At 34.9% G+C, this 57,671-nt stretch carries 59 protein-coding genes and 3 pseudogenes (1 of these 62 running past the window's edge); 13 read left to right on the forward strand and 49 right to left on the reverse strand.

The genetic code is table 11. The features are described 5' to 3' along the window. Positions 1 to 94: 94 nt before the first annotated feature. Complete coding sequence (locus EKM79_RS04810; protein ID WP_125566436.1) at positions 95 to 1,681, reverse strand: Nramp family divalent metal transporter; 1,587 nt, start codon at positions 1,679 to 1,681, stop codon at positions 95 to 97. A 30-nt stretch (positions 1,682 to 1,711) separates the two neighbouring features. Beyond that, positions 1,712 to 2,152 carry a universal stress protein gene (locus EKM79_RS04815; protein WP_125566438.1) on the reverse strand — a complete coding sequence of 147 codons (441 nt, stop codon included), beginning with the start codon at positions 2,150 to 2,152 and terminating at the stop codon, positions 1,712 to 1,714. 352 nt (positions 2,153 to 2,504) lie between these two features. Between EKM79_RS04815 and EKM79_RS04820 the strand changes: the two genes are divergently transcribed. Further along, positions 2,505 to 3,167 carry a metal-dependent transcriptional regulator gene (locus tag EKM79_RS04820; protein WP_125566440.1) on the forward strand — a complete coding sequence of 221 codons (663 nt, stop codon included), beginning with the start codon at positions 2,505 to 2,507 and terminating at the stop codon, positions 3,165 to 3,167. A 9-nt stretch (positions 3,168 to 3,176) separates the two neighbouring features. On the opposite strand, the gene EKM79_RS04825 is transcribed toward EKM79_RS04820, so the two are convergent. The 5 genes and pseudogenes from EKM79_RS04825 to EKM79_RS04845 form a co-directional block, all read right to left on the reverse strand. Next, the gene (locus EKM79_RS04825; RefSeq protein ID WP_246005629.1) at positions 3,177 to 3,698 is read right to left on the reverse strand and encodes a ClbS/DfsB family four-helix bundle protein; all 522 of its coding nucleotides are present in this window, start codon (positions 3,696 to 3,698) and stop codon (positions 3,177 to 3,179) included. A gap of 212 nt (positions 3,699 to 3,910) precedes the next feature. Further along, a complete protein-coding gene (gene sdaAA, locus EKM79_RS04830; RefSeq protein ID WP_125566444.1) occupies positions 3,911 to 4,783 on the reverse strand; it encodes an L-serine ammonia-lyase, iron-sulfur-dependent, subunit alpha in 873 nt (290 codons plus the stop codon). Between the two features lie 9 nt (positions 4,784 to 4,792). Continuing rightward, entirely contained in the window at positions 4,793 to 5,464 is a 672-nt protein-coding gene (gene sdaAB, locus EKM79_RS04835) for an L-serine ammonia-lyase, iron-sulfur-dependent subunit beta (protein ID WP_125566446.1), read from the reverse strand. A gap of 136 nt (positions 5,465 to 5,600) precedes the next feature. Continuing rightward, a pseudogene (locus EKM79_RS04840) lies at positions 5,601 to 6,811 on the reverse strand (amidohydrolase). Positions 6,812 to 6,825: 14 nt separating this feature from the next. Beyond that, positions 6,826 to 8,006 (reverse strand): annotated as a pseudogene (locus tag EKM79_RS04845) (MFS transporter). A gap of 293 nt (positions 8,007 to 8,299) precedes the next feature. On the opposite strand from EKM79_RS04845, the gene EKM79_RS04850 reads away from it, so the two are divergent. Further along, complete coding sequence (locus tag EKM79_RS04850) at positions 8,300 to 9,511, forward strand: GGDEF domain-containing protein (RefSeq protein WP_125566448.1); 1,212 nt, start codon at positions 8,300 to 8,302, stop codon at positions 9,509 to 9,511. Positions 9,512 to 9,818: 307 nt separating this feature from the next. Here EKM79_RS04850 and EKM79_RS04855 read toward each other — a convergent pair whose 3' ends face one another. From EKM79_RS04855 to arsC, 5 genes are all read right to left on the reverse strand, one after another. Beyond that, positions 9,819 to 11,246 carry a C69 family dipeptidase gene (locus EKM79_RS04855; RefSeq protein ID WP_125566450.1) on the reverse strand — a complete coding sequence of 476 codons (1,428 nt, stop codon included), beginning with the start codon at positions 11,244 to 11,246 and terminating at the stop codon, positions 9,819 to 9,821. Positions 11,247 to 11,319: 73 nt separating this feature from the next. Next, positions 11,320 to 12,726: a C69 family dipeptidase gene (locus EKM79_RS04860; RefSeq protein ID WP_125566452.1), complete on the reverse strand. Its 1,407-nt coding sequence runs from the start codon at positions 12,724 to 12,726 to the stop codon at positions 11,320 to 11,322. 94 nt (positions 12,727 to 12,820) lie between these two features. Continuing rightward, positions 12,821 to 13,309: a cysteine hydrolase family protein gene (locus tag EKM79_RS04865; RefSeq protein WP_125566454.1), complete on the reverse strand. Its 489-nt coding sequence runs from the start codon at positions 13,307 to 13,309 to the stop codon at positions 12,821 to 12,823. 81 nt (positions 13,310 to 13,390) lie between these two features. Beyond that, positions 13,391 to 13,669, reverse strand: a complete 279-nt coding sequence (locus EKM79_RS04870) for a hypothetical protein (protein WP_125566456.1) — start codon at positions 13,667 to 13,669, stop codon at positions 13,391 to 13,393. Between the two features lie 117 nt (positions 13,670 to 13,786). Continuing rightward, entirely contained in the window at positions 13,787 to 14,209 is a 423-nt protein-coding gene (gene arsC / locus EKM79_RS04875; RefSeq protein ID WP_125566459.1) for an arsenate reductase (thioredoxin), read from the reverse strand. A gap of 238 nt (positions 14,210 to 14,447) precedes the next feature. Between arsC and EKM79_RS04880 the strand changes: the two genes are divergently transcribed. Then, positions 14,448 to 15,473 carry an LCP family protein gene (locus tag EKM79_RS04880; protein ID WP_211331273.1) on the forward strand — a complete coding sequence of 342 codons (1,026 nt, stop codon included), beginning with the start codon at positions 14,448 to 14,450 and terminating at the stop codon, positions 15,471 to 15,473. A 106-nt stretch (positions 15,474 to 15,579) separates the two neighbouring features. Here EKM79_RS04880 and EKM79_RS04885 read toward each other — a convergent pair whose 3' ends face one another. Then, positions 15,580 to 15,903: a thioredoxin family protein gene (locus tag EKM79_RS04885; protein ID WP_125566461.1), complete on the reverse strand. Its 324-nt coding sequence runs from the start codon at positions 15,901 to 15,903 to the stop codon at positions 15,580 to 15,582. 168 nt (positions 15,904 to 16,071) lie between these two features. Between EKM79_RS04885 and EKM79_RS04890 the strand changes: the two genes are divergently transcribed. Further along, positions 16,072 to 16,344 (forward strand): metal-sensing transcriptional repressor, encoded by a 273-nt coding sequence (locus tag EKM79_RS04890; protein WP_125566463.1) that lies wholly within the window; start codon positions 16,072 to 16,074, stop codon positions 16,342 to 16,344. Between the two features lie 94 nt (positions 16,345 to 16,438). Here the strand turns inward: EKM79_RS04890 and EKM79_RS04895 are convergent, their stop codons facing one another. The 4 genes from EKM79_RS04895 to EKM79_RS04910 form a co-directional block, all read right to left on the reverse strand. Continuing rightward, entirely contained in the window at positions 16,439 to 17,371 is a 933-nt protein-coding gene (locus EKM79_RS04895; RefSeq protein ID WP_125566465.1) for a DMT family transporter, read from the reverse strand. Positions 17,372 to 17,434: 63 nt separating this feature from the next. Next, a complete protein-coding gene (locus EKM79_RS04900) occupies positions 17,435 to 18,268 on the reverse strand; it encodes a methyltransferase domain-containing protein (RefSeq protein ID WP_125566467.1) in 834 nt (277 codons plus the stop codon). Positions 18,269 to 18,361: 93 nt separating this feature from the next. Beyond that, positions 18,362 to 19,063: a VIT1/CCC1 transporter family protein gene (locus EKM79_RS04905; RefSeq protein WP_125566580.1), complete on the reverse strand. Its 702-nt coding sequence runs from the start codon at positions 19,061 to 19,063 to the stop codon at positions 18,362 to 18,364. Positions 19,064 to 19,079: 16 nt separating this feature from the next. Then, a complete protein-coding gene (locus EKM79_RS04910; protein WP_125566469.1) occupies positions 19,080 to 19,778 on the reverse strand; it encodes a VIT1/CCC1 transporter family protein in 699 nt (232 codons plus the stop codon). A gap of 231 nt (positions 19,779 to 20,009) precedes the next feature. Between EKM79_RS04910 and EKM79_RS04915 the strand changes: the two genes are divergently transcribed. The 6 genes from EKM79_RS04915 to EKM79_RS04940 all read left to right on the forward strand — a co-directional run bounded on the left by EKM79_RS04915 (position 20,010) and on the right by EKM79_RS04940 (position 25,914). Beyond that, on the forward strand, positions 20,010 to 20,471 hold the full coding sequence (locus EKM79_RS04915) for a Fur family transcriptional regulator (protein ID WP_125566471.1): 462 nt from the start codon (positions 20,010 to 20,012) through the stop codon (positions 20,469 to 20,471). Positions 20,472 to 20,607: 136 nt separating this feature from the next. Continuing rightward, positions 20,608 to 21,306, forward strand: a complete 699-nt coding sequence (locus tag EKM79_RS04920; RefSeq protein ID WP_125566473.1) for a response regulator transcription factor — start codon at positions 20,608 to 20,610, stop codon at positions 21,304 to 21,306. Next, on the forward strand, positions 21,296 to 22,693 hold the full coding sequence (locus tag EKM79_RS04925; protein ID WP_125566475.1) for a sensor histidine kinase: 1,398 nt from the start codon (positions 21,296 to 21,298) through the stop codon (positions 22,691 to 22,693). Before EKM79_RS04920 ends, EKM79_RS04925 begins: the two co-directional genes overlap by 11 nt. 162 nt (positions 22,694 to 22,855) lie before the next feature. Beyond that, on the forward strand, positions 22,856 to 24,364 hold the full coding sequence (locus EKM79_RS04930) for an AMP-binding protein (protein ID WP_125566477.1): 1,509 nt from the start codon (positions 22,856 to 22,858) through the stop codon (positions 24,362 to 24,364). A gap of 15 nt (positions 24,365 to 24,379) precedes the next feature. Then, on the forward strand, positions 24,380 to 25,186 hold the full coding sequence (locus EKM79_RS04935) for an ABC transporter permease subunit (RefSeq protein ID WP_164506013.1): 807 nt from the start codon (positions 24,380 to 24,382) through the stop codon (positions 25,184 to 25,186). Beyond that, positions 25,186 to 25,914 carry an ABC transporter ATP-binding protein gene (locus EKM79_RS04940; RefSeq protein WP_125566481.1) on the forward strand — a complete coding sequence of 243 codons (729 nt, stop codon included), beginning with the start codon at positions 25,186 to 25,188 and terminating at the stop codon, positions 25,912 to 25,914. The genes EKM79_RS04935 and EKM79_RS04940 overlap by 1 nt, the downstream gene beginning before the upstream one ends. Positions 25,915 to 26,004: 90 nt before the next feature. On the opposite strand, the gene EKM79_RS04945 is transcribed toward EKM79_RS04940, so the two are convergent. From EKM79_RS04945 to EKM79_RS05105, 32 genes and pseudogenes are all read right to left on the reverse strand, one after another. Then, positions 26,005 to 26,523, reverse strand: a complete 519-nt coding sequence (locus EKM79_RS04945; RefSeq protein ID WP_125566483.1) for a helix-turn-helix domain-containing protein — start codon at positions 26,521 to 26,523, stop codon at positions 26,005 to 26,007. A gap of 145 nt (positions 26,524 to 26,668) precedes the next feature. After that, entirely contained in the window at positions 26,669 to 27,319 is a 651-nt protein-coding gene (locus EKM79_RS04950; RefSeq protein WP_125566485.1) for a histidine phosphatase family protein, read from the reverse strand. A 52-nt stretch (positions 27,320 to 27,371) separates the two neighbouring features. Next, positions 27,372 to 28,022 carry a histidine phosphatase family protein gene (locus EKM79_RS04955; RefSeq protein ID WP_164506009.1) on the reverse strand — a complete coding sequence of 217 codons (651 nt, stop codon included), beginning with the start codon at positions 28,020 to 28,022 and terminating at the stop codon, positions 27,372 to 27,374. 109 nt (positions 28,023 to 28,131) lie between these two features. Continuing rightward, complete coding sequence (gene dagF / locus EKM79_RS04960; protein WP_125566489.1) at positions 28,132 to 28,872, reverse strand: 2-dehydro-3-deoxy-phosphogluconate aldolase; 741 nt, start codon at positions 28,870 to 28,872, stop codon at positions 28,132 to 28,134. 37 nt (positions 28,873 to 28,909) lie between these two features. Beyond that, positions 28,910 to 29,575, reverse strand: coding sequence for a DUF4310 family protein (locus tag EKM79_RS04965; RefSeq protein ID WP_125566491.1), 666 nt, complete (start codon positions 29,573 to 29,575; stop codon positions 28,910 to 28,912). An 11-nt stretch (positions 29,576 to 29,586) separates the two neighbouring features. After that, on the reverse strand, positions 29,587 to 30,366 hold the full coding sequence (locus EKM79_RS04970; RefSeq protein ID WP_125566493.1) for a DUF4311 domain-containing protein: 780 nt from the start codon (positions 30,364 to 30,366) through the stop codon (positions 29,587 to 29,589). Between the two features lie 2 nt (positions 30,367 to 30,368). Continuing rightward, positions 30,369 to 30,737 (reverse strand): DUF4312 family protein, encoded by a 369-nt coding sequence (locus EKM79_RS04975; RefSeq protein ID WP_125566495.1) that lies wholly within the window; start codon positions 30,735 to 30,737, stop codon positions 30,369 to 30,371. Between the two features lie 18 nt (positions 30,738 to 30,755). Beyond that, positions 30,756 to 31,109 (reverse strand): SFCGS family glycine-rich protein, encoded by a 354-nt coding sequence (locus tag EKM79_RS04980; protein WP_125566498.1) that lies wholly within the window; start codon positions 31,107 to 31,109, stop codon positions 30,756 to 30,758. A gap of 13 nt (positions 31,110 to 31,122) precedes the next feature. Further along, positions 31,123 to 31,461, reverse strand: a complete 339-nt coding sequence (locus EKM79_RS04985; RefSeq protein WP_125566500.1) for a PRD domain-containing protein — start codon at positions 31,459 to 31,461, stop codon at positions 31,123 to 31,125. 9 nt (positions 31,462 to 31,470) lie between these two features. Further along, on the reverse strand, positions 31,471 to 32,571 hold the full coding sequence (locus tag EKM79_RS04990) for a DgaE family pyridoxal phosphate-dependent ammonia lyase (RefSeq protein ID WP_125566502.1): 1,101 nt from the start codon (positions 32,569 to 32,571) through the stop codon (positions 31,471 to 31,473). Then, positions 32,571 to 33,698: an amidohydrolase/deacetylase family metallohydrolase gene (locus tag EKM79_RS04995; protein ID WP_125566504.1), complete on the reverse strand. Its 1,128-nt coding sequence runs from the start codon at positions 33,696 to 33,698 to the stop codon at positions 32,571 to 32,573. Before EKM79_RS04995 ends, EKM79_RS04990 begins: the two co-directional genes overlap by 1 nt. 89 nt (positions 33,699 to 33,787) lie before the next feature. Next, positions 33,788 to 34,492 carry a GntR family transcriptional regulator gene (locus EKM79_RS05000; protein ID WP_164506010.1) on the reverse strand — a complete coding sequence of 235 codons (705 nt, stop codon included), beginning with the start codon at positions 34,490 to 34,492 and terminating at the stop codon, positions 33,788 to 33,790. 194 nt (positions 34,493 to 34,686) lie between these two features. Next, complete coding sequence (gene kduD, locus EKM79_RS05005; protein ID WP_125566508.1) at positions 34,687 to 35,502, reverse strand: 2-dehydro-3-deoxy-D-gluconate 5-dehydrogenase KduD; 816 nt, start codon at positions 35,500 to 35,502, stop codon at positions 34,687 to 34,689. A gap of 73 nt (positions 35,503 to 35,575) precedes the next feature. Beyond that, positions 35,576 to 36,223, reverse strand: a complete 648-nt coding sequence (locus tag EKM79_RS05010) for a bifunctional 4-hydroxy-2-oxoglutarate aldolase/2-dehydro-3-deoxy-phosphogluconate aldolase (protein ID WP_125566510.1) — start codon at positions 36,221 to 36,223, stop codon at positions 35,576 to 35,578. 40 nt (positions 36,224 to 36,263) lie between these two features. Further along, the gene (hxlB, locus tag EKM79_RS05015) at positions 36,264 to 36,806 is read right to left on the reverse strand and encodes a 6-phospho-3-hexuloisomerase (RefSeq protein ID WP_125566512.1); all 543 of its coding nucleotides are present in this window, start codon (positions 36,804 to 36,806) and stop codon (positions 36,264 to 36,266) included. Next, complete coding sequence (locus tag EKM79_RS05020; protein WP_125566514.1) at positions 36,803 to 37,426, reverse strand: orotidine 5'-phosphate decarboxylase / HUMPS family protein; 624 nt, start codon at positions 37,424 to 37,426, stop codon at positions 36,803 to 36,805. The genes hxlB and EKM79_RS05020 overlap by 4 nt, the downstream gene beginning before the upstream one ends. A 2-nt stretch (positions 37,427 to 37,428) precedes the next feature. After that, positions 37,429 to 38,388, reverse strand: coding sequence for a sugar kinase (locus EKM79_RS05025; protein WP_125566516.1), 960 nt, complete (start codon positions 38,386 to 38,388; stop codon positions 37,429 to 37,431). 11 nt (positions 38,389 to 38,399) lie between these two features. Beyond that, entirely contained in the window at positions 38,400 to 39,137 is a 738-nt protein-coding gene (locus tag EKM79_RS05030) for a sugar phosphate isomerase/epimerase family protein (protein WP_125566518.1), read from the reverse strand. Between the two features lie 85 nt (positions 39,138 to 39,222). After that, positions 39,223 to 40,122, reverse strand: coding sequence for an aldose 1-epimerase family protein (locus tag EKM79_RS05035; protein ID WP_125566520.1), 900 nt, complete (start codon positions 40,120 to 40,122; stop codon positions 39,223 to 39,225). 16 nt (positions 40,123 to 40,138) lie between these two features. After that, positions 40,139 to 41,101: a C-terminal binding protein gene (locus EKM79_RS05040; protein ID WP_125566522.1), complete on the reverse strand. Its 963-nt coding sequence runs from the start codon at positions 41,099 to 41,101 to the stop codon at positions 40,139 to 40,141. Positions 41,102 to 41,122: 21 nt separating this feature from the next. Next, positions 41,123 to 41,887: an SDR family oxidoreductase gene (locus EKM79_RS05045; protein WP_125566524.1), complete on the reverse strand. Its 765-nt coding sequence runs from the start codon at positions 41,885 to 41,887 to the stop codon at positions 41,123 to 41,125. Position 41,888: 1 nt separating this feature from the next. Continuing rightward, positions 41,889 to 43,142: an MFS transporter gene (locus EKM79_RS05050; protein ID WP_125566526.1), complete on the reverse strand. Its 1,254-nt coding sequence runs from the start codon at positions 43,140 to 43,142 to the stop codon at positions 41,889 to 41,891. A 115-nt stretch (positions 43,143 to 43,257) separates the two neighbouring features. After that, positions 43,258 to 43,938: a FadR/GntR family transcriptional regulator gene (locus EKM79_RS05055; RefSeq protein WP_125566528.1), complete on the reverse strand. Its 681-nt coding sequence runs from the start codon at positions 43,936 to 43,938 to the stop codon at positions 43,258 to 43,260. Between the two features lie 134 nt (positions 43,939 to 44,072). Beyond that, positions 44,073 to 44,723, reverse strand: a pseudogene (locus tag EKM79_RS12370) (histidine phosphatase family protein). A 56-nt stretch (positions 44,724 to 44,779) separates the two neighbouring features. Then, positions 44,780 to 45,430: a deoxyribose-phosphate aldolase gene (gene deoC / locus EKM79_RS05070; protein WP_164506014.1), complete on the reverse strand. Its 651-nt coding sequence runs from the start codon at positions 45,428 to 45,430 to the stop codon at positions 44,780 to 44,782. A gap of 671 nt (positions 45,431 to 46,101) precedes the next feature. Next, positions 46,102 to 46,965, reverse strand: coding sequence for a class II fructose-bisphosphate aldolase (locus tag EKM79_RS05075; protein ID WP_125566534.1), 864 nt, complete (start codon positions 46,963 to 46,965; stop codon positions 46,102 to 46,104). Between the two features lie 16 nt (positions 46,966 to 46,981). Beyond that, positions 46,982 to 47,377, reverse strand: a complete 396-nt coding sequence (locus EKM79_RS05080) for a tetratricopeptide repeat protein (RefSeq protein WP_125566536.1) — start codon at positions 47,375 to 47,377, stop codon at positions 46,982 to 46,984. 11 nt (positions 47,378 to 47,388) lie between these two features. Further along, positions 47,389 to 48,678: a PTS sugar transporter subunit IIC gene (locus tag EKM79_RS05085; protein WP_125566538.1), complete on the reverse strand. Its 1,290-nt coding sequence runs from the start codon at positions 48,676 to 48,678 to the stop codon at positions 47,389 to 47,391. Between the two features lie 28 nt (positions 48,679 to 48,706). Continuing rightward, positions 48,707 to 49,006: a PTS sugar transporter subunit IIB gene (locus EKM79_RS05090; protein WP_125566540.1), complete on the reverse strand. Its 300-nt coding sequence runs from the start codon at positions 49,004 to 49,006 to the stop codon at positions 48,707 to 48,709. A gap of 17 nt (positions 49,007 to 49,023) precedes the next feature. Beyond that, on the reverse strand, positions 49,024 to 51,117 hold the full coding sequence (locus tag EKM79_RS05095) for a BglG family transcription antiterminator (RefSeq protein ID WP_125566542.1): 2,094 nt from the start codon (positions 51,115 to 51,117) through the stop codon (positions 49,024 to 49,026). Between the two features lie 150 nt (positions 51,118 to 51,267). Next, positions 51,268 to 52,248 (reverse strand): aliphatic sulfonate ABC transporter substrate-binding protein, encoded by a 981-nt coding sequence (locus EKM79_RS05100; RefSeq protein WP_125566544.1) that lies wholly within the window; start codon positions 52,246 to 52,248, stop codon positions 51,268 to 51,270. Between the two features lie 29 nt (positions 52,249 to 52,277). Next, entirely contained in the window at positions 52,278 to 53,501 is a 1,224-nt protein-coding gene (locus EKM79_RS05105; protein ID WP_164506011.1) for an acyltransferase, read from the reverse strand. Between the two features lie 184 nt (positions 53,502 to 53,685). Between EKM79_RS05105 and EKM79_RS05110 the strand changes: the two genes are divergently transcribed. The 3 genes from EKM79_RS05110 to EKM79_RS05120 form a co-directional block, all read left to right on the forward strand. Continuing rightward, complete coding sequence (locus EKM79_RS05110) at positions 53,686 to 54,600, forward strand: metal ABC transporter solute-binding protein (protein WP_125566546.1); 915 nt, start codon at positions 53,686 to 53,688, stop codon at positions 54,598 to 54,600. Positions 54,601 to 54,834: 234 nt separating this feature from the next. Then, complete coding sequence (gene ppdK, locus EKM79_RS05115) at positions 54,835 to 57,453, forward strand: pyruvate, phosphate dikinase (RefSeq protein WP_125566549.1); 2,619 nt, start codon at positions 54,835 to 54,837, stop codon at positions 57,451 to 57,453. A gap of 63 nt (positions 57,454 to 57,516) precedes the next feature. Then, positions 57,517 to 57,671 carry the start of a CBS domain-containing protein gene (locus EKM79_RS05120; RefSeq protein ID WP_125566551.1) on the forward strand. Its footprint extends 472 nt past the window's final position, so only the first 155 of its 627 coding nucleotides appear in the window; its start codon is at positions 57,517 to 57,519; the stop codon falls past the right edge of the window.

The following is a 57,671-nucleotide window of genomic DNA, read 5'->3' on the forward strand; positions in this document are numbered from 1 at the left end:
AAAAGAACCATCAGAGAAATCCCATTAGATTTCTTTGATGGTTCTTTTTTTAGAGTCTAGAGTTTTGTCCCAGACTCATTTGTTTTATTTACTTTTATTCTTCTGCAGCAAGTTTTGCTTCAGCAACTTGAGCTTTTAATCTCTTATTACCATGATGCAAATCAACAACAGTCCATACTAACAATGCTAGGACAGCGAAGATCAATACATAAGCGATGATCTTTGAAGCTGTAACATCACCAGCAGTTGGATGATCACCATAGAACGCTAAGATTTGATCAGGTAAACTAATTAGGTTCAAAATAGTTAATCCGATAACTGAGAACCAACCTAGTACTTTTACCCAAAGACTATTCTTGAATCTCTTACCCATTTCTGTAGCACTATCAGTCATCATCAATAATGGAAGCATTGAGAATGGAAGTGCGAAGGCCAAGAATACCTGAGAATTATTCATCAAATTATTCAAAGCCGTATGTTCATCAACAGCACTCTTACCGCTAGTTAACATAACACAAATCAAAACTGGGATAACTGAAATCAAACGTGTTACCAATCTTCTTAACCAAAGAGGCATCTTCATATGAACGAAACCTTCCATGATAACTTGACCAGTAAGTGTACCAGTAATAGTAGAATTTTGACCAGATGCCAATAATGCGACCGCAAATAATGTTGATAGAATTCCTGATTTAGCAACACCGATCAAAATACCGTTACTCAAAGTAGAAGTATCTGATAGAGCTTCATACAAACCAAAGAATGATGGATCTTTAACAGCACCTGTCTTAAATACCGCAACACCCATGATCAATAGCAAAGCATTAACAAAGAATGCTGCTGTTAATTGAATATTTGAATCCCAAGCTGAAAATCTAACATTTCTAGCAACTGATTCTTCATCATTGTGATCAACTTTACGTGTTTGTGAAATAGCTGAATGCAAATATAAATTATGAGGCATAACAGTAGCACCAATAATACCTAAAGCACCACTCAATGGTGTCATACCTGCAACTTTTTCACTAGTTGAAAAAGTTCTTGCGTCTGGTATTAATCCACTGAAAACGCCGGCCCAATCAGGCTTTGATAGTGCAACTTGATAAACGAATACGAATAAAATAACTAAAATCAAGCAAACAACAATTGCTTCGATTTTTCTAAAACCAATTTTCGTCAATAATAGCAATACTAAAACATCTAAAACGGTAATGAATACCGCAATTACTAATGGAATGTGGAATAGCAAGTACAACGCAATCGCTGCACCAATAACTTCGGCGATATCAGTCGCCATAATTGCGAACTCTGTTAAAATCCACAAAACAATTCCTAATGCCTTACTCGTTCTGGCTCTAATAGCTTGTGCTAAGTCCATACTGCTTACAATTCCTAGTTTAGCAGCCATATATTGTAATAACATGGCAATTAAACTAGAAATTAGAATAACTGACATTAGTAAGTACTGAAAATTTTGACCTCCGGTGATTGATGTTGACCAATTACCTGGATCCATGTAACCAACCGCAACTAACGCACCTGGTCCTGAATAAGCCAATAGTGTCTTTACAAACCCTTTATCTTTTGGAACTTCCACCGTACCATTGATCTCTTCTAGTGAAGGACCATTCGCATATTGGATAAGTTTATGCTTACGTGGAGTTTCATTTTCATTTGCCATAAATAATCTCCTTTAATCCCTATTAAATTTTCAACGAACAATCATTATAGATATCGGTGAATACTTTGCCATATAAGCTGCTTGTGAGCCAAAGTATTTGCGTATTCCTCGTTTTGATAATGAACCGATAACCAAGAGGTCAGCTTCCGCACTAGGAATAACTTTTTTAACAATTGTTTCACCTGGATCTCCTTCAGCGACAATGGCCTCAACCTTTTTAACTCCAGCCTTCAAAGCCACATCACGATATTCTAATATATGTTTCTCAAGTGCTTCTCTCTCCCCATGAACATAGTCCTTAGTTAAAGCTTGATAAACATTCATTTCATCGTTTTCCAAAATCGAGGTAATGATCATAGTGGAATTATCTTTTATGCAACGTCTCATTGCATAACGAAATGCTAATTGTGCATCTTCGGAATCATCCACACCGACTAATACTCTATCAAAAGTTTTTTTCTCTTCTGACATTCAAATCACTCCTTTCTACGAACTCAATTCTATATCAAATTAACAATCTGTAAAGTTTTTTTTAGGGTCAACTAATTAAAAAGTACATATTTTTTAATTCTCATTCAAGTTCTGAAAGCGATAACCAGCTTGATTTAATAGGAATTACTCGTAAGGCTTTATTCACTGAAAAAAATTATGAAGACTTGTTAAACGGGCATAGTTGTTGGCAATGTGACAAATAAAAAAATCATTTTATACAAAATAATTTATTTTCTTAAATATTTTAGTTAGATTAGCCTAAGTTTTTGGTTGACACAAAGACTATTCAAAAATATGATTAGAGTATTAAAAAATATTCTGGTGATTAATAATGAGTGATTTGGACTTTTTGAAATTAATATACGAACTAGGAGGATCCTTACACAATGTCAGCAACGGTGACATTGCTAGAAAGGCGCATCTTAGCAATGCATCCGTGACGGAACGAACTAGAAGTTTAGCTAAAAATACAGAATTACTATCGTATACGAAATACTACGGCTCTAAATTAACTAACAAGGGGATTGAGGTACTTAATCCTTATATCCAACAACAACGACTAATCGAAGTATGGTTAGTAACAGATCTTGAATTCTCACTAGAATCGGCACATAAAGAGTCTGATATTTTGACTAACAAAGTAAGTGAGACTTTTATAGATAAGTTGAACGATCGACTAAACTATCCTAAGTTTTGCCCCCATGGAAATATCATCCCCAATAATTCACCAATGATTAAATCGACTCAACAAACACTAATTGATGATTTGTCATCCGACCAAAAATATATCGTACAAAGTTTCGCAGAAGATAGCTATGTATTCAGCATTCTTGAAACTATCGATATAAAACTTCAGGACACTGTCAAGGTCTTAAGTTACGCGGAAGACAATATCATAATTTTTAACTTTAGAACTGGTAACAAGCAGTTACTACCGAAGACCCTTGCGGAAGCAATCAGAATACAAAAAAAGAGCCCAGTCTCAATCGACTGAACTCTCTATCTATGCTCTTTGTCTCAAGTTAAAGTTCTTCCATTTCTTAACTTGACGACTGTAATTTGTGAAAGGTGAAATGGCATTAATTCTAATCCATTTTGATACAGGCCACATAGCTTTGGTTGTTGCCCATTTTCTTTCGCCGGGTTTGAATAGTTCATCATGAGACATTTGATTAATCCAATCAATTAACTCTCCAACTACTCTCTTAAGTTCATCCTTTTCATTGTCCAAGCCTTGAGAACCATATTTGACGTTAAAATCATCATACAGTTGTCTAATTTGATCCCACTTATAGCCTGGAGTTGGTGTAGTGATGTCTTGGCCGCCCTTTTCAGCCTTTTCCCATGATAAAATCATGTGAATCCAACCAACCTGATATGAAAGCATCTCACGCGGTGTCTTCTCGACTTGCTCGATTCTCTCATCTGCGACATTATCCGTAATACCTTCATATTGATCAATGAATTGATGATAACTCTTTCTAATTTGGTCTATTAATTCTGATGAATTCTTATATACCTGCATACATTCGCTACCTTTCATTGATTTTTAAAGATTCCACACGGGACCTCTCCAATATCTATTATAGACGGTTACTTGTCACAATTGTTGTAAATACCCTTATAATTAAATTTATTCTTATTATTAACATTAATTTTGACTAATTATTAATAAATCAAAGCAAAAAAGCTTGAATCCATGACAAAACGTGAATTCAAGCTTCTTTTTGATATATTTTATTCTTTTTCGTCAAAAATCTCTTTTTTTAATCTGAGAGCTGTTGGTGACACAGCAAGTCCACCTTCAGCTGTTTCCTTAAACATAGATGGTAACTGTTGACCAACACGATGCATTGTTTCTACAACTTCGTCAACTGGAATAACATTCGTTACACCAGCTAATGCCATATCAGCTGAAATCATTGCTTGAGATGATCCCATCGCATTACGCTTTACACAAGGAATCTCAACTAATCCAGCCACTGGATCACAAATCAGCCCCATTAAGTTTTGTAGCGTCATAGCAATGGCATAACCTGCTTGTTCTGCAGTGCCACCTTTAGCTATAACTAGAGAAGCTGCAGCCATTGCACTAGCGGATCCAACTTCGGCTTGGCATCCTCCCTCGGCTCCAGCAATTGAAGAATTGTTAGCAATTGCCAAACCAAAGGCTCCAGCTGTGAATAAGAAATTAACTTGATCTTCATGTGACATATTCAACCTATCCCGAACTGCCATCAAAACTCCAGCTAAAACTCCGGCACTACCAGCAGTTGGAGTCGCACAGATCAATCCCATCTTAGCGTTAACTTCATTAACAGCCACCGCATTTCTAGCTGCTTCTAAAATCGGCTGACCACTCAAAAAATCACCTTTTTTGATATACTCATCCATTTTTTTAGCATCTCCACCAGTCAAACCAGTAACTGACTTAACACCAGCAACTCCCTGCTTAACAGATCCTTCCATGGCTTCAAGGTTACGTTCCATTAAGGCAAAAATCTGTTCACGTGTTCGACTAGTATTTTCCATTTCAGTCGCAATCATCAATTCAGCGACTGATGGATAATCTTGACTCTGTTTAATTAAATCACTAACTGTATAGAACATAATCTTCTCCTATTCAAAGAAAGTAACATTGTCCATGTATTTCAACGAACGTAATTCTTTTAATATTTCTTTTTGATCTTGCTTGTCATCCACTTCAATAATCATAATGGCCTTCTCGCCCTTTGATTCACGCGTAACAGTCATTGTACCAATATTGATATTGCGTTTTGTGAATGCTTGTGTAACCTTGGTAATCATACCAGCGACATCTTGATGCACCGTAATATATGTAGGTGTTCCCATACTAAGAGAAATCTTAAATCCATTTATTTCAGAAATTTGAATATTCCCACCACCAATAGATATTCCGGTCACAGTTAATTTATGGTCACCCTTGATCATCGTAATTTTAGTAGTATTGGGATGATCAACTTTGTCACTCTTAGGTACAAAGGCAACTTTGATTCCATCTTCATAAGCAATTTTTAAAGAATCAGCTAAACGAGGATCATCAGGTTTCATCCCCAACAATCCGGCCACAATAGCGACATCTGTTCCATGACCACGGTAGGTTTTAGCGAATGACTCATATAGATCAATCGTGATTTTTTCAGGCTTTTCACCGAAAATATCATGAACAACTTTTCCAATTCGTGCAGCTCCAGCAGTATGTGAGCTGCTGGGACCGACCATTACTGGTCCAATTATGTCAAAAACACTATTAAAACGTAACTCTCCCATAATCTGTACCCCTTATTAATTATATAATTTGAATACTACACGATTTTAGTAAACAAATCATTTAATTACTCAAAATAATTTATATTATATCTGAGAATAACAGCCCTCACCATAACAGTGAGAGCTGTACTCAAAATTAATTATTTAATAAATCCAAAGTAGCAGCACCAACAGCTTTAGCAGTTAATCCCAATGCCTTTTCATTAGCAATGAATTTAGGACTGTGATGTGGATAGAAGACACCATCGTCTGGCATTTCCCCAACAAACATATAAGTCCCTGGAATTTTTGTGTAAAGTATGCAAAGTCTTCAGAAGCAGATTCTCTACCTTCAAAGTCCAAGTGCTTAATTTCTTTGATTCCACCATTTTCTAGACTCTTTTGAACCTTTTCAGTTAATTCTTTGTCGTTATTCAAAACTGGATAATCATTGTTATAGAAGAGATCGATTTTAACATCGAACATAATCTCCATACCTTTGACTAAGTTCTTAAAGTTCTTTTCTACAACGGCACATGTTTCGTCCTTCATGAACCTTACATCACCCTCAAGGAAGACAGAATCCTTGATAACATTAAATGAACCACGACCATCGAAGTTACCAATTGTTAAAGTAGCCATGTCGAATGGATTAACACGACGAGAAACAATTGTTTGAGCAGCTGTAACAAAGAATGAAGCCGCAACATTAGCATCGTTAGCCAAATGTGGAGCTGATCCGTGACCACCCTTACCATGAATTGTCATCTTAAAGCTGGAGCGCCCTGCCATAACGGGGCCAGTTGTACATTCAACTGTTCCATAAGGGATTGGAGCCCACATGTGCACACCAAGAATTGCATCAACACCATCTAAGACTCCAGCCTCAATCATTCCTTGTGCACCACCAGGAGGAGTCTCCTCAGCTGGTTGATGAACAATCTTGATCTTACCAGTCAAATCAGAACGCATTTCATACAATGACTCAGCCAATATCAACATATATGCAGTATGTCCATCATGTCCACACGCATGCATTGCTCCTGGATTAACTGAAGCATATGGCAACCCAGTTTCTTCTTGAACTGGCAATGCATCGAAGTCAGCACGTAGCGCGATTGTTTTGCCAGGATTGCCAGTATCGATCGTAACAACGACTCCATATCCGTCACCATAATCATCTTCTACCTTAACGTCCATATCCTTATAGAAGTTAGCAATGTATTTTCCTGTTTCCTTTTCTTCAAAAGACACTTCTGGATGTTGATGCAAATAATGTCTGATCTCAATCATCTTATCGTGTTTTTCATCGATCAACTTGTATAGTTTATCCTTTAAAGCTTGGTCTTCTAATGTATATTCTGTCATAGATATCTCTCCTTCTAATCCTTAACTAATAAGGTTCCAAATCCACCTATCAAAATAGATACTGCAAGAAAAATAAATCCAACCGAGAAACTGCCACTAGCAGCTTCTACTAATGCGCCGATAATCATTGGAGCTAAGAATCCACCTAAAGTACCACCAGTGTTGATAATACCAACAGATGAACCAATGATTTCCTTTGGAAAAATATATTGTGGCCACGTAAAAGTAGCTGTAAATGCTGAAATAGTAAACATACCTATCAAAGCTACTAATACTAGTGATATTGAAACACTGTTAACGTGAACCAAAGTATAGATTGAAGCGGCCGAGACTATTGAACAAATAATAATAAAAGCCTTTTGTTTACCAACAAACCACTTCGACAAAATTACTCCAGTTAAGAAACTACCGATAACTTGTGAGACTGAGTTAACCGCTAAAATGGCACCAGCAGCTCCTAGAGACAATGAATAAGTTCTAGTCAGATAACTAGGAAGCCAAGACATCGACCCATAATATGTAATGTTAAGTAACAACATAATTACGAATAGTTTCAAAACATTAACGTTTTTAATAACTTCAACGAATGATATTTTTTTAGCTTCTTGCTTTATTACCTTGGCATCCTTAGGTAATAAGAACAAAATGCAGAAGAATGCAATCAGGAACAATGTTCCTAACATGAAATAACCATATCGCCAATTCATGGCAATTACGTTGGCACCTAGTGTGAACGCTAAAATACCACCAATTCCAGAAGTCGTTAAAATTCCAGATTGAACCATAACACGTTTTTTATTATCAAAATTCTCCGCTACCGCTTTAGAACATGAAGATGGATAACCACCATGTCCCAATCCCGCACCGAACCTGATCATCACAAATAGCATTAAACTGCTGACAAATCCGAACATGTACGAGAAAAATGAAATAATCGCTAAAGAAATGAGTAAACCTTTTTAGCACCGATTTTATCGGCCAACCACCCACCAGGTATCTGTAAACACGAATATGCTAAGAAAAATGCACTCATGATCAGACCAGTCTGCGAAGTTGAAAAATCAAATTGCTTTGCAATTGGAATAATTGCCGTGGATACCATGTTTTTATCCATGTACACCATGGAATAACCAGCCATTAGGGCAATTATCACCTTAAAGTCCTTTGCGGAAAATTTACTCTTTTTTTCCTCCATAACATCACCTACACTTATTTAGTAAAGCGCTTTCAAAAAATATGCTATCACAAACGCTTTTAAAAAAATATAAATAGTTAGTATTTTCACAATAAATTAGTGCAATCCCTATATTTCCAAAAAAATCATTGTCTTATGACACCTGATATGAGTGAGTTACCAGCCGAACTATTTAAATATTGACAAACTGTCTCTTAACAAAAGAAATACCACATGATGCATATTAGTAACATTCATCTGGGTAAATTAATGCTAAAATAAATATATTAATAAATTAGAAAGTAAGTAGATGTATGGCAAATTTCATTAAAAATTATTTGACCACAACAGATCTAGTAGTAATTCTAATTACCGTTGGTCTGATAACCGTAATCACATTGGTCGCCTATACACTAGAAAAGAAAGTCAGCAAGGCTTCACCATTCTTTATTCGTTTAGGTGAGCACATTATTGAAAGTGCACTTTTAATAGTAAGTATTTTGTTACTGAGACAAGTTTTTACGACTATTAACCATGGTTACTTCATGACGGATGCATGGTTGTACGCTAACGCTCAAATAGCCGTTGCCTTCTTCGGAATTCTAATTCTAAACAATCGCCTAGTCGAACTAATAACGTTAGCATTTCCATTCTTGTACAATCCCGCTTTAAACGAATCCAGATTTAGTGGACCGTATATGACCCTATTCTTCTCGGCCTACGTCGTTATGTTAATAACTGTTGATTATGCGTATAGTCACAAGGACGAAATGCTGATATCTAGCTACAAATACACAATTGCACAGACTGTATTCGCCCTATGTTGGTGGTCTATTCTCTGGATCGACTATCATTTCAATCCGTACAAAATCATTATCTCGATGATATTCTTCGAAATATTCATGGTTATTATTAGAATCACTGAAAAAAGACTTCGACTGTCATTCGCAGATTTCAAAGATTTGGAGATCAAAGCAAATTACGATGCCCTCACAGGTGTCAAAAACCGTTCTTCACTAAACACAGCTTCAAAAGAACTGTTTCAAGAATTCTCTGAAAAAGAAGAAACAATAACAGTGGCTATGTTTGATATTGATCACTTCAAGAAGTTCAACGATACTTATGGACATGAAATTGGAGACGAAGTACTTAGACACGTCGCCCATTTAACTGAGCGAGAGCTGATGGCGGATAATACTGATGGTCCTAATGGCCAGTTATATCGATACGGTGGCGAAGAATTCATTATTATTTTTAAAGACAAAACTACTGATGAAGCTGCTGAAGTAATATACGATATTCGTAAAACACTCAAGGATATCCCGTTATTCATTAACGGAGCTAAGCTAAATGTTACATTGTGCTTTGGAATTACTTCTGTAAAGAAATCAGATGCATCCACTAAAGAGATTCTCGAACGTGTTGATGGTTACTTATATCAATCCAAAAATAACGGCCGTAATCGCGTTACTATAGAAGGTAACACGTATACTTACGATAATTTAAAAATAGCTTTTGAAGCATAACAAAGAAGATCGATTACAGAATCGAATAAAAAAAGACTAGATACTTTTTATCCGGATATATTATCCGAACAAAATATCTAGCTTTTTTTATTTCATTTTAATTTATTTCCCTGATAGATTAGTCTCTGGGTGCAAGAAATGCAGGAAGCAGTGGAGGTGGCGTTATGGCTTCAGCCATTACACCACGGGACGAGTTTTGAACTTCGTGTACTATGCGAAGTTCAAAACCGAGCTTGGAGACCTCGACTCCAAGCGGTCCCCACAGCGGCAGCATTTTTTGCACCCAGAGACGGCATCCAAAAATTTCCTATAAGTTAGGATCCATCTTAAATGTTAGTTTAGATAACTCAGCACCTTGAGTAACTAACTCTGCTAAAAGTTTCTTAGTAGCTTCATTATAGTGAGTAGCGATTTCATGATTTTGAGTCGTCAAATAATCTGTTAATTCACTACCAGACATTGTTACAGCTTTTTTATCAACTGACTCAATCTTTCTTCTTGCCCATTCTGACAAGTCCTTTTGATAATCAATGTCAGCTTGAATGAACTCTGCATAATGTGACTCTACAATCATTGCTAAAGCCTCATACATCCAATATGCACTGTCTAAATTCATCTTATCTGGTAATTCACGATATGATTCATCAGTGTCATTAGCATTTGTAAAGAATGGAACATGTGGACAAAATGTAGGAATACCAAATCCAATCCATTGAACTCCTGCTGCACCATTTTTATTGGCATCACGCATTTGTAAGATGTGTGAATTAGCAGTACGTGATAATGAAATAGCACGATATGTCTTCTTATCATGTTCGCTACCACTACCCAATGGATCATATTTTGTTTCATTATAATGTGACTTCAAGATATATTGAATATCTTCAATCGCAATCTTACGCTCAGGTTTACGGATAAATGGCAATTCAGGTGATTCTGGATCCTGCTCAATACTTGGATTCAGATATCTTTGGGCAAACCAAACACGTGGTGTGTTGTAATGGTGATCTTTTTCAGTATCTGTACCAAAAATATGTCTAAAATCCCAACGATTTTCATCTGGATTCAAGCCATGTTCCTTAACAAAGTCTTGTATCCCATCAGCCCACATATAATTTTGGGAATCATTAAAATCAATATCCTCAATCGCAATTTGATTTGCGGCAACCGCGTAACAATCATCTGGAATTCGTACCGCTACCCACTGATGCCCAGTAACAATTTCCATATACCAGACTTCATTACTATCATTAAATTGAATCCCGTTACCTTCAGCTGAACCATATTTCTTAACTAACTCGCCTAAATAACGGACACCATCACGGGCAGACTTAATAAATGGCAGAACTAATGTTGTCAAAGAATCTTCAGCCAACCCATCCTTAACGTATGGATCAAAAGCCAAGACACGTTCATTGGCGTACACACTTTCAGTAGCACTCTCACCAACGTTCAATTTATTAAATCCATCTTCTTCATTAGGACCTTCACTTTGATCACCGTTTGGTGTTGAAGTATAACGATAACCACTTTCAGGAAGTGGAACTGTTAGTTTGTTATATGGTGATACGTATGTTTCTTTGCGACCCGAAACAGCTGGTCGTACAAAGAAACGCTTTGGATGAATAGCAATCATACGATCTTCATTTCTAGAAATATAAGTAGCTCCATCCATTGAAGCCTTCTTACCAACTAGAATTGAAGTACATGCTGATAGTTCGATACGATCTGTCATTTTTATCCCCCTATTTTTTATTAATATAATTATACTCTTAAGTGGTTATAACTAAATTGTTAAAAGTATATCTCTAAAGATTTGGATCCATCTTAAATGTTAACTTAGATAGCTCTGCACCTTCAGTTACTAATTTAGCTAATAGATTTTTAGCTTTATCATTATAATATGTAGCAATTTCGTGATTTTCTTTAGTCAAATAGCTAACTAATTCGGCATCTGATAATGAAGCAGCCTCACTTTCGACAGAATCAATTTTTTCTCTGGCCCATTGCGATAATTCCTTTTGGTAATCCAAATCTTCTTCGATAAACTCTGAATAATGAGATTCTACAATCATTGACAATGCTTCGTAAATCCAATATGCATCTTTCAAGTTCATTGAATCAGAAATATCTCGATAAGTCTCATCAGTATCATTTGCATTAGTAAAGAATGGTACAAATGGAGTAAAACTAGGAATACCAAAGCACTTCCATTCAACACTCAACTTTCCGTTCTTCATTTGTAAAATATGTGAATTAGCAGTTCTAGATAGTGAGATTGAACGATAACGTTTTTTATCATCTTCACTGCCACTACCTAATGGATCAAATTGTGTTTCATTATAATGTGACTTCAAAACATATTGAATGTCTTCGACCGAAACTTTTTTCTCTGGCTTACGCAAAAATGGTAATTCTGGAGATTCAGGATTTTGTTCAGTACTTGGATTCAAATATTTCTGAGCAAACCAAACACGAGGAGTATTGTAATGGTGATCGGTCTTTGTATCAGTACCAAAAATATGTCTGAAATTGAACTTATCTTCATCCGGATTCAAATTATATTCTTCAACAAAATTTTGAATTCCCTCTGACCACATATAATTATCAGGATCATCAAAATCAATTTCTTCAATACCTATTTGATTAGCAGCAAAAGCATAGCAATCATCAGGAATTCTAATTGCTACCCATTGATGACCAGTGGCAATTTCCATATACCAAACTTCGTCATGGTCACTAAATTGAACACCATTACTCTCAGCTGAACCGTACTTAGCAATCAAATCACCCAATCGCTTAACGCCTGCACGAGCAGAATCAATATATGGCAAGACCAGAGTAGTAATAGAATCTTCAGCGACACCTTCGGCAACCAATGGATCATACCCAAGGACTCTTTCATTGCCATAAACACTTTCAGTCGCACTCATTGCAACGTCTTTTTCGTTGATACCATCTTCTTCATATAATCCCTCTGTCGTATTAGCATCAGGCGAAGTTGTGTAGCGATAACCATTTGCTGGTAATTTTTCTGTTAAATCATTATAAAAAGACTTATATGTTTTATCTTGATTTGAAACTGCTGGCTCAACATAGAACTTCTTTGGATAGATAGCTACATAATTATCTTCATTTCTAGCAATGTATGTACTACCATCCATCGACGCCTTCTTACCGACCATAATTGATGAACAAGCTGAATGTTTTTGCATAATTCAATCCCTCCATATCAATACTTCTTACTATCCTCAATATAGATGAATCATAAACAAAAAGAAACCCCACAAACGTGAGGTTTCTTATTTACTATACGAATGTTAAAAATCTACCGTCCCAAATATTCTCATAGAATTCAATCGTATTCTCGGCGGTCATATAATTATTATCATAAGTCGATGTCATATCATGCTTCATAATAACTTTGTAGCCCAAACCATGAGCCATCTTAATAGTTGCATCGCAACAAATTTCAGTTTGAACTCCGCAGAATTCAATAGTACTTAAACTATTTTCCTGTAACAAATTATTCAAATTAGTTCTATAAAAAGCATTAGCATGAGTTTTTTCAACAACCATATCATCATCTTTAATATCTAATCCCTTAGAAAATTGCCATAGGTCACTGCCTCTAACAACATCCTGATCATTATGTTGAACAAAAATAATTGGTAAATTAGCAAATCGATAAGTATCGATTCTCTTGTTAACTGATTTCAAGAGTCCTTCGTAATTATAACTATATTTCAAGGCATTTTGCATATCTATGACGACTAATACTTGTGCCAATTTTGACATAATCTCATCCCCTTACTTACCTATATAATAACAATAATTATATAAAAAAACTCCGGATTATCTCCGAAGTTTTTTTGGAAACTAGACACTCATTTTTAGAGGTAAGAACTTGATAACATACTTGTTAGGGTCCACACGTGAATCAGATAGTGCTCTAACTAGGTCTCCCTCTTTGTAGTCTGTGAGATGTTTGGCACTTAATGTCAAAGTATTTTTGATCTTATCATGAGTCCATTTACCCATCTGCTCCAGTTGTGGATAGTCAACTGGATTAAATTTTGTGGGTTCGGAAAAGATCACCTTGACCTCCAACGCATCCACGTATTCCTTAATACTTCTAATTACATTTTTGTTTGTCAAAAGATCATCTCCCCATAAAATAATTTTTGCAAACGTTACCACATCTCACCTATATAATATCACTGATACGAAAAACTAATAACCCCATTTGTGTTATAAATAATAATATTTCTTAAATTAATTAACTATAATATGAGGATTTTCACTAAAGCTTATTATCTTTTGCTCAATTTGATTACGGACATTACGAAAAGAATCCATGATTTGTTCTTCAGTACCTGTGGCCTGCGCTGGATCAGGAAATCCCCAATGTAGATGCGTTACACCTTTAGGAACTACCGGACATTTATCTTTAGCATCACCACATAAAGTAACAACAAAATCACAACTATTGAAGTATTCAACGTCGATCAAATTAGAAGTATTTTGGGAAATATCTATATTAATTTCTTTCATACTTGCAACAGCTCTTGGGTTTAGACCATGTACTTCAACACCAGCACTACGGACCTCCCAATTAGGCAAATATTTCTTGGCCAATCCTTCTGCCATTTGTGAGCGACATGAATTACCTGTACAAATAAAATAAATTTTTTTCATAATTTATCCCCTTATAATTATGTCTAAATTTAACATAAACTGTTCTAACAAATACAGCATAAAGTTCTGCGACTTTATATTTGTATTTTAAAAATAAAGATGAAATAATTCAGGCGGTGGTAAGTCTTTATACGAATATCATTGAATGATATTTTATTTCTTCCACATAATTACTTTACATTATTAAGTACTTATGATTAAAATAGATACATCGCAAAAGTATCTTTTGGAGAAAACAATGAAAATTTTTAAACGTGTAATTATTGGATTAATATCCATACTAGTAGTAATAGGAATTGTACTTGGTATATATGTATATCAAAGTAAAAAGGCCTTAGATTCAATTGATAACAATCAAAACAGTGTTTCTAAAAAAATCGATGAAGGTAAACCCATCTCTGTACTATTACTAGGTGCAGATACTGGTGCTGATGGTAGAGTTGATCGTGGTAATTCCGACACCATGATGATTGTCACTCTGAATCCCAAGACTAACTCATCAGTCATGTACTCTATCCCTCGTGATACCATGGCCGAAATGGTTGGAGCTGGTAAGAAGAAGGATGTTCAAAAAATAAATGCTGCATACAATATTGGTAAAGCAAAGATGGCTAAGAACACTGTTGGTGAGTTGCTTGGAATCAATGTTGACTACAGTGTTGCTATCAATATGGGGGCTCTAGAAAAGACTGTTAACTTCGTAGATGGTGTAACTGTTACTACACCTATCAAAGTTAGCTTTGGTGGCGTAACAATTCCTAAGGGTACTCACCACTTAAATGGAAAACAAGCCTTGAGTTATGTTCGCATGCGTTACGAAGATCCTCGTGGGGACTACGGTCGACAACTTCGTCAGCAACAAGTACTAAAAGCTGTCGTTAAAAAGCTGCAACAACCAAAATATTTGGTTAAGCTACCTAGCCTAATTACTAAATTGGGACCTGATATTAGTACTGACTTAACGGATAGCCAAATGGAAAACTTCCCTGTCAAATACCACAATGCCGGAAAACACATGACATCGTTACAACTTCAAGGACAAAGTGCTTGGATAAATGGCAGTTCTTATCAAATATTATCAAATAGCACTTTGCAAAGAGCTTCCGATAAATTGAGAGCTAATCTTGATCTTAAAAAGAAAAAATTAAATAACACTGAAACACAACTTAATAAATTAAACGCTAATTTCTTTAACGATCCAGATAGTACTGACTATAATACTAATGGTCTCGATACTACCTATTACACTAATAATACGTACTAAAACAAAAATATCTCCAGTAATCCGATTTTGGATTACTGGAGATATTTGTTTTATTCATGCTGCATAAATAATGAATTTTACAGTTATGTCACAGCCTGTTTTAAACTTACATGTATTGTTCTAAGGCTGCACGGAACTTAGCTTCTGGTTGATACCCAACCATACGGCCAACAACATTTCCATCTTTTTTAATAATAAATGTAGGAATTCCTTGGATGCCAAAGTTGTTTGGTGTCTCAGGATTATGATCCACATTCATTGATGTAAACTTAATCTTATCACCTAATTCATCCTTTGAAGACAACTTCTCAAGGATTGGATTCATCATTTTACATGGAGGACACCAGTCAGCGTTAAAATCTGTAATTACTAATCCTGTATTTGTTTCATCATTATAAGTCTTATCAGAAATTTCTGTGATATTGCTCATATTATATACCCCTTATATTTACTTTTAACTTCAATAAACAATATACCCCCTAGGGTAAAATATATCAATTAATTTGATTACGCATGGTAATACCGTAACCATATCATTTGAAGTACACTACCCGACCGGGTATAATATCTTTGATATTAATTATTTAGGAGGCTTCATATGTCTCAGACTGAAGAAGAACAAAATGCTAGTAAGAGAATAACTAGTCAAATTAAAAGATCTCGTGGTCAATTAGATGGTATCTTGCATATGATGGAAGATGGAAGACCTTGTGACGACATCCTAGTTCAACTATCTGCAGTTAAATCCGGTGTCGATAAGGCTATGAAACTAGTTATTGCCCAAAATATCCGTAAAAATGTCAATTGCGTTGATGAACAACAGCTAAAGGATTTGCAAAGTTCTCTAGACTTGATGCTTAAGACAAAGTGAAATTTTCTCCGTTTAACTACAAACACCCCCGCATTTACTTACGTAAATACGAGGGTGTTTGTAGTTATACTTAGAAGTTGGAAGTATTTGAGCTCTATTCACTTTCAGTGTCATCAACTTCTTCTTGTTCAGAATGTTCAATTGTTTTAGTCGGTAATGCTTGTAGGAATGTAGTAGAAAGAATCAAAATCCCACCTATAAGTTGTACCAAAGTAAAAGGTGTACTCAACAATGTTACCGAAAGTATAGTTGCCGTTAATGGCTCAAACGAGCTTAACATACTAGTAGTACTTGGTGACAAGTCACGCAAACTGCTTATATAGAATAGATAGGCAAACATCGTACCAAAAATAATAATAAACAAGATACAAAGAACACCCATTAAATTCAATCTTGGTAGAGGCTTATTCGTTACCTCTCCAACAAATGAAAAGCTACTGATCAACATTGCCCAACCAACGACTGATCTGGCATCGTACTCTCTAAGTAATCCTCGTGGTAACAAAGTATAAGTTGCTGATGCAATACCTGACATAATACCCCAAAACATTGCTAATGGCGAAAGAACTAATCCGTTCAAATTACCATTAGTTACTAACAAAAAAGTCCCTATTAAAGCCAAAATAACCGATATAACATCTGTTCTCCGTGGTAATTCTCTATTTGCAACGGTTAGGTAAACAATAATAAATAATGGCCCTAAAAATTGTAAAACCGTTGCCGTTGGCGCATTACCATAATTAATAGCCAAGAAATATGTCCATTGTGATGGTAATACTCCTAAGAAAGCAAACAGTATCAACATTACCCAAGACGTCTTCTTCTTCCAAATATCAAAGACCGATTTGCCGGCAGTTATTCCATACCAAATTAATAATAGTAACCCAGCACTAAATAATCTAATCCCAACTAACCAGTTTGGTGAAACATGTAGTCCTGAGAATAAATATTCAGCACTAGTACCAGAAGCTCCCCAAAGTATACCTCCGGTAATAACAAAGAAGAGTCCTCTTTTTTTATTTTTCATTCATAATCCCTCACTAACAACACTAACTATTATGAACCTAAATTAGCAGAACTTACACTGTTGTTAGGCTTTACCAATTAAAATCTTTGAATCAACTGTAATTTTATTAACGTCGCTCCAATCGATTTTTTTGGTATCAACATTAAATAGCAATGGGGTCATTTGAATGAAAGCATTACGTACTTCAGATGATACTTGATACGTTTGTGTGGCATTAATTTCATCGATCATCGTAAAGTGACCTTCAAAATAATCCAAGACCTTTTTGTTAGAATAACTATCACTTCGCAAATACTGGCTAGCTTTTTGGCGTAACTCAATAACGTGATTCTCGCCCGGAATAACCTTGATCAAGTAACCATTATCTTTCAAAATACGATGAAATTCATTGTAATTGGCCGGTGAAAAAATATCTAAGATTCCATCCACACTATTATCCTGAATGGGTAATTGCGCTAAGTCTCCAACAAACCATTTAACAGCATTATCAATATCGTGACGTGCTGCCTGTTGTATCGAGTCTTTTGAAATATCAAATGCCAATAATTGCTTTTGCAATGACTTGTGTATTTCACGTGAATAATAACCTTCACCACAACCCACATCTAAAATATTATTTATCTTCAAGTCCTCAATAATAGTAATCAATTTAGTCAAAATATGATCATATAATCCATCCTTCAAGATTAAACCACGATTCTCAAAATTATCTTTATCATAATTCTTTTGCTGTTTCATATTTAATAGGAAGTTAACGTAACCATACTTGGAAATATCAAAATTATGATTGTTCACACACACTAAACTAGTACCTTGTAATTCCAATCTTTCATTACACATGGGGCAACTAAAAAATTCCCCACTATTTTCAAAACGTTTGATTTTTTCTTTATTCATTGTATTTACCATTTCTAATAAGTCTTATTTCAGTCTATCATACAGAATAAATAAAAATGGATTTCGATTTCTCGAAATCCATTTTTTGAAATATTAAAGCATTAATCCTACTGAATAGTGAATAATCATCGTAATAATACCAACAATAACGTTTCTAATAATTGCAGTCTTAACTAATCCATCCCCAAGTTTAGCACTTAAGAATCCTGTCAAAGCTACTGATAAGGTAACTGCCAAAATAGTTCCTGGCCATTGCAGAGATACGGGTAAGAATGTCATTGCAACTAATGGGAAGATACCACCGGATGATGCTGCAACCAATGAAGAAAAGGCTGCATCCCAAGGATTCATATAGTGTCCTAAGTCAAGATCATACTTAACTTTTACCACTGTACCTAAAGCATCCTTCTTCATTAATTCTTCAGCAATTTCAGTCGCAGTCTGAGCAGTTACACCACGTTCAATGTAGAAATCAGCGACTGCTTGAACCTCATCCTGATAATTTGTTTTGATCAATTCACGTTCTTTTTCAATAGCTGCTTTTTCTGTATCCTTTTGGGAGCTAACTGAAGCATATTCGCCAGAAGCCATTGAAAAAGCACATGCTAGAAGATCGGATAAGCCCGCAATGAAAATAGTGAATTGGTTAGTTGTAGCAACGGCAACTGAGAACAAAACACCAACAACCGTTAAGATTCCATCATTAGATCCTAGTACACCGGCACGCAACGTATTTGAACGTTCTGCCATTGTCTTTTTTTGCTTTTTAGGTTTTGGAACATTAATAGCTTTCATCAAATTTGTCACTTCCTTAATGTGCGAATAGTGAACCTATAAAGTAGGTCACAATCATAGTTAAAACTCCTGAGATCACATTTCTAAACACTGCCTTGGTACGGTCAGCATTACCCAACGCTGCTGCAGTATAACCAGTAATACTCAAAGCAATTACAACCGCAATAACTGTCGCAATAATTCTGATATTTTCTGGGAAAAATGTAATCGAAACTAAAGGTAATATTGAACCTGTTGGAAAAGAAATCATCGAAGCCATCGCTGCCGCAATCGCACTTGTATGTTCCTTAGGATTAAATCCAAATCTCTCACGAACAGCTACATCCAACGGGTCATCACTCATCATTTCTTGAGTGGCCTTCAATGCCAACTCTTCTGATATTCCTGTACCTTGATATTTGTTCTTGATGAAATCAAATTCATCATCATAATGTCCATCTAATGCCGCTGATTCTTTTTCAATGGCTCGACGTTCACTATCACGCTGAGTACTTACGGATACCCATTCACCCATTGCCATTGATATAGTTCCGGCAAGCATACCAGCGATACCAGCTAAGAAAATTGCATAACTATTACTTTTCGCACCAGCAACACCAATAACAATACCGGCAACTGAAAGAATTCCATCATTTGCGCCCATAACACTGGCACGCATAACGTTAATCTTTTCAGCTAAGCTCCTACTCTTCTTTGTTTTTTGTACTTTTTGCATTTTCCTCGCCCCTTATTTCGATTACTCTAAGCTGTAACCATTTCTAGTTTGGAATGATTATCATTTATTAACGAATACATCATAATACTTTTTTGCTTAAAAGTAAAACCTTAAATATTCGAATATACAACTTATCCAAGTCGAAAATAATTGATATTTTTATCCCATGGGGTTTATAATTACATTGTAATGATTCCAAGATAGGAACACTTACAGAAAGGAAGATTGCTTATGACTAATAGTTCTGTCATGGAGGACACTCTAAAAGTTTTAAAAGATCACAAACTACGTGTCACTCCTCAACGTCACATTATTTTGGCATACCTTGCAAGTCATCATAACCACCCCACAGTAGAGACTATTCGGGATGGCCTAAGCAAAGAACTTCCAAATATGGGGTCATCTACCATTTACAATACTTTGAATACTTTCGTAGAACATCGATTAGTTGTTGAACTACAAAATGGTGACGGAAGTACTCATTATGATTATTTCGGAACGCCGCATTACCATGCAATTTGTACTAATTGTGGCAAAATAGTAGATGTTACGTACCCCGGATTTAGTAAAGATGAAAAATCATTAGAAGAAAGAACAGCTGATATTTCTGGATATATGATTTCTGGTAATCATATGGAAGTTTATGGTTTATGTCCTGAATGCCAAGTTAAATTGGGTGTTAAACAAAAATAGATTAATAATTATTCAACAAAAAGGAGTTTTCCCAGAGATGAGAAAACTTCTTTTTTTGTCATTTAAACCAAAATATATTTTAATAAAAAAATTATCCACTATAATGAATACAACAAACACCTTTTAGGAGGTTCGAATGAAAAACACAATATTAATAGTTGAAGACGAACTTAGTTTATCTAGTTATCTAACAAAGGAACTACAGTTTGAAGATTTCAACGTCGTAGTTGCTAATGACGGATTAGAAGCAATGGACAAGTATGAGGACAATCAAAATAACTTGCTACTTATCTTACTAGACTGGATGTTACCAAAATTAGACGGTATGGAAGTCCTACGAAGAATTCGCAAGCATGATCAAGTACCTGTAATTATTATGACCGCACGCGATTATGTTGGCGATAAAGTGGCAGGGTTAGATAATGGTGCTGATGACTACATTACAAAACCATTTGAAATAGAAGAATTACTTGCACGTGTTCGTGTAATTCAAAGAAGAATGGAACAAATGAATGAACCAGATCAAACTTATCAACTATCTGATTTAATACTGAACACCAAATCTCATCAAGTTGTTAGAAATAGTGAAAATATTCAGTTAACTCGTCGTGAATATGATTTGCTTCTATTCTTCCTTCAACATGTTGGACAAGTATTTACCAGAGATGAATTACTCGATAATGTTTGGGGTGAAGATTTCTTAGGGCAGCAAAACGTCGTAGATGTGTATGTTGGCTATTTGAGAAACAAAATTGATGGTAAAAATACCCAACCCTTGATTCAAACAATTCGTGGAGTTGGTTATTCAATTGAGGATACCGCCGATGAACACTAAACAAAAAAATAACTCTCGAACTTATGAGAGTTTGATCAGTCAGGCCATCAGTCGACTAGTAGTAATTATTACTCTGTCCATCAGTATAATTGTTTTGGTCACTGTTGGATTTCAACAAGCGTCCTTCACATCTCATGACGCTCGGGGACTTATGACGAGTTTGAATAGATCCAACATAAAAAGTATTCCCAGCTTCATTCAGTGGAATAACGAAAATGAAAGACACACTAAACAAAATTCATTTATCCGTGTAAAAACTAAAGATAAGTCAGTTACTGCTGCATCATTAAAGCGAGAACGAGTTATCATGACCTCTCCCTCTTCTAAGAAATTTTTATCAAAAAAACAATATCACGTATTATTCTTAAAAAACGTAGTCTACATCCCTCAATACGGATTGTTTCTGTACTACAGGCAACAAAATAACTCAACTACTTATCAACTCTGGGTTAGCCTGAATAATCTAATTAGAAGATTAATCTTATTAGTAATAGTAATTAGTATCGTAGTTTTTGTGACACTTGGATTTGGAACTTGGTGGGCACGCAGATTGGCCCAAAGATTGAGTTCTCCAACTTTAGAATTAGCCAATGAAACTAAAAAAACTACAAAAGATTTGGACGCTAATCAGCCAACGTTAAACGTTCCCGAAAGTCCGGTAGAAATAAATGAACTAGGTAATTCTTTTAACGAATTATTGAAAGTTCAAAATGAGCGTCTAGCACGCGAGAAGCAATTTGTTTCAGATTCCTCACACGAATTACGAACACCAATTGCGGCCATCAGAGGAAATATTAATTTGATCAAGCGCCACGGTGAACAACATCCAGAAGTAATACCTGAATCACTTGATTTTATTGACGAAGAATCATTAAGAATGCAAAACTTAATCGAAAATCTATTGCATTTATCACGTGCTGATAAAGCTAAAATCAATTTACAAGAAATTAACATATCAGAATTAGTAGAGCGATTAAGTAATCATTACCAAGGTACTATTTCTCAAAAATTAAACACTGACATTGAACCCGGTTTAAAAATAAACGGTAATGAAGATATGATCCACCAGATCATCATTGCATTATTAGATAATGCCAGTAAATATTCTCCTAGTGATACACCTATAACTTTAGGTGTTCACAAAACTACTAACGGAATTGAGTTGAGTATTGCTGATTTAGGAATTGGCATTCCTAATGACAAAAAGGACAAAATTTTTCAAAGATTTTACCGTGTTGATGAATCGCATTCAACTGAAGTAAAAGGCAGCGGTCTCGGTCTAGCAATTGTTTCTAAACTGGTTGCTTTAAATAACGCTCAAATTGAAGTTAATGATAATGAACCACAAGGTAGCGTATTTACAGTTACATTTAAAGCACTTGACTAATTTTTTTAGTCAAGTGCTTTTTATATAAGTGTTTTAATAAGAAAATCTTATTTAATGCTTATCGAAAAATAGTAGTTAGATATCAAGCATATTTGTAAACTAGGTTTATTCAATCAAAAGAAAAAATTTAAGTCGCACATTCGAAAGGACTTGGTGTTACATATGTCTAAACTAACTACTCAACTAAAACAACAATTAACAAATAATCTTAAACGTCCAATTATGCAAGATGCTAAAAATCACTGGTACACAGGTAACGAATTAAATGAAGAGCGAGAAACCTGGCTTCAATACTTCACTAATCAAGGTATTGGCTACAACGACATCGTACTAATCGCCTTAAATAATTCAGTAACTTATTCATTGGTCACTGAAACTTTGTGGGAAGTCGGTGCAATCGTCCATCCAATCAATCCTGCAGTTACAGATATTCAATTAAGCGAATTTGAAGAACAGTATAACTACTCCGCAATGATCCTTAATTCAGATATTGAAGAGCCTGATACGTTAAATTCAACATTTGAAAAAAGGCCTAAATTGACAACTCTACATGAACCAGAGGTTGAACTGTATATCAGAAAAGATCATGAAATACATCCAGCTAAAGAACCATTTGATAATCAATTTGCCGTCATCATGCATACTTCGGGAACAACTGGTAAACCAAAACGTGTAGGACTAACGCACGAGCAATTATTTACAAATGCTAATAACATCATTAAAAGTCAAGATTTAACAGACTTTGATCGCACAATGATCATTATGCCTCTATTCCACGTTAATGCTATGGTTATTTCTAATCTAGCAACTCGCTTATCTGATGGCCAATTAATTTTTAGAACAAAATTCAGTGCACATTTATTCTGGAAAGAAATATTCGATAAACAGCTTACTTGGGTATCATTAACTCCAGCAATTATCGAAATATTGTTACAGCGTGATGAACAACCAAAACCTAATAAGCTCAGATTTTTAAGGACCGCATCAGCTCCACTCTTACCTACAACACTGGAAGAATTCAGATATCGTTTCGATATTCCACTAATTGAAAGCTACGGTATGACCGAAGCTGCTAGTCAGATTACCCAAAATCCTCTTTATGCTCCAAAGCAAAACAGTGTCGGGATACCTTATGGAACTAGTGTAAAAATACTTGATAGTAGTTTGACGGAAATGGATACGAATAAAGTTGGTGAAATTGCTCTAAAAGGTGAATCAGTAATCACTCATTATTTAGATGCACAGCCAGAGGCCTTTTCAAACGGTTATTTACTAACTGGTGATCTAGGAAGAATTGATGATGACGGATACCTATTTATCGTCGGTCGTCGTAAAGAAATGATTATTCGAGGTGGTGAAAATATCAATCCTTTAGAAGTAGAAGATTGCCTCAAAACCTTACCTTTTATTCAAGAAATGGCAGTTGTTGGTACACCAGATAAAATCTACGGAGAAACTGTAACTGCAGTAATTGTCACTAAGAATAATCAACCAGATCATCGCTATCAACTAGCACTATTAAAGAACTTAGCCAATAATCAACTAATGCCCGCTGAACGACCAACGAAATATATCTTTGGTCAATCATTACCTAAGAATCCCACCGGTAAGGTTCAACGCAACTTGTTAGCTAAAGAGATCGAAGAAAAACAATATATTAAGGAGGCTTAATTAATGCAAAAACCGATGGAAATAAATAGTACTAACCCACGATTAAAGCATCTAAGTATTCCTTACGACAAGACACTTCCATTTTTAATTCCAATTATCCTATTAGTAATCTGGCAATTGGCAAGTTCTGTCGGTTGGTTATCAACTTCCGTCCTCCCGTCACCAATTGCAGTCTTACAAGATGGCATCAAACTTACTGTTAGTGGTGAATTACCTAAAAATTTAAGTATTAGTTTGTATCGTGCAACTATCGGATTACTGATTGGTGGTGGAATTGGATTCATTCTTGGATTCATCAATGGGATGTCCAAAACATTTAGCTTGTTATTCGACTCATCGATTCAAATGTTTAGAAATATTCCTCATTTGGCACTTATCCCATTAATTATCCTATGGTTAGGAATTAATGAATCCGCAAAAATATCACTAGTCGCAATTGGAACAATGTTCCCCGTCTATATCAATACATATTCTGGAATTCGTTCCGTGGACAAAGACTTGCTTGAGATGGGTAAATCATATGAACTATCTAGATTTGATATGTTTAAGAAAATTATTTTTCCCGCTGCTTTACCTCAAATATTAGTGGGTATCCGCTACGCTCTGGGCGTAATGTGGACAACATTAATCGTGGCTGAAACAATATCAGCCAGTTCAGGAATTGGTTATATGGCAAACAACGCTGAGGACTTCGTTGATATGGAGACCGTTGTTCTATGTATAGTTGTCTATGCAATTCTTGGTAAAGTATCAGATCTTGTCGCAAAAAGTTTTGAAAATCTATTACTCGAATGGCAAACAACCGGAAGGAGTATCGTTTAATGAACACAAATACAATTATAAAAGTAAATAATATCGGTAAAACTTATGATAACCTTACCGCATTACAAGATGTAAACTTGGATATCCATCAAGGTGAATTTATAGCTTTAGTTGGTATGAGTGGTGGTGGTAAAAGTACTTTAATGCGGCTGATTGCTGGATTGGAAAAGCCAACCAGTGGATCAATTGATATTGCTCACACGAATACTAAAACTACTATTAGAATGATGTTTCAAGAAGATCGTCTATTACCATGGATGACCGTTATTGAGAATCTCTCATTTAAATCAAAAAAAGCCGAAGAGATTGAACATGCTAAAGAATTATTAGAGCTAGTTGAGTTAAGCCAATACGCTGATCACTACCCCAATCAATTGTCTGGTGGGCAAAAGCAGCGAGTAGCATTAGCTAGAGCACTGATGACTAATCCTGAAATTCTATTGCTGGACGAACCATTGGGTGCTCTGGATGCCTTAACTAGACATAAAATGCAGGATTTAATTCTAAACATTTGTAAAAAACAAAATCTAACCACCATATTAGTAACTCATGATGTTGATGAAGCAGCACGAATGGCCGACCATATCGTAGTTATGAAGAATTCAACTAATTATTATGAAACAGATGGTCCTAGAGACACTCATAATCCTGGTCAAGTAGGGCTAGTAGCTGATCGTGTTTTAACCGCAATTCTAGAAGAAGAAACACACATTATGAAGACAGCATAACCTAAAAAAACCTCGTATTTACTATGTAAAATACGAGATTTTTTTAAGTTATACTCAGAATTAATCGTGCTCCGCCACGCTCTTTGATTTCTAACGACGATTAAAACCATCTAAAAAGCCTGCAACAAGCTCATAAATATTAGGTATCATCATTAGCGTTATCCAGATGATTGCCAAAGGAACAGTCCATTTTGAAATAATCTTATCGATGTTCTTCCACTTAATACTCCATATTAAGGCAAAAAACGAAATAAGTAACGGTAACGTTGTCCAACTATACATACTATCTTCAGATATATGAAAAACAGTTGTAGAAAGTATGTATCCAATAATTCCTAGAGTAACTCCAATAATTACCGCAAAGGCGGCCTTGTTCATTTTTGGTCCTTTTTCTAATTCTTCCATAAGACTTTCGTCTCCCTTTATAAGTTCATCTAAAGAGATATCAAATAGTTCACTAATAGCAACAACATTTGCGAAGCTTGGTAAAGATGTCCCATTCTCCCATTTTGAAACTGACTGACGTGATATGTGTAATTGTTCCGCCAAAGTTTCTTGAGACATATTCTGTTCTTTTCGACGTTGTTGTAATTGTTTGCCTATTTGCATTTTTCTCTCCTCGATTCATTTTCAGGATAAATCTATGGTTAAATATTGCCTAGCACTTAATGGTTGCAGGGATGTTGCATTCAAGTTGCACCGTTATAACGATGATGGAAATAATAAAACATCCTTACCTTTTGGCTTGGATGTTTTATTCAGGCAATACATTAAACTTCTCAAGTTTAAAATCATCATCAGTTAAATCAGTAACGGTTATACTGCCATTATCAGGAAAAGCTCCTCTAGCATCAAAATTTTCTCCAAAATATTTTAAAACTAATGTCTCTAAGAACGCCCCATGCGAAACGACTAGAACTGTCGAATCCAGATCATTCTCAGTACGTAATTGATTTATAACTAATTCAATTCTACTCGATACATCTTCAATATTTTCTGCAGTTCCACTAGTATCAGATTTTTTTAACAATCCTTTAGCAATTATTGCAGTAAATGGATCATCGGTATCTTTCTCAGTTACATGACCATATCTTCCTATTATGTACTTCAAAACATCTGAACCTCTGTCACCCTCAAATGAACCAAAACACATTTCTCGTAAATTTTTAGTTGTTCGAATATTAGTATCACTGACCAAGTTTTCATCTTTAATAATATTTGCTGTATCCACCGCACGTTTTAAATCTGAACTGTAAATAGAATCAAAATGCGTATTCTTTAAATAATCTCCAGTTTGTTCTAATACTGATATTCCCTCACTCGTTAAAGGAGTATCGGACCAGCCTTGTATCTTATGCATTTCGTTGAACATGGTTGATCCGTGTCTTACAAAGTATACTTTCATGTAGTTGCCTCCAATTTAAAACTATATCTAATATTATAAGATACAGGAATTACTAACTAGGTAACATATTAAAATCAATTACTTTGAATCCATCATCATTCAGTACTGTTTTAGTTACACTTCCATTTTTTGGAAAGGCATCCTCAGGCTTAATATTTATATCAGAAAAATTCATCATCAAAGTTTTTATAAACGTTCCATGGGTCACCACCAATATTCTAGAATCGATATCATTCTCATCTAATAATTGTTTGAATCCCCGTTTAATTCTAGTTTCAATTTCTTCTGCACCTTCAGCAAAACCTAAGGGATCTGCCTTTTTCATAGCATCCCTAACAAAACTCATCGAATATTTATTAGCCAATTCATTTTGCTTAGTGACACCATAAGGTTCGCAAATCGTTTTCCAAATATAGGTATTCTTTAATCCTTCAAATGATCCAAAAAATATTTCACGGAAATTCTTGCTGGTTTGTAAGTTCAATGAACTAGCCTCATTTTCCGAATTAATAATTTCAGCAGTATCCATCGCCCGCTTTAAATCTGAACTATATAATGCATCGAAGTGTACATTTCTTAAGTAATTTCCTGTCTTCTTAAGGTCGTCAATCCCCACATCTGTTAACGGGGAATCCGACCATCCCTGCATTTTACTCATAAGATTAAAAATAGTTTGTCCATGTCTTACAAAATATACTTCCATTTTTTCCTCCCGTGGGAACATCTTACTAATTTAATTATCCCATAACCACAACAAGCTCAGTATCTGTTTTTACAAATACCGAGCTTGTTTTTAATTTAATTTATTATTACTAACCTAAAACCTTTTTGACAATTTCAAACAATGCCTTAACATCTTCCGGACGTGTATGTCCTGTTTCTTTGTCAATAATTGAACTGTAAACATGAGGGATAATCTTCTTAACACCTGCATCAACAGCAACTTGAAGGATTTCTTCAAAATTATCAAGATCCAAACCACCAGTTGGTTCTAGGTAGAAGTCATTGTCAGCACATGCTTTAGCAACAACCTTGAATTCTTCAATGTGTGCTAGTCCTTTCATCGGGAAGAACTTGATTGAGCTACCACCCATATCTTTAAGTAATGCAATAGCTGTTTCGATAGGAACTTCTGCTGCAGGTTGACCACTGCTCAATGGACCAGTAGCAATATTTACAAGACCTGGTTTGCCTGTTGGTGATACCAAACCATTAATAAATGTATCTGATTGACCTAATAAGGCTCTACTTGTTCCAACACCAGTGAATACTTGATTGATATGTTGTGGTTGTAATTCTGCAGAGATTCTACTTACCATTTGACTTTGATTAGGATCTCCAGCACCTAAGCCAACTGAAAGGGCATTATCAGTTTCTGCTTGATATAATTTCATATCCTTGATGGCTGCTTCATCACTGTCATAGTTCTTTGACAAAACTCCCAAGATAATGTGATGTTCTGCGGCTTCATAACAGTCTTTAGCATTTTGAACTGATCCTGCTAAAACATTTAATGCAACGCGATCTTTATAAAAATTAGGTACATTTGACATAAGTAAGACTCCTTCAAGTAGTTAATTATTAATTTTATTATTTAAGTGATACTGGGAAGAATGCTCCAAAAATCATTGCTCCTAGGATTGCTCCACCGGCGATAGGTTTCTTCCATAGGTAGAAGATAACCGCTCCGATAATAGAACCAATACCGATAGGAATAGATGCTGATGTAGCACTAAGAATAATTAGTGGGCCAAGGAAACGACCTGATGAATTACCAGCACCCATCATGACGTCAGCACCAAATGTGGCACTTGATTGATTAATAGTATATTTACGAACTAAGGTAATGATTCCACCGATGATTAGTCCCAGAACCAAACCTGTTACAATTGATAACCAAAAATTAGAAATTGGTGCTTTCCAGCCAATACTCAATAAAATAGTCGGAATACCGATACCAACACCAGTTAAGATTGAACCACCTAAGTCCAAGATACCAACTAGTGATCCTTCAAGAATACGGGCAAATAAGAAACTTGCACCAAAGGCTGCGGCAGCCCCGTATGAACCGCCATCCATACCAGCCTTCAACATAGCTACGATAGCAACTTCATTAAAAGCACCAACGTTATATACAAAGTACATGTGAGTACCGGCAAAAACACCAGCAGCCATAAGTCCAACCATAATTGGGAATGACCATTCAGAATACCAAAAGCTCTTTTTATCTATTTCCATTGTCTTTTCTTCATCCATGATTTTCCCTCCTACTTAACGTTGAATATGCTGTGCATATTATTTATGAAGTTTGGAACTTGAAGCTTAAATCCTTCGATCATTTGAATATCGAATCCTCTAAAGAATCCACTCAAGATGAATAGTGCAATAACGGCACCTAACATAACTCTAGTAATACGTGTCCAACCTAATTCATCAACACCTTTACCAATAAGAATACCAAGAACAACACCGGGAACGGCATTTCCCATGATCATAGCTGAAAGACCACCGAAGATTGTTGCCCATAATCCTGAACGTTTACCTGCATCAATAGCAGCTAACCAGAATATGATAGGCATAACTATATTGATAAGTAAGTCAGCAGCTGGAACAAGAACTTTAACAGCTGTAACTTGAAGTGACTTAGGAATGGCAGAAGCTGTTGTATTTAAGAATGCGACTACAATAATACCGATAATGGCACCAGCAATTGCCATCTTCTTAGGGTTGTGAACTGTATTTTCTACTTTTTTATCTTTTAACAATAGAACTGATGCGGCCCAGTTAGGAATAACACGGTGTGTAACATCCTGTGTAAATGCACCGGCACCAACGGTTGAAGCCCAAGCATTGAAGAAGAAACCTAATCCAAATGAAAAGTGTGATGCAGGATCTCCTTCACAGGCATTCATTTCACCAAGAGTTCTAAAAGCTCCTAGCGCCTGAACAGTAGGAGCATTGAACATTCTAGCAGCACCCATTCCGGCCGCAAATCCAACTAACCCACCAATCAGAATTGATTTAAGTAAAATGACGAGTATTGTCATATCTAACTCCCCTTACTACTTCTCAATGAACTCAATTTAGGTAATCTGATTCCATTGGGATCTTTTATTTGTTTTTCAGTAAAGACTATCTCTGACAAATCCATATATTTAATTTCAACTTTTATACTCATTGAAACGTTATAAATAGTTCTCTTTCTAGGTAGAAAAACAAAAAGGAAGTGTTCTTTATATTCTTTACATTCTGCCTCATCAATTTCGATTGAAACTGGTGTAATCTGCACTGTGATTTCGTTTTTCTTTCTAACGATCTTCGATATCTTGGACAACCCATCAGCCACTGCCTCTTGCTTCGTTTGGCCTGTTCCAGATACTTGAATTACTTCGTTAGCTATCTTTTGAGAGTTCTCCATTGTTATCGACCTCGCTTCCTATGAATGAACGCGGTTATATGCTTCAACCAACTTTGTACCTAATTCTTCCTTATCCATGAATCCAAATCCTAATGCTTGAATTCCATCTTCAATAGCTGTGATACCCTCTTGCACTGAACGCATACTATGACGTTCTGAATATCCGTATTTGTTTTTAGCAGTGATTGCTCCAGCACCACCACTACCACAGAATGAAATACCAAAATCTGCTTCATGTTTCTTCATTTCGTCGCCTAAACGCATGTCTGCTCCCATGCCAGGAACAACATATGCTTCTCCACCAGCGGCTTCTACACCTTTAGCAACGTTTTGACCTTTACCCATTCTATCTGCAATAACTACTTTAACCATTATTATGTCCTCCTTATTTGCGCGCTACTTCAAAATGTACTGCTAAAATATATTTCTCTTGATCTTTCAAATTTCCAATTTTATCAATAACTTTGCCAGCTAATTTAACACTGTCTTCAGGTAGACCATCAAAGACTGAAACATCAACATCGTCTAGTTGCTTATTATCTTCTGATCTTTCAACCATTTCAGCAATGTGATTAGTTAAGACTTCTGCTTGCGTCTCATCTGGAAATGAGTTGATGGTTTGCATTTGACTTAACGTATATTCGAGAATTTCTCTAACTTTTTTTGGATCAACGCTGCCTTGAATTATCTTCTCGGCAGCTGCGTTTAATTCGATAGTATTCATAAATGCCACCTACTTCATTATTTGTTTGATTTTATTAACGATCAGTTTCATTTCATCTTCATGCACTGCACGAACATCGAATTCGATAATTCCCATATTTGCACGATATTCTCTAGTGTAAACAGCTGGGCTATCTTTCTTTAATTCTTCGATTAGTTTAAGTGCATCAATTGGTGCATCACTATTAACTGTCACACTGGCACGATAGATATCACGTCCAGCAGCATCTTGAACAATCTTGGCATCGATTCCGTTGATTTCATTAAGGTCTTCAACGAATGGTGTCAATCTCTTCTTCATTGAATCGCCAGTTTCAGGACCAAATTCCAAGTAATCTTCAATTGCCTTTGTTAAACCTAAGATATTGTCTTTACCAATTTTCATTGATCTACCAATACCTTTTGATTGTAATCTGATCCAACCAATATATGGCTTCTTACCTAGAGTCAAGCATGATGATGGTCCTGAGAATGCCTTAGCACCACTATAGATAACGATGTCTGCACCCATTTCTACGTACTTTTTAAGGTCTTCTTCAGCAGCTGCATCAAGGATTAATGGTAAGTTGTGTTTGTGAGCAACTTCAACTGCATCTTTGACACTCAACATACTCTTTTGAACTGCGTGGTGACTCTTTACATACATGATGGCAGCTGTCTTATCAGTAATCATCATCTCAACGTGTTCTTTACTACACATGTTGGCATAACCGGCTTCAACAACTTTACCTCCACCAAGTTCAATCATTACTTCTTCAGGTGTACCGTAGTCAACGTTTTGACCCTTGGGAAGAATGATCTCACGGTTTGTATAACGTTCATCGAATGGGTGATATACGTGATGCATACTACCTTGTCCAATAATTCCGGCAACTGATTGAGCAATTGCGGCTGATGCTGATGCAAGAACAACTCCGTCTTCAGCTCCAATGATTTTTGCTAGATGTTGTCCAGTTTTTAGAACTAGATCACTCATTTCGAAGAAATGTTGTCCGCCAAATTTTTGTGCTTCTAGAACATCATCTGAAACTTTTGAAACGCCCAATATAGTCATTTTTCCACTGGCATTAACTACTTGCTTCAAACCATATTTTTCGTAAACATTTTCCATTAGAATTCCTCCAACTTTGTTTCATATACATTTCCTGCAACAACTGCATAATGTGGAACTACAACTTTATTTGTTGTTTCTTTATTACCATTTGAGTCCGTTAATTCTTTTTCTCTATCTTCAATACTGAAGATTGTTAAATCACCATCAAAGCCCTTCTTCAATGAGCCTTTATTTGCTAGATGGAAATTATCTGCTGGATTCGTTGTGATCATTGGAATAATTTCTTCCATCGTATATCCAAGATGTAGCATCTTATCCAAGCACGTAGCCAAATTATAAACTGGACCATTTTCTCTATTTCTGTGATACAAGTCACTACTAATTGACTTAGGTGTCAATCCAATACTCTTAGCAACTCTAGCAACTTCAAAGTTGAAACTGTCAGTTCCATGACCGACATCAAAAATAATTCCTCTATTATATGAATCAATTGCAAATTGCTTAATTTTGTGTAGATCCAAGTTCATAATTCCATTTGGCTTACCGTTGTAACAGTGAGTAATGATATCTCCTGGATCCAAGAGATCCATGATGTCACTTAATTCAGGAGGATTTGTTCCAATATGTACCATTAATGGAATGTTATTGTTGAGCTTTTGAATTTCCTTTGCACGTTCCAAAGGATGAATCCCGCTTCCAGCAACAACTGACTTACTCATTCTGGCTTTAATACCAACTACGAATCCTGGATATTCGTCAATCATATTCTTGACTAAATCATTTTGAATACGATCCATATGTCCTAATTCATCTTGAGCAATAATTCCTGTCTTAGAAATATTGCACATTGCATAAACATTAGTTCTTACTTTTTTAGTTAATTCATAAAAATCAGGTAGGTTATCAGCTCCGGTTGAACCTGCATCAACAACCGTAGTAACACCAGCATCAACACCGTCCAAGTCAGGCTTGTCATAATATAAGGTTAGCTTCTCATAGCAGTGAACATGATCATCGATCCATCCAGAACTTAGATAATATTTAGATTTCAAATCCAAAACTTTTTTTGCACTAACATCGCCGTCAATATGTGATTGAATATCAATAATTTTTCCTTGATCAATTAATACATCAACGGGACTTCCAGAAATTGTTTTACCATTCTTTACATATAAGTCGATCATTTCAAGTCCCCCTTATTTGATTACGAATAGATAATAACATTATAATGTTATATTGTAAACGCTTTCGTTAAATTAAATGTTTAAATTAGCTAAATTTCGTATTTTATCTTATAAGGAAACTTATTTGTTAAATAAATGGCCTCCGCATATTCCACTAAATTATCAACTTGATCATAAGACTTTCTAATTCTTTTGATACCCACTTTATCAGTTGTTTCAAGTGACTTCTGTTGGTCTTCATCTAATAAACAACCGTAAAAATCATCGTCAAATCTATTAACCATTTCACCCATTTCTTTGATTACTTGATATAAGGAAACATTATTTAAATCTTCTCTACTTTCCTCATTTAGTCTAAATGGCAAATAATGCTTAAAGATAATGAACGGCTTACTGTTCAATTCATAAACTTTGGTAACCTCGGTGATGCATCCCGTTAATTGATTCAACTCAAATTTAGTGGGACATTCATCTATCGATATTTCTTTAATAGAAACAATTTTCTTTTTAACATCGTTTCCATTGTTTTCCAAAATACTACTAAAAGATTCAGCTTTAGATAATCTATTGAACAATCTATTGCTAATTACAGTGGTTCCTTTACCACTCTGCTTAGTAACATACCCTTCGCTGACAAGCATCTTAATAGCATTTCTTACTGTTATTTTACTGACATCATAAATTTTTTCTAATTCTATTTCTGTTGGCAAAAAATCTCCAACAGCGTAAGTACTATTCAAAATTTTTTTCTTTAAATCTTCTGCTACACTCTGATACAAAATTTTTCTTTCCATAATTGCTTTCCCCTTGGACTTGCACGTATATTTTTGTATGCGCATTCACTATTATTTTTATACACCATTTTAAAGAGATTGGCAATCATAAAATTATAATGTTATAACATTATATTAAATTAATAATGTATATAAAAAGAATCAGCCCACAAAATTGGCTGATTCTTTAGATTGAACTTTGAAATATTGGTTGATTAACGCACTAGATATCCACCATCAACGGCCAAAATATGTCCATTAACATAATCAGATGCCTTGCTGGCCAAAAATACGGCTACTCCCATTAATTCTGATGGTTCTGCCCAATGACCAGCTGGAATTCTATCAAGTATTTCTTTATTACGTTTCTTATCTGCACGAATAGGTGCGGTATTAGCTGTTTTTATATAACCCGGTGCAATTGCGTTTACTTGAACGTTATAAGCTCCCAATTCACTAGCAAAAGATTTAGTTAATCCAGCGACACCATGCTTTGCAGCAGTATATGATGGAATAAATTTTCCACCTTGGAAGGATAACATTGATCCAATATTAATTATTTTTCCTGATTTTTGATTAGCCATAACTTTAGCGGCTGCCATAGATAAATGATATACAGCATTAAGATTAATATTAATCACATCATCCCAATCTTTATCTTTTGACTCTAGAATAGGATTACGTCGTATCATCCCTGCATTATTAATTAGAATATCAATATGACCAAATTCTTTAATAGCATTGTTAATAACTTGATCTGCCATACCCTTTTCAGCCAAATCACAAGCCATGAATTCTACTCTACGATTTCTCTTTTCGATCATTTCTCGAGTAGTATCCCATTCACGATGACTATGAGCGGCTATAAATATATCTGCACCAGCTTCAGCTAAAGCAACTGCATATCCTTGACCTAAGCCGGTATTTCCACCTGTGATAATGGCCACTTTTCCAGTTAAATCAAAAAAATTCATTTTGAATTTATCCAAAGCCTTTTCATTTTGCACTATTTCATCTTTTGATTGTTCCAAAACTATTACCCCTAATTTCGTTAAATTAAAAAGGAACGTTTCTAACAAAGAAACATCCCTTCTATTTCAGTAACTATCCTCTAATTTTAAGAATCTCCGCATGATATGCTTCTGCATTCTTCTTAACTTGTTCAAAATCACCCTTGGAAGCTGGTCCAACCAAATTACCACCAGCACCAACAACGATGACACCTTTATCAAACCATTCTTTCATGTTTTCCAAAGATACGCCACCAGTAGGCATAATGTTAACTTGAGGGAATGGTCCTTTAAGTGCTGAAACCATTCCTTGTCCTACAACGGAACCAGGGAAGATCTTAACAACATCTGAACCATAGCTCAAAGCATTTTGAACTTCGCGTGGTGTCATGCATCCAGGCATATATGGAATAGCATAAAGATTACATAATAATGCCACGTCCTTCGAGAATGATGGACTAACAACGAACTTAGCACCAGCAATGATAGCTAGACGTGCAGTTGTTGGGTCAAGAACTGTCCCTGCACCAATAACTACATCCTTGTCATCCTTATATTCTTCAACTAATTCTCCGATAATTTCATCGGCATGTGGTGCTGTAAAAGTTAATTCAATAGCCTTTACTCCACCTTCAATACAAGACTTAGCTGCATTGTAAGCTTCTTTTTTAGAGGCTCCACGAACAACCGCGACAACGCCTGACTTTTCAACATTTTTTAATATTTCTACTTTTTGTAGCATTTAATTATCACCTCAACAAAATTTACGAACAATTCGATAATTATTCCATATTACTATGTGCTGATTTAGCAGAATCATTAGATGTATGATCACGTCTGCTTAATTTCAAGCACAATGTATCTAAGGTAATATGTACACTTTGATCAAACAAAGTACTTAAGAGTTGGATTGATTTCACACCATCTCCACCCTTTGTAGCACCAGGAACAACAATTGTCGCATCTCCTAGTTGACCAAGAGGTGAATCTGACTTACTTGTTAAAGCAACGATTTCAACACCGTCAGCTTTTGCTTTTTGTGTAAGTTCGAGAATACTTGCCGTCTTACCTGAACCTGATACTGATACCAAAACATCGCCTGATTGAACAGAAGGTGTAATAGTTTCACCAATAACATATACTGTATAACCAATATGCATCAAACGCATTGCAAATCCCTTAGCCATTAAACCTGAACGGCCAGCACCAAGAACAAAAATACGTTTGTCTTTTTGTATCAGCTTTTCAGCGTTATCTAATTGGCTTTCATCGACCATATTCATAACTTCGTTAACTTCTTGCATAATTTGACTAATTAATGTCATTTTATTGCCTCCATGAATTGTTTAGCAGAGTCCACCGGATTATCTGTCTTAACTATTTTACCACCAACAATGATTGTGTCAGCTATACCTTGAGTAGCGATGGCCTTAGCTTGTTTCAAGTCAATTCCACCAGCAACTGCAACTTTCTTAATGTCTGGGAAATTCTTCTTGAATTTATCTAAAGTATCAACCGCATCAAAAGAATCCTTTGAGTCTTTAGAATGATGTAATCCGTATATAGCATTGTCGAAACCGGCAATTTCTGAAATCTTATTATTATCTACCTCTAATAGATCAATTAACATTTCTTTATTACGTTTTTCAGTTACGTCATAAACTTGCTCGATAGTATCTAATGATGATCCAGCCATAACGGTCAAAATATCAGCATTAGCATCGAATCCTTTTTCAAACTCATATACACCTTCATCATTTGTCTTCAAATCATACAAAATCTCAGAACTTTGTACATTAAATGGTGCATCTTTAAGCGCTAATAATCCATAATCTTTAATTAATGAAGTACCTAACTCAATAATATCAACTACTCCATCTAATTCATGTGTAAGTTTAACTGCTTCGTCTAAAGTTACTCTATCAATGGCCACTTGAAGCTTCATTATTATTCTTGAACTCCTTCTTTTGCGTAAAATTCTTTCAATCCATTTTTATCTGGATATCCATCATTATCACCCAATGTTTGAACTTGTAAAGCACCAACTGCATTTCCACGTAAAACCGCAGATTTCATATCTTTGCCATCGAGCAATGCAGTGATAACACCAAGTGCAAACCCATCACCAGCTCCGACAGTATCGACAATATTATCGACGTTGAAGCCACTTACAGTATAGCTATCACCATTCTTGGTCTTAACATAAGCACCCTTTGCACCAATTTTGACAATAACTGTTTTAGTTCTTTCACCCTTCAAATAAAAATCAGCAATAGTTTCAGGATTGTCTGATCCAACCAAAATTTTACCTTCATTTATTCCCGGGAGAACAATATCTGCAGATGATGCCATCTCGTTGATGGTACTAATCATTTTTTCTTCACTGCTCCAGAGTGGAGGTCTCAAGTTGGGATCAAAAGTAATCAAAATATCATTATCAACTAGTCTCTTAATCAAAGTTCTAAAGGTTTCTTCAGCAGTATCCGAGATAGCTGGAAAGATTCCTGACATATGTGCTACTTTTACACCCTCTAAATTAATTTTATTAATTACGCTACTAGTCAAATGTGATGATGCCGATCCTTTACGGTAATTAAATGTATCTGGATCACCTTTAGTAACCAATTGCTTCAATTGATGTCCTGTAAAATTATTTGAATCTTTTGAGACATATTTTGTTCCAACATTGTGACTCAAAATTGTCTTGATTATATAGTCTCCAAAAGGATCTTGTCCTACTCGTGAAATATATTCTACTGAATGACCTAAGCGACGTACTCCGATAGCTACGTTAAGCTCTGCACCACCCATTAATTTTTGAAAATTGACAGCATCAGTTAACGAAGCATCTGAATCCTTTGATGCAAAAATAACTAACGGTTCGCCAATTGTAATAACTTCACTCATTCTTATGCCTCCTATAATGCCTCGACTAATTTCATTTGTGACTTCATTTGTTGATCATTATCCATAGGATATTCCAGTGCTAGGTCAACATTATCAGGTAAATGTGTTAATATCTTTTTCCAATTATAAATTCCTTTATCCATATCATCTGACGTTGATAGTTCACCATCAGTATCAATAACGTTTTTCAAATGAATATATTTAGTATATGGTGCTAAAGCTACGGCGCTATCTGTTGCATCTTGATTTGTAAATGCCCAATTTCCCATGTCATACACATAACCGATATCCAAACCAGACTTCTTTGCAGCTTCTAAAAATGTTTTTAGAGAAGAGACTGAGCCTGAAATTTGCGTTTGATCATTTTCGACATTCATTTCAATTTCATCAATTGGAAACTGCCCCAACGTGGCCTTCAAATCACCAGTAAACTTATTAAAATGACCAATATTGAACTTAATTTTCTTTATTCCCATAACTTTTCCTTCAGCAAAATACTGTTCAACCTTAGGGTTCAGAGAACCATCCTCTTCAAAAAGTACATCCGGTACACTGTAATATACCTTTAGATTATTCGCCCTAGCCTTTTTTGCTACATTAGATAGTTCATTTTCTAAATTTTGAAAATATTCACGACGTACTTCAACACCAGTTGCCCCTAAATTCGAAACACGATCCAATAAACTAACTTGATCTGCACCGTTTTCTACATCCTTAGCAAAAATTAATGTATTTAGAATTAATGTCATTTTCTCACCTCATATTTTTTAAAAAATATGGTTGCCATCTATTTATTAATATAAATGACAACCCATTTTTTAATACTTAACTAAATCATTCAATATCGTAATCAATAATAAAACTACGTTCTTGATGTTCATCTAGAACACAATTACCTTCTTTATTTTTTAATTCAATTTCGTCACCATATTTATCTGAAACTCCATAAAATGGTTCAATACACAGAAACTTAGCCTTAGGATCATTCTGAGTCCACAAGCATAACTGTGGAAAATCATTGAAATGTGCAGTTACAGAATGTTTGCCATCTTTAGACTTAAGAGAAACTCCATTCAAACTATTACTCTCAGTCATAACTATCAATCCATCTTTAAATAATTCATGTGTTAATGGTAAGAAATTTCCATTATATTCATTCAATTTAAGAATTTTACCAGTTCTCAAAGGTACACCGGTTTTAAATGTAAATTCATGATATTTCAGTGTTTTGACACTTGGATCAAAAGTTAAATAATAATCCTCGAATCTATCATTACTTGTAGATCCAATCGGAACATTAAAAGCAGGGTGTGTTCCAACAGCAAAACTCATAGGTTTATCATTCAAATTCTTGACAGTATCTATCATTCTCAAACGTCTGCCAACAAGTTCAAATTTAATTGAAAATTCAAATTCAAACGGATAATATCTTTTAGTCTCATCATCACTTCTCATAGTAAATTTAACTCTATTACTTGATAGTTGTTCAGCGCTATATTTATGAAAAAATCCAACCCCATGTTGTGGCATTTCATACTTTTTACCATCGACATAATAGTGATCATTCATCGATCTACCAATAGCAGGAAATAAATTAGGTGCGTGTTTTGCCCACACATCAGGGTCGCCATCCCAAATACAATTAACTCCACTTTTTTTATCTATTAAACTGGTTAACTCAGCTCCTACTTCATTTATCTGCGCTTGAAAATATTCGTTTTCAATAGTTTTCATGTCGTCATCTACCACCTTATACTGGTGTATTTTCAAGTTTATTTATAGGATAATGGATTTTCTCACCATTTGAGAATCGTACCGCCTCTTCAGCAACCTTACGCTTCAATTCACTTGCAGCCTCTTCTGAATACCAAGCCATATGCGGTGTAACAATCAAATTATCGCGACTGAATAACTTATTATCAGACGGAACCGGTTCATTTTCCATACAATCGATTCCTGCACCAGCGATTTCACCATTTATTAGGGCCTTGTCTAAATCATTTTCATTAATGATACCTCCACGAGCAACATTAATAATTACTGCTGAGTCTTTCATCTTCTTGAATGTTTCGTAGCTAAATAAACCGATATTTCCATCTGAAGGAATATGAAGAGAAATTGCATCTGAATTCTCAATCAGTTTTTCCAAACTAACTGAATCAATATAGTTGAACTCTTCTGATTTCTTAAAATATGGATCATATCCCATAATATTGAATCCTAGTGCATGTGCCTTAGATGCAAAATTGCGACCAATTCTTCCTAAGCCAACAACTCCGACCGTTTGTTTGCTAAAGCGATGAATTGGAATTGATTTTTGATAATCCCATTTATTATTTTTTGTATTATCATTCATCATAATAATTTTTCTCTTAAGACTTAGCAATAATGCAATAGCATGATCCGCCACTTCATTCATTCCATAATCAGGGACATTTCCGACTTGAATTCCATGTTTCGTGGCCTCTAGTAGATCAATTGTATCAACTCCAACACCATATCTAACTACATATTTCAAAGATGGAATTGCATCCATTACTTTTTTAGTGATTTTTGCGTATTGAACTATAAAAATTTCGCCATCACCACATTGATCAATTACTTCATCTTCACTTTTTGCATTACACAGAGTTACTTCCATTCCTGCATCAGCGAAAACTTTTTTTTCAATATCAACACTATCGTGATCACAATCAGTAATATAAACTTTCATGATTTCATCTCCTGTATTTTGTTATTTAACTAGATATCCGCCATCAACCGGAATAATTGCTCCATTGATATAATTCGATGCATCAGATGCCAACCAAACAACTGGACCCTTCATATCTTCTGGTTGTCCCCAAGCTTTGGCAGGAATTCTGTTTGTAATTGCTTCATAACGAGGATTGGCTGGATCTAATAACGCAGTATTCATTTCAGTTGCCATATATCCTGGTGCCAATGCATTAACATTAATACCTTTTTCAGCCCATTCGTTACATAATGCCTTTGTTAATTGGGCAACTCCACCTTTAGATGCTGCGTATGCCGGTACAGTATAACCACCAAAGAATGAAAGCATTGAAGCAATATTAATTATTTTCCCAGTACTGTCCTGTGCAATAAATTGTTGTCCCGCTAATTTACAAAGTCCAAACACCGCACGTAAGTTAACATTAATTACAAAATCCCAATCTTTCATAGGGAATTCTTCACTCTTATGTCTACGTTGAACGCCAGCACCATTTACCAAAATATCCAGATGATCACCTAATTCTTTAATGGCTTCTTTAAACGCCTCTTCACGTTTACTATCATCACCTAAATCAGCAATTACGGCATGACACTTGAATCCTTTTTTTGCGAAGTCATCCGCTACTGTAACCGCCTTAGGATTAATATCTAAGATTGTAACTTCTGCTCCTGCTTCCATTAATCCCTCTGCCATACCATTGCTTAGTCCTTGTGCAGCTCCAGTAACAATTGCCTTTTTTCCTGTCAAATCATTTAAGTTCATTTTATTTTCCTCCTATATTTAAGGCTTCCATATTAGTAATTTTTTTGTGAGAATCTAAATATCTATTTAGCAACGCCAGCAAGATCATCGCTACTGCTACCATAACCAACATAATGATGAATACAGGTACATATGAACCTGTACTTTCGTAAATTTTGCTTGAACCATAAGATCCTATAAACACTGAGATAATTCCATAACTGTTAATAACGCCAAAGTTTAGTGCCATATTTTTAAGACCCCAAACTGTTTTTGTGAAATAAGTCATTACAATAAGTATTGATCCGAATGACATACCACACAGTAAACATCCTAAAGACAAAATCAAAACATTATTATTTTGTTCAGATAATAGTAATAAACCTATTGCAACAACGTATAAACAGTTAGAAAACAACATCGTCTTTTTTCTTCCAAATTTATCTAATACAAAACCACCTATTAAACGTCCGCCACCGTTACCTAAACTAACCAAGCCAACAATTATGGCTGCTAAAGTGGCTTCAATATGATGCTGATCAGGTAAACTCTTGCCAATACCTAAAATTCCTAATCCAACTCCACCCAATAAAATCATCCATAGATAGAATAAGTAGAAAACTGGATCATGTAGCATATCGTGAAAATCCTTATCTTCAACATCGGCTGAAGAATCTGTTTTAATAGCTTTGACCTCAACAATATGATCTTCAATAGTAGGATTCTTAATGATAAATGAACTAAATACTACTAATCCTGAAAAAATCAAACCAATTGCGACAAACACCGGTCTCCACGGTAGAACTGCATATATCTTTGTAATAATTGGGCCTAATATAAAAGCACCCATTCCATAGCTCATCAGCAAAGCGCCCTGAGCTTTCCCTACTTTATCGGGATACCAAGCAGTAATAGTAGGCAAAATCCCGTTATAAACAAACCCGATACCTAAGCTTGTCAACACTCCATATAATGTATATACAACTAATAAATCATATGGATCATTAGCAAAGGCCGAACCAACAAAACCAACAAATATTAAAACAGCTCCCAAATTAAAAACCATCTTAACCGTATGCTGCTTTAATAATCTTCCTGCAATAATATTTCCAATCGTGAAACTTATTATAGAAAGTACGAAAATCATCGAAAGTTCAGATGGTTTCCAATTAAATTCATTTTTCAAAGGAACCATAACTATTGTGTATGCATATATCAAACCTAATGAAAGCAATAATATACATGCATCCAACAAAAGATATTTTCTTTTTTCCACCTATAGCTCGCCTCTTTCCAAAATATAAATATTTTTGAGTAAGCGCTTACCCTCAGAATAAAAAATAAATCATCTGATGAATTAAAACTAGCATACATCAGATGACTTTGTCAATTTATTTTTTTATCAATCCCTTAAAAGCTAATCTATTATTAGACATATGAACCATCATTGCATCATGTGCCAACACTGGATTGTGAGCCTCTATAGATTGACATATTTCCCGATGAATTTTAACAGTAAACTTTTTTGCATCTTCATCAGTATAATTTTTGTTGAATAACGAAATGGAGGTGTTAATAATAGGCAAAATATATGAATATGCCATGTTATCACTGGCTTTTGCAATCAATGAATGAAACTCGATATCTAAATTAACATGATCATTATTGCCTGCACTAAACGATTCCTCTATTTTCTTTGCAAGTAAATTTATTTCACTTATTTGTTCATCTGTCGCATTTGTAGCTGCGAGTGCCGCTACCTCAGGCTCTAGAACGTAACGCATATCATAAAAATCACTTATCATTTTTGTTTTATCACGTATCATTGTCAAGCCAAACGGATCAGTTGAACGTCCTTCTTTTTCACTGACATAAGTACCCGATCCTTGCCTTACTTCTAAAATATTTCTAGAAATCAAAATTCTTATTGCTTCTCTAAAAGTACTTCTACCAACGTCTAAAGCCGTTGATAACGTATACTCATTTGGAAGTTTTTCACCCGGCTGAATATTATTATTTTTTATATATACAATAATCTTATCAGTGGTTTGTTCTACCAAATTTTGTGCCATATCTTTTCTCCTAATTCATCATATGTATTTACTAAACAATTTTTAATATATATTTATATATATTCATTATACTACATTTACATATGATGACTTATTAAAAATATGCAATTGAATCTACTAATACATAAAATACATTATTGAGGAATAATATTATAATCAATTATTTTAAAGTTATTATTGGTTAATCTCGTCTTAGTAATACTTCCGTTATCTGGAAAGGTATCTTCTAATCTAATTACAGAACTGGAATATTCCAAAATAATAGTTTCAATCAAAGTGCCATGTGTAACAACAAGTATTCTGGAATCTATAGAATTTTCTTTTCGTAGTTGATTTAAGCCCTTGTTAAAGCGGATTAACAAATCATCAGAGTTTTCAGCATATCCCCATGGATCAGCCTTCTTCATAATATCTCTTGTAAATTTCATTGAATATTTTTTAGCAAGATCAATCTGATTATCAAATCCGTATGGTTCCGCCAGTTTCTTCTATAGTTCAGTACTGTTTAATCCTTCTAATGAACCGAATGATATCTCTCGAAAGTTCTTATTAATATGTATATCTAAGTCGCTTACTCTGTTTTCATCTTTAATAATTTGAGCAGTATCAATCGCTCTTTTTAAATCTGAGCTATATAGAGCGTCATAATGTGTATTTCGAAGATAGTATCCAGTTTTCTTTAAAACCTGTATTCCTTCATCCGTCAAAGGTGCATCTGACCATCCTTGCATCTTATCCATTAAATTAAATAAAGTTTGTCCATGTCTTATAAAATCTATTTCCAATTATCTATCCTCCATGAAAAGAATGAGGAATGTCATATAAAGACACTCCCCATATATTATTTATTATCAACAATTGCTACGCTTTGACTTGTTCCTAATCTAGATGCACCATTTTTAATCATATTCATTGCATCATCATAAGTATGGATTCCTCCTGAAGCTTTAACCAACGTTCCATTACCGACATTATCTTTAAGTATTGCAACATCACTTGCTTTCGCACCGCTTGAAGAAAAACCAGTTGAGGTTTTAACATAATCAGCTCCATTATTAGAAACTAATTTTGCGGCCTTAGCTTTTTCAACGTCTGTAAGAAATGATGTTTCAATGATTACTTTTAATATTCTTTTACTACCATGAGCTAATTTGACCAGTCTATTAATTTCATTACCAACATATGAATAATTACCAGCTTTAAACATTCCAATATTCATGACCATATCTAATTCATCAGCACCATTCTGAATTGCGTTCTCCAACTCAAATTCCTTAACGGTTGTAGTATTAGCTCCCAACGGAAAGCCTATAACAGTAGCTGTTTTAACTTTTGAACCTTTTAATTTTGAACTAACAAATTCTACCCAAACGGGGTTTACCATAACTGAACAAAAATTATTTTCTTTAGCTTCATTTACTACTCTTTCTACATCATTTTTTGTTGCATCGGGAGATAATAATGTGTGATCTATATACCCACATATGGATATTTCCCCCTGAACCATATCAGAAATTTGGTCAATAATACCTGAGTAATCAACTTTAGAAAAATCAGAAACATCTACCTTGAAGACTTTTCCTAGAGCAAATTCATCATATTTTTTGACTTTCAAAAACTTTTTTAGTTCTTCCTTTGAGGGATTTATGTCAGCTTTACTCCTATCTTTTAATACATCTCCTTTGTGATAGTGATTCATAAGATGTCCTAAATGTCGTTCTGGATCTAAATCTCTTTTCAATTGACGTTCATATAACGTATCAAAATCTGCCGTTAAAACTACAGATATATCTTGATAACAAAATTCATCACTTAATCTTTTTAAGGTTCCCCATTGTTTAAAACTAAACGGATAGTCTGAAATAATCGAGTTTCCTTTTTTCATTTCAATTCTTACTTTCTCCAAGTAAAGTTGAAGTGCTTCATAATCAAGCATTTCTTTTTCACTAGCATTATCAAAACCATATTTGTCATACAGAAATTCTTTCTCAACATCTATTGATAATTCCGTAAATCCTGTAATCTTTTTTTGTATCATTCTATCAAAATATGACTTACCAGTACCTGGTGATCCTGCCATCAACAACAATGTTTTTTTCATAATTATTTCTCCTCTTTAAAATAAAAAAGAGATCCTGTTATCAGCAGAATCTCTTTTTATTTTTATTCTGTAACTGCTGGAATTGGGCTTTTCTTATTCATAAATAAATCAATTTTATGTTTAATAATGTCATGTACAGCTTTATTACATGGAATAATATTATTTCTAAGAGAATTATTTACTTCTGTCTTACCAAAGTATTCTTGTGCTGTCTTTGTCCAAGCAACTAATAGTTCTGTACCAACATTAAATTTACGAATTCCATTTTCAGTTAGACGATGATAATCATCTTCGTTAACACCTGTACCACCATGAACAACTAGTGGTTTATCGATATCTGAATGAATTTCTTCAAGCAATGGGAAGTTTAATTTTGTCTTTGATTGGAATTGACCGTGATGTGTACCAATACCGACAGCCAATGCGTCAACATCACATTCCTTAACGAATTCCACAGCATCTTTGGGATCAGTATATTGACCTTCTTTAACGGTAAATCCTTCTTCTGTACCACCAATAGTACCAATTTCAGCTTCTACGGAAGCACCATGACCATGCGCATATTCAATTACTCGCTTGGTCTTAGCAATATTTTCCTTAAATGGTAATAATGATCCATCAAACATTACTGAACTATACCCTGCGTCAATAGCATCTTTAATATCGGTCAAATCTTTAGCATGATCTAGATGCAATACAACATCCACAGCTTCTTTATCTGACATTGATTTACATACAGCAACAAAGTTACTCATTCCTACATAGCGAGCTGTTGATACACTTGTTTGAATAATAATTGGTGAACCTGAATCACGTGCTGCTTCAATCATACTTGGTACCATTTCCAAGTTATGTGCATTAAATGCTCCAACTGTATAATCTAATTCTTCTGCTTCTTTTAATACTGATGCTAATGTTTTATACATTATATAAATCCTCCAATTAGTAATTTGATTTTAAGACACGTTTTGAAATACTCATTAAATCGTCCATCTTACCAACATACTTTTGAATATCATCATCATCCTTTTTGTAAGCTGCTTCTTTTCTTTTTTCTTCATATAATCTAAGTAACGCGTTATATGCATCTCCAAATTGTTCTTTTTCAGCCAGACTATCTTCGTAATATTTAATTGCATTATCTTTATCATCAAGTTTTTCATACGTGGATCCTAAACTATTTAAAGTAACAATTTTGTCATTACCAGATTGACCTTTTAAAGCAGATTTCAATGATTTGATTTCATTATTCAGATTGTTTTTTTCTTCATCGGTTAATTGAACTTTTGTCTCCTCAACTGGTTTTTTGTCTTTTTTATTTTTAAATAAGCCAAACATTTTTTACCTCCTTAAACTGCTTTAAGAATTGGTGAGATTATCCATGCGTACATTAGACAAGCAACAATTGTATCTGAATCTGTTGCTGATGCATTTGTAAATCCCATATGTGTTAGAACTCCAACTAATAGAGCGGGTAATAATGTAATAAATAATCCGTGAATAACACCACCGATAATTGCACCACGGCGTCCACCAACAGCATTACCAAAAATACCTGCAGTACCACCAGCAAAGAAGTTCGTTAACATACCTGGTAAAATAACGGCTAAACCAAATACTGGTAAGAAAAACATCCCTATTACAGTACCGATAGTTGTTGTTATAAATCCAATAATCACTGAATTAGGTGAGTATGGAAATAGTACTGGGCAATCTAGAGCAGGCTTTGAATTTGGAACAAGCTTCATAGCAATACCACGGAATGCTGGAACAATTTCACCAAGTAATAGTCTTACTCCGGCAAGCAATACATAAACACCAACAACGAATTGAATTGCTTGTAAGAATGCGAACATCATATAATTCATTCCACCAGCACCGATTGATCCGTATTTAGGACCAGCAAATGCTGCAGTTATAAGATACAAAGGAACCATAACTACCATGACTGATAAGTATGTGTCTTGCATAAATTCCAAGCTCTTAGGTAACTTAACATCTTCAAGTGAATGCTTCTTTTCTCCACGCTCACCGAACAACCATGCAGCACCAGATTCAACCATATATCCAACAGTACAAAAGTGACCTAGGGCTATTGCATCATTTCCTGTAATTTTCCTAACGATTGGTTGTGCAATTGCCGGCATTGCAACAGCAAAGATACCACCAATGACACTTCCAAGAGCTATTAATGGGAAACCCGTCAAACCAGCAGCATGTCCACCAATAGTAGTCATAGTTGCCATCCATAGAAGAGCCTGACCTGTTAAGAAAATATATTTCCATGGACTAAATCTCGCAATTATAATATTTACAATAAAAATTCCTAAAAATGTTAAAGCTATTTCATTTCCTAGTCCCAATTGATTCATTGCTTGGCCATTTATAGCTTCAATACTGGGTACAATTCCCGTCAAATGGAAACCATGAGAGAATATTTTTCCAAAGTAGGTCAAACTAGCAACAATGATAGAAGAACCAGCGGACAAAACTTCAAATCCCAGTAATGTTTTAAACGTTCCACTAAGTACGCTACCAAAAGATTTTCGTTGTAAAATCAAACCCAATGCGGCAATTAAAGCAATCGTTATCGCAGCTTGAGTCAAAATATTATCAATAATGAACTTAATAACAGCCATAACTCGTCACCCCTTATTCCAATTTAATTTATTCAAGTTCTTTAATAACTGGAACTAATTTTTCTTCAATTTCTTTTTGATCCACAATATTGTGTAGAAATACAAAGCGAATATCGGGATCCAAATCAAATTTTTCAAATTGTGGTTTGAAATTTTCAGCGGAAACAATAATATCCGTTCTCAATCCTGGTGTTGATGAAATAGCCTCATGATCCAAAGACTCATCTAGATTATGTTTATTTAAAACATCTTCAGCCGTCATTTGACAAGCCAAACTACTGCCTAATCCAGCACCACAAATGAAATAAATCTTTAATTTTTTTGCCATAGTAATTCTCCCTTTAATTATTTTGAATTTTCTTTTTCAAATAACGATTCTTTGAAAGAATTTAAATCCTTGATACTTGATAATTTTTCAATTCTTCCAGGATCAGATACTAGTTGAACAATTGCCTTCATAATATTCAAATGTGAATAATTATTAACAGCGGATAAACAAAAAACCAAGGAGACGGGATCATTATCTTTATTACCGAAATTTACTGGAGTAGATAAAGTAAGTACACTTACACCCAATTGATTTGCTCCTTCTTCAGGTCTGGCATGAGCAAGAGCTAATCCAGGACCTATTACAATATAAGGGCCAAATTTTATAACTGCTTCTAACATTGCATGGACATAATGTTTATTTATGACATCGTCATCTACCAATGGCTGAGCAGCCAATTGTATTGCTTCTTTCCAATTATCAACTTTCTTCTGAATTTGTATTCTGTCATCGGTTAACAAATCTTCTAACATTGGTTGCACCTCCTTTTTATTAATAAATAAATTGTTGTTTCTAAATACGTTCGACAATTTCTTAACAAAGCTATTACTTACTTTATAATCAGTCTCATTTATACAATTAAGCACATCATCAAATAACTTATTTGCATTAATACGCGGTGATTTTTTTGAGGCCTTATGAGATTTCAAAAACTTGCTAATTACCAAATAATCACTGGCCTGCGGTATCGGTGGAAGTTTTATACTGGGAATATTTCCTGTATCTACTTGAATTGTTTTTACAACTAAATCAATTGATAACTTAGACAAAACCGTGAGATCTGAAACACTGAGAACGGACAAAACTTCCATATTGAACTTTTTCTCTAAGTTGGCTGCTAATAGATGGCCTGTAGCTAATCCATAATTACAAACAACCGCAACACGATATTTATATTCTTTATCACGTTCTATTTGCATTTCTGCAGTTCCAAAATAAATGGTTACATAACAAATTTCATCATCCGAAACAATCAAATTTTGTTTTCCGAAATATCTAGTCATAAACTCATATATATTGCTATATATATCAGGATAATTAGCTTTTATAATCTGTTTAAGTGGATTATATGATTGAATATGTTCGTGCAGCCTATAAATCAGACCCGATAAATGATTGTATAATCCTTCATACAGATCTTCTTGGGTTGATAATGGTAGTGATAATTGCTTTTCCATATACGTAACTAATTGCATTGTTAAAATTTGCGTTTCAACCCATTCACTATTAGTATTTTTCAAATTGGAATTAAAACTATTTAAAATGAAATAAATATATCTATATTCCGTATCATCTATATTTTCCAATTTAAAATCAGTTGATAAATTTTTAATATAAACAATGGTTTTTTCATTTTTGGGAATCCACTTATCATGACTCTCAGCAATTATCTGTTTATTACTCAGTATTCTTTGAATCCATATACATGAATACAATATAAGTTGATAATCGTTGGCTACATTCCCAGTTGATCCAATTTTTTGAATTCTGTTCGAATATATTTTCTTTACAGCAATAATTAATTGAATAGGAACAAAACGTTCAATACTTTTAACAATAATATTGGTGTAAGTATTCTCATTACTTATTAACCTAGGAAAATCTATATTTTGAGTAATTGCATCAGCAATCATCATTCTTATTGACCTCTCAGGCCCTTCTATCTGAACACCTTCTTTAATGCTGCTGACGGCCTTAAGAGAATATCGATTGAGAAAACTTCTTAATACTCGCATATCCTCATCCATAGTACTTTTGCTTATTTTCATTTTTTCTTGTTCCTGATAAACAAAAACAGGATCATTGCTAGTCAAAATATCAAAAAGCAATATAATAAATCGTTCCTTTGGTGAATAATACTCCGCATCATCTCCCAATAATTGAAGATCTTCTATCTGGGTCAATTCATTTTCTGAATGATCTAAACGTATAAACCCTCGATTTTGATAGATATTAGAAAGACCACTTTTATCAAAAATCGAATTAATAGTTTTCAATTCATTTCTTATCGTTCTGTCTGAAACATTTAACATTTCACCCAATTCATGAATTTTCATTCCATTAGGTCTAGAAAGTAATATATGAATTATCCTATCTGTTCTTTTTGTCATCTTCCTTTACCTCAATTCCAATTTTATGTGAGCGCTTCCAGAGAATAAAGTTCATCTTTTTGCAAAGCACTATGGAAAAATTGTCCACAAAAAAATTAGAACGACAAAAAAAGTCGGCCAAAAAGGCCGACCAACAAATCTATTAAATTACTAACTACTCAAATCAACATCATCACTAACATCAACTTTCTTCTCAATAAACCCTTCTGAATAGAACAAATCAGCAATCTCCTGCTGTTCTTTAACATACTTACTACTCATGGCAGATATGCCATATGTTCTACGTTCTACCATCTTCTTAACAACTGACTTAGAAACTCCAAGTGATTTACTCATCATAGCTATTAGCTCACTATGATTATTATTGGCCCAAGTCATATCGTCCTGTAAATATTCAATCAGGTACTTGCTAATTGTCTTATTGTTCTTAGCAAAACTTGTCGTCGATAGAATATAATCTCGGTTATTAGTAATACCTGAACCGTTAATCAATACTTTAGCATTCTGGTTTATTTCGGCTTGAGATACAAATGGATCCCAAGTTGCCCACGCATCAACTTTTCCCTTAGAAAAAGCAATGCTTGCCGCAGATTGATCCATATTGACCCAAGTTACATCATCGGCACTAAGTCCGGCTTTCTCCAAAGCCTTTAGCAACATATACTGTGAACTCGTACCTTTGGTATAGGCGACTTTCTTTCCCTTCAAGTCCGCAACTGAAGAAATACTTGAATTCTTATTTACCAAAATAGCTGAACCTTTGGCTTTCGAATACCCAGCAGCTATATAAGCTAATTTAGTTCCAGATGCTTGAGCAGAAACTGGCGGTGTATCACCCGTTCTGGCATAATCAACTGAACCTGAATTCAAAGCTTGCATTAGCGAGCTACCATCAGAGAATTCTTTCCAACTGACTTTATATCCTTTGGCCTTCATTTTCTTATCGAATTCACCACGTTGTTTTGCAATATCAAAAGGATCACCTTTTTGATATCCAATAGTAACAGTAGTCAATCCTGAAGTACTGGCTCCAGCATTAGTTTGTTTGAATCCATAAAAGGCGATACATGCCCAAAATATCAATACAACACTAATAAGTATTTTTTTTAATCGTCTTTTATTCTTATTCATTAATCAAAATAGCCTCCATTTTAATTTTGCTATTGTTCATCCATTGCTGGTTTGATTGCTTGATTATTTTTGGCATTTAATACACTCCTTTTAAATTTCTGTGGTCTTCCAATTAGAATTCCAAACGGTGGCACTTTGTAGCAGAACCACGAGATAACAAATGCTCCACCTAGAACGAATGCATATCCTAATGGCAACATCACTAGCATCACCCACGATGAAACGTTTAATAACGAAAGAATTTTATACAGCATTAAAATTGGCAAACTTTGAACTAAATATAGCCCGAACGAAACCTTTGATAGATTTTTAATTAATTTATCAATCCATATTGGCAGTCCAGCTTCTCTAGCATGAGTATATTGTCGACCAATCCAAAAGACAAAGACGATCATTGCTACGTCATACACAAAAATAAATGGCTGATGTATCGACAATGTTCCATCCATACCTAACTTAAGTACTCTTTGGTCAAAATAGAATATTCCTACTGTTCCAAGTGCTAGAGTTGCAGTAATCCAACCTATCAACTTATGGAATCTTTCAACAAACTCATCAAAAGCATCATAATGAATAGCGACAAAAGCTCCAGCTATGAAATAAAATTGATAAGTAAAAACATTTAGTCCATACGCCTTGAACAAATAAGGCCAGCCACTACGATCAACTCCGGGCAACAAATACTTAATACTAAAAGTAATGACCATTTGCAGTAAGGCACTGATTCCTAAAATCATCAGATGATGATCTTCAAATTTCTTAAACATCTTGATGATAAGCGGAAAAATTAAGTACAGCTGAAACGTTACAATAATGTAGTACATATAATATTCATTTCCATGCAGCCATGCGTCGAGTAAATGATTCCAGTAATCACTCCAAATTATTGTTCCACCAGCAAAAATGGTAGTAAGTAGCATGATGATAGCATTCCAACTTAGGTATGGAATGCCAACATTTGTGTAGCGCTTCTTCCAGAAGCTAAACCAATTATTTTCAAGATGATAATAATTGAGAACTAGCACTAAACCCGTCATAAACATGAATCCCATTCTCGTAAAATGAAGTGATAAATGAGTTGATTCTAAAAATAATTTACTGAACGAGTTAGACGACATACTCGACTTGAACGCAGTTGTAGTGTGATTGAGTAATACACCACCGATAAAAATCACACGCATCAAATCTACTTCATGTAAATATCTTTTCCCTTTCTTTTTGGTCAAATGCTCACCTCTATATTCTTCTTTCATTTATATAAAGCATGTATAAGTTATAGCATCCCTACTAGCTCAAGGTCTTGATGATTTATTAAGGTTAAAATATGAATTTCTTATTTTTAAATATTTGTAAATAGTAATAATTACTATTTACAAATTTATCTCAGTAATATATTCTTAATTAGTAATAATTACTATTCAAGGGAGAAAATCATTTATGCATTTCAAAAGATTCAAAGTTTTAATAGTAACTGTCGGAGTTCTTCTACTAGGATTAGTCTTAACCGCCTGTGGTAATTCAGACAACTCCGCATCTAAAAATAGCAACATCAAAATCGTCGCTACAACAGACTTCTACGGTGAAGTTGCTAAAGCTGTTGTCGGTAATAAAGGTACTGTTGAATCGATAATTAATAAGCCCGGAGTCGATCCTCACGATTACGAACCCACTACTGCCATTGCTAAAGATGTCAGTAATGCAGATGTAACTATTGCAAATGGATTAGGTTACGATTCATGGATGAACAAATTAAGTAAAAAAAATAATGGCACTTTCATCAAAGTTGGTGAAAATATACTCGATAAAAAGACCGGGGATAATCCACATATTTGGTACAATCCAACAACCATGCCGAAACTCGCTAACAAAATAGCTACAGAATTAAGCAAGAAACAACCTGATAACGAAAAGTATTTCAAAGCTAATGCTAAAAAATACATTAGTTCTCTAAAACCCGTACAAAACGAGCTCGATGAACTAACAAATAAAGCCAAAGAATCTGATAATAAAGAAGTCTATGTTAGTGAACCTGTCTTCGATTACTCTATTAAGGCCATTGGCTTCACAGTTGGTAACAAAGACTTCGAAAAAGCTGTCGAAAACGGAACTGATCCTTCACCTACAGTAATCAAAAATATGCGACAAGGTATTCAAAAAAGAAAAATTTCGTTTTTAGTCTACAATTCACAGGCCGATAGTAAAACTGTCGATAATATGATCGCTTTAGCAAAGAAAAACAACATTCCCATTTTAAAAGTCACTGAAACTTTACCTGCAGGTAAGACTTACAAAGAATGGATGCTATCACAATATCAACAACTAAATACAATATTAGAAAAAAGTGAACGATAATATCACAAAATAGCGATTGGTCTAGCTCAATGTAATGATTTAATTAAAAAAGAAAGACACCGTACAAAATAATATTAGATAAGTTCAAACCGAACTAAAGCCTGGCAATTAGCGCCAGGCTTTTTTATTTGGTATAGATATTTTTTAGAAACCGCTTGCAATTATTTAGAACATCATATATATTCTAATTATTATTTAATACATCACATTAATGATTAAGGAGTTATATATATTATGAAACAAATTTATTTCTTTTCCGAAGGTAACAAAGACATGCGTGATCTATTAGGAGGTAAAGGAGCTAATCTTGCTGAAATGACCCGATTAAATCTTCCTGTCCCCCACGGATTTACGATTACCACCGAGGCTTGTCACTCTTATCAGCAAAATAGTCATCAATTAAGTGAATCACTGATGCTTGAGATCGATAACGCTTTGGATAGATTAAGTGCTTCAACTGGAAAAAAATTCAACGATGATACTGATCCACTGCTTATATCCGTTCGTTCCGGTGCCGCTATCTCCATGCCAGGAATGATGGATACCATTTTGAATATCGGACTTAATGACAACTCCGTTATTGCTCTAGCTAACATTACTGGTAATGAACGTTTTGCTTATGATAGTTATCGCCGTCTTCTAGGAATGTTTGGTAACGTTGTCTATGGTATCGATGAGAGTACCTTTGACAACGTCTTAACTGAGACAAAAAAAGCCCACAATTATCAATCCGATCTTGAATTAACAACTGTCGACTTAAAGAACATCGTTACTCGTTTTAAAGAAATTTATCAAAACGAAGCTAACAAATTGTTCCCTCAAGATCCGAAGGAACAATTATTGGCTGCCGTTGATGCAGTTTTTGCATCATGGGATAACAATCGTGCACGTGTTTATCGCCGTCAAAATAACATCCCTGAAACATTAGGAACTGCCGTTAACGTTCAAACAATGGTCTTCGGTAACTCTGGTGAAGACTCCGGTACCGGTGTCGCCTTCACTAGAAACCCAGCTACTGGTGAAAAAAATCTATTCGGAGAATATCTATTAAATGCACAAGGTGAAGATGTTGTGTCAGGTGTACGTACTCCTGAATCAATCGAAACATTACGTAAATCGATGCCCGAAATTTACGATCAATTCGCTAAAATAGCTGAGAAATTAGAAACACATTACCGCGATATGCAAGATTTGGAATTTACGATTGAACACGGCAAACTTTACTTATTACAAGCTCGTGCTGGTAAGCGTACTCCCGCAGCAGCTGTAAAAGTCGCCGTCGACTTAGTAAATGAAGGACTTATCGACAAAGAAACAGCTATCAAACGTATCAAACCAGAATCCATCTCAGCAATGCTTCATTCCGAATTTGCTCATAAAGCTCTTGAACGACAACACATCTTAGCAACTGGTTTACCAGCCTCCCCAGGTGCGGCCAGTGGACAAGTATACTTCACAGCAGCATCCGCAAAGAGTGCACATGATGATAAGCATCAAAAGGTTGTTCTTCTGAGACAAGATACTTCACCAGAGGATATCGAAGGTATGGTTGTCAGTGAGGCTATCGTAACTTCACGTGGTGGAATGACTTCTCACGCTGCTGTTGTAGCCCGAGGTATGGGTTCAACTGGTGTCGTTGGTGCCCATGCACTGCAAGTAAGTTATGAGAACAAAACCGCTTCGGTTGAAGACACAGTTATTCACGAAGGTGATTGGATCTCAGTTGATGGTACGAGTGGCCATTTATATTTAGGACAATTAGAAACAACTGATGCAAATATAAACGATGATCTTTCAACTCTACTGGAATGGTCTAAAGAAATCAGTCATTTGGGTGTTTACACGAACGCTGATACACCAGCAGACTTCCAACGTGCACTAGACTTTGATGCTGATGGAATCGGTCTAACTAGAACTGAGCATATGTTCTTCAAGCCTGAACGACTCTTACAAATGCGTCGTTTGATCCTTGCCAAAGATGCTGAAGGACGCAAAGATCCATTAGCGAAAATCCTCGCTTTACAACAAAACGATTTCTATAAAATTTATAAATTATCTGCGGGTAAATCAGTTACAGTCAGATTACTGGATCCACCATTACATGAGTTTTTACCACATGATGAAAAAGAAATTAACTTAGTCGCTAAAGAAATAGATACTACTGTTGATACACTCAAAGCCAGAATCGATTCACTAAAGGAATTAAATCCTATGCTTGGTCATCGTGGAGATAGATTAGCTGTAACCTATCCTGATATTTACCAAATGCAAGTAACAGCCATCACAAATGCCGCTATTCAATTGAATCAAGAAGGATTCGATATTAAACCACATATCATGATTCCCTTAACAAACTCAAAAAAAGAAATGAAATGGGTTCGTGATGTTGTTGAACAAACTATCCAAAAAATTCTAATTGAGAAAAATACTGATCTTGAATATAAAATTGGTACAATGATGGAGATGCCTCGTGCCTGTGTTACAGCTAACAAAATTGCTGAAGTATCAGACTTCTTTAGTTTTGGTACAAATGATCTAACCCAACTAACCTTTGGTTATTCACGTGATGATGTTGGCTCATTCATGCCAGAATATATTGCCCAAGGGATCTTGCCAAATGATCCATTCCAAACAGTTGATACTGAAGGTGTCGGAGAACTGATGCGAATGGCCGTGGAACGCGGTCGTAGTACTAATTCTGAACTACCAATTGGTGTCTGTGGTGAAGTTGGTGGAGATCCTAAATCAATCCAATTTTTTGAAAAAATCGGCATTTCATATGTATCTTGTTCACCTTTTAGAATCCCTGTAGCAAGAATTGCTGCTGCTCAAGCTGCATTACCTAATAATTAGGCTTCCAAAAAATACTACGTGATATTATAATTAATATAACAACATATATTCTAGGGAGATATCATGTATTTAACTGACCGCCAAAAACAAATTATCGATATGACCAGACAAAAAAGTCCAATGACAAGTGAACAAATTGCTGAAAAATTGCAACTAAGTGTGCCCACGATCCGTGGGGACTTACGCTTGCTGACAGCTACGGAGATATTAAGATCACG

Origin of the sequence: Companilactobacillus insicii, assembly GCF_003946015.1 — a bacterium.
Taxonomy (GTDB): domain Bacteria; phylum Bacillota; class Bacilli; order Lactobacillales; family Lactobacillaceae; genus Companilactobacillus; species Companilactobacillus insicii.

Bases quoted from the DNA above. Each gene is read 5' to 3' on its own strand.
- EKM79_RS04810 (WP_125566436.1), bottom strand. From the start codon at position 1,681: ATGGCAAATGAAAATGAAACTCCACGTAAGCATAAACTTATCCAATAT.
- EKM79_RS04815 (WP_125566438.1), bottom strand. From the start codon at position 2,152: ATGTCAGAAGAGAAAAAAACTTTTGATAGAGTATTAGTCGGTGTGGAT.
- EKM79_RS04820 (WP_125566440.1), top strand. From the start codon at position 2,505: ATGAGTGATTTGGACTTTTTGAAATTAATATACGAACTAGGAGGATCC.
- EKM79_RS04825 (WP_246005629.1), bottom strand. From the start codon at position 3,698: ATGCAGGTATATAAGAATTCATCAGAATTAATAGACCAAATTAGAAAG.
- sdaAA (WP_125566444.1), bottom strand. From the start codon at position 4,783: ATGTTCTATACAGTTAGTGATTTAATTAAACAGAGTCAAGATTATCCA.
- sdaAB (WP_125566446.1), bottom strand. From the start codon at position 5,464: ATGGGAGAGTTACGTTTTAATAGTGTTTTTGACATAATTGGACCAGTA.
- EKM79_RS04850 (WP_125566448.1), top strand. From the start codon at position 8,300: ATGGCAAATTTCATTAAAAATTATTTGACCACAACAGATCTAGTAGTA.
- EKM79_RS04855 (WP_125566450.1), bottom strand. From the start codon at position 11,246: ATGACAGATCGTATCGAACTATCAGCATGTACTTCAATTCTAGTTGGT.
- EKM79_RS04860 (WP_125566452.1), bottom strand. From the start codon at position 12,726: ATGCAAAAACATTCAGCTTGTTCATCAATTATGGTCGGTAAGAAGGCG.
- EKM79_RS04865 (WP_125566454.1), bottom strand. From the start codon at position 13,309: ATGTCAAAATTGGCACAAGTATTAGTCGTCATAGATATGCAAAATGCC.
- arsC (WP_125566459.1), bottom strand. From the start codon at position 14,209: ATGAAAAAAATTTATTTTATTTGTACAGGTAATTCATGTCGCTCACAA.
- EKM79_RS04880 (WP_211331273.1), top strand. From the start codon at position 14,448: ATGAAAATTTTTAAACGTGTAATTATTGGATTAATATCCATACTAGTA.
- EKM79_RS04885 (WP_125566461.1), bottom strand. From the start codon at position 15,903: ATGAGCAATATCACAGAAATTTCTGATAAGACTTATAATGATGAAACA.
- EKM79_RS04890 (WP_125566463.1), top strand. From the start codon at position 16,072: ATGTCTCAGACTGAAGAAGAACAAAATGCTAGTAAGAGAATAACTAGT.
- EKM79_RS04895 (WP_125566465.1), bottom strand. From the start codon at position 17,371: ATGAAAAATAAAAAAAGAGGACTCTTCTTTGTTATTACCGGAGGTATA.
- EKM79_RS04900 (WP_125566467.1), bottom strand. From the start codon at position 18,268: ATGAATAAAGAAAAAATCAAACGTTTTGAAAATAGTGGGGAATTTTTT.
- EKM79_RS04905 (WP_125566580.1), bottom strand. From the start codon at position 19,063: ATGAAAGCTATTAATGTTCCAAAACCTAAAAAGCAAAAAAAGACAATG.
- EKM79_RS04910 (WP_125566469.1), bottom strand. From the start codon at position 19,778: ATGCAAAAAGTACAAAAAACAAAGAAGAGTAGGAGCTTAGCTGAAAAG.
- EKM79_RS04915 (WP_125566471.1), top strand. From the start codon at position 20,010: ATGACTAATAGTTCTGTCATGGAGGACACTCTAAAAGTTTTAAAAGAT.
- EKM79_RS04920 (WP_125566473.1), top strand. From the start codon at position 20,608: ATGAAAAACACAATATTAATAGTTGAAGACGAACTTAGTTTATCTAGT.
- EKM79_RS04925 (WP_125566475.1), top strand. From the start codon at position 21,296: ATGAACACTAAACAAAAAAATAACTCTCGAACTTATGAGAGTTTGATC.
- EKM79_RS04930 (WP_125566477.1), top strand. From the start codon at position 22,856: ATGTCTAAACTAACTACTCAACTAAAACAACAATTAACAAATAATCTT.
- EKM79_RS04935 (WP_164506013.1), top strand. From the start codon at position 24,380: ATGGAAATAAATAGTACTAACCCACGATTAAAGCATCTAAGTATTCCT.
- EKM79_RS04940 (WP_125566481.1), top strand. From the start codon at position 25,186: ATGAACACAAATACAATTATAAAAGTAAATAATATCGGTAAAACTTAT.
- EKM79_RS04945 (WP_125566483.1), bottom strand. From the start codon at position 26,523: ATGCAAATAGGCAAACAATTACAACAACGTCGAAAAGAACAGAATATG.
- EKM79_RS04950 (WP_125566485.1), bottom strand. From the start codon at position 27,319: ATGAAAGTATACTTTGTAAGACACGGATCAACCATGTTCAACGAAATG.
- EKM79_RS04955 (WP_164506009.1), bottom strand. From the start codon at position 28,022: ATGGAAGTATATTTTGTAAGACATGGACAAACTATTTTTAATCTTATG.
- dagF (WP_125566489.1), bottom strand. From the start codon at position 28,872: ATGTCAAATGTACCTAATTTTTATAAAGATCGCGTTGCATTAAATGTT.
- EKM79_RS04965 (WP_125566491.1), bottom strand. From the start codon at position 29,575: ATGGATGAAGAAAAGACAATGGAAATAGATAAAAAGAGCTTTTGGTAT.
- EKM79_RS04970 (WP_125566493.1), bottom strand. From the start codon at position 30,366: ATGACAATACTCGTCATTTTACTTAAATCAATTCTGATTGGTGGGTTA.
- EKM79_RS04975 (WP_125566495.1), bottom strand. From the start codon at position 30,737: ATGGAGAACTCTCAAAAGATAGCTAACGAAGTAATTCAAGTATCTGGA.
- EKM79_RS04980 (WP_125566498.1), bottom strand. From the start codon at position 31,109: ATGGTTAAAGTAGTTATTGCAGATAGAATGGGTAAAGGTCAAAACGTT.
- EKM79_RS04985 (WP_125566500.1), bottom strand. From the start codon at position 31,461: ATGAATACTATCGAATTAAACGCAGCTGCCGAGAAGATAATTCAAGGC.
- EKM79_RS04990 (WP_125566502.1), bottom strand. From the start codon at position 32,571: ATGGAAAATGTTTACGAAAAATATGGTTTGAAGCAAGTAGTTAATGCC.
- EKM79_RS04995 (WP_125566504.1), bottom strand. From the start codon at position 33,698: ATGATCGACTTATATGTAAAGAATGGTAAAACAATTTCTGGAAGTCCC.
- EKM79_RS05000 (WP_164506010.1), bottom strand. From the start codon at position 34,492: ATGGAAAGAAAAATTTTGTATCAGAGTGTAGCAGAAGATTTAAAGAAA.
- EKM79_RS05010 (WP_125566510.1), bottom strand. From the start codon at position 36,223: ATGCTACAAAAAGTAGAAATATTAAAAAATGTTGAAAAGTCAGGCGTT.
- hxlB (WP_125566512.1), bottom strand. From the start codon at position 36,806: ATGACATTAATTAGTCAAATTATGCAAGAAGTTAACGAAGTTATGAAT.
- EKM79_RS05020 (WP_125566514.1), bottom strand. From the start codon at position 37,426: ATGAAGCTTCAAGTGGCCATTGATAGAGTAACTTTAGACGAAGCAGTT.
- EKM79_RS05025 (WP_125566516.1), bottom strand. From the start codon at position 38,388: ATGAGTGAAGTTATTACAATTGGCGAACCGTTAGTTATTTTTGCATCA.
- EKM79_RS05030 (WP_125566518.1), bottom strand. From the start codon at position 39,137: ATGACATTAATTCTAAATACATTAATTTTTGCTAAGGATGTAGAAAAC.
- EKM79_RS05035 (WP_125566520.1), bottom strand. From the start codon at position 40,122: ATGAAAACTATTGAAAACGAATATTTTCAAGCGCAGATAAATGAAGTA.
- EKM79_RS05040 (WP_125566522.1), bottom strand. From the start codon at position 41,101: ATGAAAGTTTATATTACTGATTGTGATCACGATAGTGTTGATATTGAA.
- EKM79_RS05045 (WP_125566524.1), bottom strand. From the start codon at position 41,887: ATGAACTTAAATGATTTGACAGGAAAAAAGGCAATTGTTACTGGAGCT.
- EKM79_RS05055 (WP_125566528.1), bottom strand. From the start codon at position 43,938: ATGGCACAAAATTTGGTAGAACAAACCACTGATAAGATTATTGTATAT.
- EKM79_RS05075 (WP_125566534.1), bottom strand. From the start codon at position 46,965: ATGTATAAAACATTAGCATCAGTATTAAAAGAAGCAGAAGAATTAGAT.
- EKM79_RS05080 (WP_125566536.1), bottom strand. From the start codon at position 47,377: ATGTTTGGCTTATTTAAAAATAAAAAAGACAAAAAACCAGTTGAGGAG.
- EKM79_RS05085 (WP_125566538.1), bottom strand. From the start codon at position 48,678: ATGGCTGTTATTAAGTTCATTATTGATAATATTTTGACTCAAGCTGCG.
- EKM79_RS05090 (WP_125566540.1), bottom strand. From the start codon at position 49,006: ATGGCAAAAAAATTAAAGATTTATTTCATTTGTGGTGCTGGATTAGGC.
- EKM79_RS05095 (WP_125566542.1), bottom strand. From the start codon at position 51,117: ATGACAAAAAGAACAGATAGGATAATTCATATATTACTTTCTAGACCT.
- EKM79_RS05100 (WP_125566544.1), bottom strand. From the start codon at position 52,248: ATGAATAAGAATAAAAGACGATTAAAAAAAATACTTATTAGTGTTGTA.
- EKM79_RS05105 (WP_164506011.1), bottom strand. From the start codon at position 53,501: ATGAAAGAAGAATATAGAGGTGAGCATTTGACCAAAAAGAAAGGGAAA.
- EKM79_RS05110 (WP_125566546.1), top strand. From the start codon at position 53,686: ATGCATTTCAAAAGATTCAAAGTTTTAATAGTAACTGTCGGAGTTCTT.
- ppdK (WP_125566549.1), top strand. From the start codon at position 54,835: ATGAAACAAATTTATTTCTTTTCCGAAGGTAACAAAGACATGCGTGAT.